Raw genomic sequence first — 57,671 nt, 5'->3', positions numbered from 1 at the left:
AAACGTACCGAAGATCATTCTTCAGGGTGCAGACTGGTTCCGTACCATTGGTACAGAGGGCAGCCCGGGAACCAAGACATTCTCTCTGACAGGCTCTATCGAAAATACAGGACTTATTGAAGTTCCGATGGGAACCACTCTTCGTCATATCATCTATGATATCGGCGGCGGACTGAAGAGCGGTGCAGCATTTAAGGGCGTTCAGATCGGCGGACCTTCCGGCGGATGTCTGATTGAAGAACAGTTGGATCAGCCTCTGGATTTCGACTCTGTAAAGAAACTGGATGCAATCATGGGATCCGGCGGTCTCGTAGTTATGGACGAAAACACCTGTATGGTTGAAGTTGCCCGCTTCTTCATGAGCTTTACTCAGCGTGAAAGCTGCGGTAAATGTGTACCATGCCGTGAAGGTACCAAGCGTATGCTTGAGATCCTGGAAAGAATTGTAGATGGAAAAGGCCAGATGTCTGACCTTGACGAATTGGAAGAGCTTGCAACCATGGTACAGAGCATGGCTCTGTGCGGCCTTGGCAAGAGCGCTCCGCTTCCTGTAATCAGTACCCTGAAACGCTTCCGCGACGAATACGAGGAACACATCAAAGATAAGAAATGCCGTGCAAAAGTCTGCACAGCACTCCGCAGATTCCATATCAATCCGGAATTCTGTATCGGATGCGGCAAATGTGCGAAGAACTGTCCGGCAGGTGCCATCCATGGCAAGATCAAAAATCCATATAAGATTGACAATGATCTTTGTATTAAGTGCGGCGCATGTAAAGATAACTGTAACTTTGATGCAGTTTATGTGGAAGCATAGAAGGGAGGATATACTATGGGAACTATGACAATTGACGGTAGAAAAGTCGAATTTACCAATGAAAGAAATGTCCTGACCGTTATCCGTAACGCAGGAATCAATATTCCGACATTGTGCTACCATTCCGAGTTATCCACTTTCGGTGCATGCCGTCTTTGTACGGTAGAAGATGACAGAGGCAAAACATTTGCTTCCTGTTCAGAAGAGCCAAGAGACGGAATGGTTATTTATACCAATACAGCAAGAATTCGTAAATACAGAAAACTGATCATTGAGCTGCTTCTCGCATCTCATTGCCGCGACTGTACCACCTGCCGTAAGAGCGGTGAGTGTAAACTGCAGGAGCTGGCACATAAGCTTGGAGTTCGTGAGATCCGTTTTGATAACTATAAAGAAGAGCATCCGATCGATTTCTCTTCCCCATCTATCGTACGTGACCCGAACAAATGTATCCAGTGCGGTAACTGCGTACGTGCCTGTGAAGAATTACAGGGTGTAGGAGTTCTCGGTTTTGCACATCGTGGTACAGAAGCAATTGCTACAACAGCATTTGATAAACCGATCGCAGAAACAGATTGTGTTAACTGCGGACAGTGCCGTGTATATTGTCCGACCGGTGCAATCACCATCCGTTCCAACAGAACAGATGTATGGGATGTACTGGCTGACAAGAATGTACGTGTCGTTGCCCAGATCGCTCCGTCTGTACGTGTTGCGGTAGGTGAACATTTCGGATTGCCGAAGGGCAAGAGCGCAATGGGAAGAATCGTAAATGCACTCCGCAAGATGGGATTCGATGAAGTTTATGATACAAACTTCAGTGCCGACCTGACTATTATGGAGGAGTCTGCTGAATTCCTGAGAAGAGTGGAAACAGGAGGAACACTTCCGCTTCTTACCTCCTGCTGTCCTGCATGGGTGAAATTCATTACAGATCAGTATAAAGATTATATTCCGAATCTGTCCACATGCCGTTCCCCGCAGGGAATGCTGTCAGCAGTAATCAAAGAGTATTACCGCCAGCCTGAGAATGCAAAGGGCAAAAAGACAGTAGTTGTATCCATTATGCCATGTACAGCCAAGAAATACGAAGCTAATCGTCCGAACAGCTATACTCATGGAGAAAAAGACACCGATATCGTTATCACCACAACAGAACTGATCCGTATGATTCAGGAATACGGTCTGGATCTTTCCAAACTTGATTCCGAAGCATGTGATATGCCGTTTGGTTATGGTTCCGGCGGTGGTGTGATCTTTGGTGTTACCGGCGGTGTTACTGAGGCGGTTCTTCGTCGACTGAGCCCGGATCACAGCGTTGAATCTCTGCAGGCAATCGCAGACTGCGGTGTGCGTGGTACGGATGGTATCAAGGAATTCACAGTTCCGTATAACGGAATGGATGTTAAGATCTGTGTTGTAAACGGACTTGCAAATGCAAGAAAAGTTATGGACCGTGTGAAGAACGGAGAAGCAGAGTATCATCTGATCGAAGTTATGGCGTGCCGCCGCGGATGTATCATGGGTGGTGGACAGCCGACCGGTGCAGGCGACAGAACCAAGGCAGCCAGAGCAGAAGGAATCTACAATGCAGACAAAGCAACCATCATCAAGAAATGTGATGAGAACCCGCTTATCGTTGGTTTGTATGAAGGCTTCCTGAAAGGTAAAGAGCACGAACTGCTTCATAATGAGTTCTATTAATAATAATTTTCAGAGGAACAATGGGAAACGGCCACAGGATATGTGGCCGTTTTTTTCACATACATATAAAAAGAACCCGGAGCATATAAATATAATAATACATGCGATTGTGTAAATCTATGCAAGGGGGCTTTTATTATGGAAAACTTTCAGATTTACCGGGATATTCAGGCGCGGACGGGCGGAGATATATACATAGGCGTTGTTGGACCTGTACGGACTGGAAAATCCACTTTTATCCGAAGATTCATGGAATTGACAGCGCTTCCCGGAATGGAAGAGGAGAAGCAGTCTGAAGTCCGGGACCAGCTCCCTTTGAGCGGTTCCGGAAAACTGATTACAACTGTGGAACCCAAATTTATCCCGAAAGAAGCAGTTCCTGTTCTTCTGGGCGGAGAGCAGAAAGTAAAAGTAAAACTGATCGACTGCGTAGGATTTCTTGTGAAGGATGCTTCCGGTCATATGGAAGAAGGCCGGGAGCGCATGGTAAAAACGCCATGGTTTGAAAAATCAATCCCATTCCATGAAGCAGCACAGATCGGTACACGCAAAGTGATTCAGGAACATTCTACCATAGGCCTTGTTATCACCACAGATGGCTCTTTCGGAGAAATTCCAAGAGAAAATTTCCTGGAAGCTGAAGAAAAAACAGTCAGTGAATTGAAGAAGCAGGGAAAACCATTTCTGATACTCATCAATTCTCAGACACCATACAGAGAAGAAACATTAAAGCTGGCCAGAGAATTGCAGGAAAAGTACAATGTCACAGCGTTAACCGTCAATTGTGAACAGCTGCGAAAAGAGGACATACCAAGAATTCTGGAAAATATCCTGTATGAATTTCCGGTAAGCGAAATCCAGTATTACATTCCCAAATGGCTGGAAATGCTTCCTATGGACCATGAATTAAAGAAGCAGATCATTTCACAAATCCGGGAGAAAATGAAAAAGCTTTCCCATATTCGTGATATAAGCAAAGAATCTGTAAAACTGGAAGGTCCTTATGTACAGGAAACGATTATGGAAAATGTCAGTCTTTCTGACGGAAGTGTACGAATCCGCATACAGATTGATGAAAAATATTATTATCAGCTGCTGAGTGAAATGTGCGGGGTTCATATAGAAGGCGAATACGATCTGATCCATACGCTGAAAAACCTTTCTGCCATGCGTGAGAAATATGTAAAGGTGCAGGATGCTCTGGAGTCTGTCCGCGGCAGCGGATATGGAGTTGTTGTCCCGGAATTGAATGAAATCAAAATGGAAGACCCCACAGTGATCAAGCAGGGAAGCAAATATGGTGTCAAGATCCGATCCAAAAGTCCTTCCATCCATATGATCAAGGCAAATATCGAGACGGAAATCGCGCCTATCGTAGGCACACAGCAGCAGGCAGAAGATTTGATCCAGTATATCGGAGAGAGCAGCCAGAGAGGAGAAAGTATCTGGGAAACCAATATTTTTGGAAAATCCATCGAACAGCTTGTGCAGGATGGCATACGCAGTAAAATTGCATCCATCACAGAAGAAAGCCAGGTGAAACTGCAGGATACCATGCAGAAAATTGTGAATGACAGTAAAGGCGGGCTGGTATGTATTATCATTTAAAACGTGATTATAACATTTTTCTGTCGTACTAATATTGAACATGAAAAAAGTTCTAGAGAATGGAAATGAGGGAGTACGAATGAGAAATGATAAATTGCTGCCGGAACTGATCAAAAATCTATGCGATGAAAAAGAAATGTCGTATTATAATCTTGCCAGTGCATCTGGAGTTCCAATTACTACGATTATGAATATCGTTCACGGGATTACGAAAAATCCAGGTATTTTTACAATTTTGAAATTATGTGACGGGCTGAATATATCTGTTCATAATCTGATCGAAAAAATGGAAGATACAGATGGAATAGAATAACGTCAGAAATAAGTTGTATATGCCAGAGTTTTATACTCTGGCATTTCATATTGAAAAAATCTTGCACGCTCAATCTGACGATTTCTGATAAATCGTTGGTATTCCATCATCTTTCTGGAAAACGTGATGATGATCTTCTGCTTTACGGTTGCTTTTGATTTTACCTTGCACTTGCGTCCGTTTTTCATAATCTTTTCTTCATAAAAGCCAAAGTCAAATGCTTTGTCTGCCGTGATGATCTTGTAAGCCTTGTGTAACTGTCGAAGACCCGTGTACAAAAAAATCATGAACTATCTATTTTCAAGCATGAACGGACATACTGCACGGAAAAGCAGACTTGCACTTCCAGGAATATAATGATACAATATTTAAGAAATGCATAAATAAGATATTAATTTTTTAAGAAATTGTAAATATTGCTTATGTTTGGAGGCTCGAAATGGCTGATCATATTACGACAACCGGTTATCGTATCCGAACAATTCGTTTAATTCTGGAATGTCCTCATCCGGAATGGATGAAAGAAAACCAAAAGCTCTATCACGAACTGCAGTTATTTTATCATAAGGTTCTGACAGATCATCCTGAATTGCATGAATATGGAAGTCAAAACCTCATGCGTGAATTGGAAAGGCTCACCGTATCATCAAAAAGTAACCCAGAACCAGAAATACCGCTTCCCTGGAACAAAGTTCCTGCGTACTTCCGGCGTGCTGCCATTAACGGTGAAATAGCTGCTCTGAAAAGTTTGTTAGCAAAAAATGGTGATATAAAAGATGAAAAATTTCCGGAACGTTCGGCGGCACAGAATTCTGTTGTACTCTATCAGAGACTGTACCGGAATTTTACAGGCAGGCGAATTACTGTAAATATTTGGAATGGGAGAGAATGGATCTGGGAAGAATGCCGTCTCCATGGTAATGAACTGCCTGACATGGAAAAAGAAGGAGTAAGATGGCTGTCACCATCTATTGTAATTAGCCGGAATCATTACTTCCTTCATGTTCCTGTCCGAGAACCTGTATATGATGCAAGAAAACTGAAGCAACGCATAACTGACAGAGCAAATATTTGCGCCATACAATTTACCAACAGAGACGCATTTGCAGTAGCATGCATTTTGAATGCAGAAGGTGATCAACTCTCTGTTCGATATTTTAAGGGTGGTGCTCAGTATCGCAGCCAAAGCAGTCGCTGGCTGGATTATATCAGAAAAAGTCAAATGAGTATGGGCAGTCATGGTCAGCCCAAAGCTGACCAGAAATACTGGATGCACCTTAAAAATCTGAATGAATACTGGGCACATAAGATCAGTCGAGACATTCTGAATTATGCGATTGAATATCAGGCAAAAGTAATTACCTGGGAAGAATATGAGCCTGAATACTCCAAAGCTGTCCTCAAGCAGGCCGGAAACTGGTCTCCGCTTCACCTGAGCAGCAGAATCAAAAAATATCTGACTTATAAATCGTGGGGATCAGGAATCTTAGTTGCTGCTATAAAGACATTTCAAATAAAAAACCGGACATTCACTGCCGGAGACAAAGACTTACAGCGTGCAAGGATTATCGGGAAGCAATTTATGAATAATTTTGATAAACAAGTGTAATACACTTTGTTTATTCTCAAGCGTTATCTGCGTTGTCAGCAGATGTAATTGAGATGATAGATATCAGGAAACTGAGAACAGGTACAGAACTAATAGTTCTGTATTTGAGGTCGAACACCGCCTTCTGCCTCCGCAAAGAGGACGTAAAGATGACAAACCGTGCCATACATGGCCGGTACGTTGAGTGTTCGAAGTTATAAGAATGAAGTAAAAATACAAAGGGGAAAGACAATGGGAAAATATTTTGGAACCGACGGCTTCCGTGGGGAGGCAAATGAGAATCTGACGGCAGATCATGCATATAAAGTAGGTCGTTTCCTTGGCTGGTATTATGGGGAAGTGAGACGCATAGCAGGTGATGATACACCTGCGCGCATTGTTATTGGCAAGGATACAAGACGCTCCAGTTACATGTTTGAATATTCTCTGGTAGGCGGCCTTGTTGCTTCAGGAGCAGATGCTTATCTGCTTCACGTTACAACCACACCATCAGTAGCTTATGTGGCAAGAGTGGATGATTTTGACTGCGGTATTATGATCAGTGCTTCTCACAATCCCTATTATGACAATAGAATCAAGCTGATCAACAGCAAAGGTGAGAAGATGGATGAAGCTACCATCGGCTTTGTAGAGGATTATCTTGACGGTAAGCTGGAATTGTTTGGCGAAACATGGAGAGAAGTTCCATTTGCCCATAAGGATAAGATCGGTCGTACCGTTGACTATGTTTCGGGAAGAAACAGATATGTGGGTTATCTGATCTCGCTTGGCATGTACAGCTTCAAGGGAGTGAAAGTAGGTCTTGACTGTGCGAACGGAAGCTCCTGGAATATTGCTAAATCAGTTTTTGACGCACTGGGAGCCACAACCTATGTGATAAATGCGGAGCCGGACGGCTATAACATTAATACCAATGCAGGTTCTACTCATATAGAAGGACTTCAGAAATTTGTTGTTGAAAATGGTCTGGATGTGGGATTTGCCTATGACGGAGATGCTGACCGTTGCCTGTGTGTTGATGAAAAAGGAAATGTAATTTCCGGTGATCATATTCTTTATATTTATGGCAAATATATGAAGGAAAGAGGAAAGCTCCTTACCAATACTGTAGTCACAACGGTTATGAGCAACTTCGGACTTTATAAAGCATTTGATGAAGCCGGAATTGATTATGCTAAGACAGCAGTCGGAGACAAATATGTTTATGAATATATGATGAACAATGGCTGCCGTATCGGCGGCGAACAGTCCGGTCACATTATCTTCTCGAAATATGCAAGCACCGGTGACGGTATTCTGACAAGCCTTAAGATGATGGAAGTCATGATGGCGAAAAAGAAAAAAATGAGTGAGCTTTCAGAAGGGCTCGTTATTTACCCACAGGTTCTGCAGAATATTCGTGTGAAAAATAAGGCTGAAGCACAGGCGGATGAAGATGTGCAGAAGGCAGTTCAGGCTGTAGCTGATCAGCTTGGTGATACAGGAAGGATTCTGGTGAGAGAATCCGGTACCGAACCGGTGATCCGTGTCATGGTAGAAGCAGAAAGCAAAGAAGTCTGTGAGAAATATGTCCAGGAAGTGATTACCGTAATTAAAGCCAAGGGACATGTCTTGTAATCATACCGCTGAATAAAGACGGATCTTTTTGCTAAAGTGAAACGAAATGTCGTGAATAAACAGAGACATTATTGTAAACCGTACTTGACAAAAATCAACAGGGTATTATAATTAGACTGTGTCTGGCCGGATTCGAAAATTTTCGGAAAAATCCATGACAAGAAATGAATACCATAGTGATTTGCACTATGAAAAGAAGAGTATGAAATAAAGAAAAAGGATTGACATTATGTTTGAGAAAGAAACTTCTGATAACGCAGAAAAAAAAGAAACAAGAAAAAAACGCAGGCGCCTGGAGCACTGGCAGGTTATCGCGTGCTATCTGATGGTGTATGACGCTATAGCCGTGAATGTTGCATACCTGTTAGCGTTATGGGTACGTTTTGACTGCCGATATTCCAGTATACCGGTGGATTATCTTCATGGATATATGAAGTTTGCGCCCTGGTATACTGTATTTTCAATTCTTGTATTCTGGTTTCTTCGTCTGTACAACAGTGTGTGGCGTTTTGCCAGTTACAGTGAGCTGGTAAGGATTGTTGTATCTTCTGTTATTACGTCTGTTTTTCATATTATTGGAATTACATTCGGAGTCATTCGTATGCCTGTATCTTATCATATTATTGGTACAGGAATACAGCTGCTGCTCATTGCAGGAATCCGGTTTTCGTATCGTTTTATACTCCTTGAAAGGAGTCGAAGGAATCAATCCAGGGAAGGCGTTGTTCATCGTGTAATGCTTATTGGCGCAGGTGCAGCAGGTCAGGTGATCCTTCGTGAACTGAATCACGCGAAAGAGACAAAAGCAAGAGTTTGCTGCATCGTGGATGATAACCCGAATAAGTGGGGACGTTATATAGAGGGGATTCCCATTGTAGGAGGAAGAGATGATATTCTTCTCAACGCAGAAAAATATAAAATAGATCAGATTTTTCTTGCAATTCCAAGCAGCTCAGCAGAAGAGAAAAGAGACATTCTTGATATCTGTAAAGAGACAGGCTGTGAACTTAAAGTACTTCCGGGAATGTATCAGCTTGTCAATGGGGAAGTTTCTGTGAGCCAGATGAAAGATGTGGCTGTAGAAGATCTTCTGGGACGTGATCCCATCAAAGTCAATATGGAAGAAATCTTTACATATCTCAGCGGCAAAACGATTTTGGTAACCGGAGGAGGAGGCTCCATCGGTAGTGAACTCTGCCGACAGATTGCTGCCCATGAACCGAAACATCTGATTATTTTTGATGTCTATGAGAATAATGCCTATGATATCGAACAGGAGTTAAAGAGTAAATATCCGAAACTGAACCTGACCGTATTGATAGGTTCCGTACGAGACAGCAGAAGAATCAACAGTGTCTTTGAAAAGTATAAGCCGGATATTGTATATCATGCAGCCGCGCATAAGCATGTACCGCTTATGGAAACAAGCCCGTGTGAAGCAATTAAGAATAATGTGATGGGGACCTATAAAACTGCATATGCGGCTTTGATGAACGGATGCCAGAGATTTGTACTTGTAAGTACTGATAAAGCTGTGAATCCAACGAATATTATGGGTGCCAGCAAACGACTGTGTGAAATGGTTATCCAGACCATGGATAAGATCGGCAAAGAGAATAAAGAAGACTTACTTCCATCACTGTGCGGGCATTTTGAAGATGGTGATGAATATCGTCAGAATATTAGTAAAAAGATTGAGAAACTTGGAAGCAGTACAGAATTTGTTGCTGTACGCTTTGGAAATGTGCTTGGAAGTAATGGTTCAGTAATTCCTTTGTTTAAAAAGCAGATTGAAAAAGGTGGTCCGGTTACGGTAACGCACCCTGATATTATTCGTTATTTTATGACGATTCCGGAGGCAGTAAGCCTTGTTTTACAGGCGGGAACTTATGCAAAAGGCGGGGAAATCTTTGTCTTGGATATGGGAGCACCGGTGAAGATTGATACATTGGCAAGAAATCTGATTAAGCTTTCAGGATATAAACCGGACGTAGATATTAAAATTGTGTATACGGGATTACGACCCGGGGAAAAGCTTTATGAAGAAAAGCTGATGGCTGAAGAGGGGATGACAAAAACACCTAATGATTTGATTCATATTGGAAAACCGATTCCATTTGATGAGGTGAATTTTCTTAAACAACTTGAACTATTAGCTGAATCATGTTATAGTAACAGCGCTGAAATTGTTGATCTGGTAGAAATAATTGTTCCTACATATCATCCTTCAACGAAAATGGTATCAGAACAAAATATGAAGGGTCTGTAATAATATGAAAAACTGGTATATCCTGTTTGTCCAGACAGAGAAGCAGAGTCAGCTGTGCTTCCTTCTTGAGCAGGAAGGAGTTCACGCATTCCTTCCCATGATGGAGTATTATCGCAGAGATCGAAGGGGATTGGCAGAAAAGCCTATGTTCCCGGGATATATCTTCGTACAGTCAGAGCTTACTCAGAAAGAATTCGATGACCTGCTGGATTCCATGAAGGAAAGACGGTGGGGATTCATCAGACAGTTGAAGGAAGAAGGAGGTTCTGCTCTGACAGAGGAAGAGAAAGCCTTCTTCCAGTGGCTTCTGGATGATGGCGGAACAGCCCGCATGTCCTACGGATATCTGAATCCTGCAGGAACGGCAGTCATCACCTATGGTCCATTAATCGGTTGTGAGAGACATATCCGAAAGACGGACAGGCATAACCGTTTGGTGTTGATGGATTTTGCTTTCAGGGAAGAACCGGTAAAGCTGGGACTGACTATCCTGACTATGAAGGAACTGAAGGAGCAGGAACTGTATACAGAAGAAACTGAGAGTAAGATTCTGAGAAACAAAGAAAAGGGTGCAGATAAAACAACCGAAGAAGAGAGAGTTATCAAAGTCTTTGATGAAGAACTTCAGGAAGAAGTAGAAATCGATATAGAAGCACTGATAGGCAAAATGACGCAGTTGTAGCTGGTTTACCGCACGATTGTGGGATTTGAACATAGCGGAGCAGGGACCTCATTCCGGGTGGATGAGGAATGGCGAAGCTATGTCTTTTCGCAGGAGTTAGTGTGAATGAAGGGAAGGAAAAGTGAAGAAAAGGATAATAACAATCGGATCGTGGATAGGCATATTTATGGCAACAGTGATTGTTGCGTATGCTGTTACGAAACTGTTTTTTATGAAAAGTCAAACTTCAGACTTCTCAAAGAAGCAAATATTTCAGTTTGACCTGGACACCGGTTTGAGTAGTGGCGAAATTGCGCCGGGAGACAGCTTTTCTGTGAGTCCTGTGATCTTCAATGATTCTACAGAAGAGATGTATGTGTTTATTCAAGTAGATATGCCGGAAACTGGTAATGGAATGCTTTACTCGTTTGATGCTGATGATGATTGGTGTTTTCTTAGTGAGGATGGAGGCACGGTCGTTTATGCTTATGGTAATTCTGAGATGACAGCATTACAACCGGGAGAAAGTACAAGTGCTTTGACTGAACAGATGAAAATGAATGAAGTTAGTAATGCAGAGTATGCTTCTATTGACGATATAAATATTACAATTACCGGTTATGCAATTGGGACAGAGAATATGTCTACGAATCCAATAGAATCATGGAATCAATGCATGGAGATAGGAAATATTCAATAGTAGATATTAGTCCCTAATCATCTATCAACCTAACAAAACTACCAATCCAAACCCTCCATAATGCACCCGTATTCGTTATTATTCACTACTTTTCACCCTTCCAACCACTCTACAGAACTAAAAACCACACCAGAAATGGCGGGGAAGTGAAAAAGAGAGTGGCGGCGAGAAGGAAAAAGGTGAAAAGGGGTGCAGATGAGCACAGGAGAAAGAGAAAATGAGGGTTAGAGAGGTGTATATCGACACCAATCCCTAATTATCTATCGACCCTCACTTTCACCTCCAATGCCTAATCATCTATCGACCCGAGAAAAGTACCTGCTTCTCGACACCTATCCCTAATTATCTATCTACCTAACAATTACGCCAATTTTACTACTCACTTTTTGGTGAGTATGACGGTGCTGGAGGGGTGGAAATGAGGGGAAAAGAGAGGTTGAAAATGGGTGGAAAAGAGGAAAAAAGAGGTGCATGTAGGGGTGAATCCCTAATCATCTATCTACCCTAAAAACCGCACCACAACCGTGTGGAGAACACCACTCCAAAACAATAGAAACCACACAAAACAGTGTGGAAAAGGTAGCGATGTGGAGCAGATGAGAAGGATGAGATGCGTGGTTGAGTAGATTGGTTGGTTGAAAAGGGATATATGACCACACCGGGTATGGTGTGGATGAAGAAAAGTAGAAAAAGCAAGGGGAGAAAAGCCCTGAAACCAAAATACCAATAAACAAAAATACCACAGGAAGGGGGAAAACGATGGATTTTACAGGTTCAATAATCAATGAATTCAAATCCCTCCCCTCGTTTTGGTGGCTGTGGTTAATTGCCGCGTTTGTTGGGGTGTGGGTCATTGATGGGAAAAAGAATATAGCACGACCTTTGCTCGTCACATATATTCTCTTCATCTTGATGGAGACAGTTATTGGGAGGAAGGCAGGGATAGGTCAGGTGGAACTTACCCCCTTCTGGTCCTACAGTCATCCAGAACTGAGGATGGAAATAGTTCTCAACTATATCCTCTTCATTCCACTGGGTTTATTGCTCTATTTGTGCTCTGGAGAGAAGTTTGGACTCCGCGTGGTAATGGCAGGATTCCTGCTCTCCGTTTCGATTGAAATAGTTCAATTGGTATTTCGGATTGGCCTATTTGAATTCGATGACATGATTGGGAATACGGTTGGCTGTCTTATTGGAGTTGTGGTTGGGAAGATGTGTGGAAGAAACCACGCAAATAAGTAAGGACAAAAGAAAAGGAAGTAAGAGGGGAAGAAATGGCGCTCAAATTAATGTACATAACTAATAGACCAGATGTTGCTCTGATTGCTGAAAAGTACGGAGTAGATAGAATCTGGATTGATTTAGAGACGCTGGGGAAAGAAGAGCGTCAAAAAGGGATGAATACGGTCAAGTCTAATCACGCTGTGGATGATGTGAGAAGGATAAAGCCGCTTCTTTCCACCTCAGAAATGTTGGTGAGAGTAAACCCGTGGAATGAGAACTCGGTAGAGGAAATAAATGATGTTGTAACTGCAGGAGCAGATATCATCATGCTCCCTATGTGGAAATCTGCTGCTGAAGTTACAAAGTTTCTTTCTGTCGTGGATGGAAGGTGTAAGACCACCCTTCTTCTTGAAACCAAAGAAGCTGTGGAGTGCCTGGATGAGGTGTTGGAAAACGGTGGCATGGATGAAATTCATATTGGCCTTAACGATCTTCACCTCTCCTACGGCATGACATTCATGTTTGAGCTTCTGGCGAACGGAACAGTTGAAATGCTGTGTAAGAAGATCAGGGAGAAGGGACTTCCATATGGCTTTGGCGGCATTGCTAGGCTTGGAACCGGAGACCTTCCGGCAGAAAAGGTAATAATGGAGCATTGCCGTCTCGGGTCTACTAGAGCAATTCTTTCTCGTAGTTTCTGTGATGTGTTCAAGATGAGTGATGTTGACGAGATAGAGAAGGTTTTTAAGGAGAATATGGCGGACTTGATCGCCTACGAGGAAAAGGTCAGTAAGATGACTGACTTTAAAGAAAACCAGGAAGAAGTAATTAGAGACGTAGCTAGAATCGTTGAAATGAAGAAGGGGAAATAATGGTTATCAATAGTACTGTAATCGAGGGCTTAAGAAAAGAATATGGAGAGGCGTTCTACCTTCTGGATTCCGACCAGTTTAGGACAAACTTCCTGGAATTGAAGGAAGCATTCTCTTCAATATATCCGAAATTCAATATCGCCTATTCCTACAAGACAAACTACACACCAAAGTTCTGCAAGATTGTAAATGAGCTTGGTGGATATGCAGAAGTCGTTTCCGAGATGGAAATGGAACTGGCGCTTAGATGTGGAGTTGAGCATTCCCGCATCATCTGGAATGGGCCAATTAAAGATAAAGAGAGAATGAGTGAATTCCTGCTTGCTGGAGGAACGGTAAACATCGATTCCGTCAGTGAGGCAGAGTATATAAAGGAGTTGGCGAGAGCTACTGATAAGGTTCTCAGCGTGGGAATACGCTGCAACTACGATGTGGCTGACGGAGTTGTTTCCCGATTTGGTTTCGATGTAGATGGTGAGGACTTCAAGAAGGTTCTTGAAATTGTAACCACAACACCAAATCTCCACTTCATTAATTTCCAGTGCCATTTTGCAAAGCGCCAGATTGAGTATTGGCCAGCAAGGGCAAAGGGCATGGTTGAACTGTTGGATAGAGTTGGCGTGATACCGGAAAGAGTGGACATCGGTGGTGGTCTATTTGGTAAGATGGCCGATTCACTTAAGGCTCAGTTCACTTCCGAGATTCCCGATTATAAGGAGTATGCAGAAGCAGCAGCCACAGTCTTTGCAGATTACTTCAAAGGGAAGGATAATGCCCCAGAGCTTATCATCGAGCCGGGTTCAGCAGTTGTGGGTGACTGCATGAAATTTGTGGGCACAGTCAAGACAATCAAGAATGTCAGAGGTAAGTATTTTGCTTCCGTTCTTGGCAGTCAGAAGAATATCAGCATGACAGGCATCAATCCTCCTATGGAAGTTGTGCATATGAGTGCTGGTGAGGAATACGAGGAAGTAGACCTTGTAGGTTTCACCTGCATTGAGGGGGATGTTCTTTACAATAACTATACCGGAGAACTTGCAGTGGGTGATGCAATTGTAATCAGCAATTGCGGTTCTTACTCACTGGTCATGAAACCTCCATTTATCCTACCGAACTTCCCTGTGCTCGACATCTGTGGTGAAGTGGTTGAGGTAATCAAGAGAGCAGAAACATTCGATGATATTTTCCACACATTCAACTATTGATGTGTAGTTGGGGTGGAAAAGGGATTGTGACTGATGGGTAGAGAAGTTTTGAAAAAGAGTGGAGAAAATGAAACAGATTAGTTTGTTTATAAAAAGAGCGTTTGATATCGTCTCTTCGGGGATTCTAATCATCCTGCTGACACCTCTTTGGATTGTCATTGCTATTGCAATTAAGAGGGATTCGGAAGGACCTGTATTCTTCAAGCAGGGAAGAAGAACAAAAGACGGACGAGTGTTCCAGATGTTGAAATTCAGATCCATGGTTGTGAACGCTGAGAAGATGGGTGCTGGTCTCTTCAATTATGAGAATGACCCACGTGTTACCAAGGTGGGAAGAAAACTCAGAGACAGCAGTCTTGATGAGCTTCCACAGCTATTCAACATCTTCATGGGAGACATGTCAGTTGTTGGCCCTAGACCTTGTGTTACATATGAGCTTGGTGATTTTGAAACGCTCAATAAAAGATATAAGAAGAGATTTGAAGTTAAGGCTGGGTTGACCGGTTTGGCTCAGATTAAGGGTCGTAATGATATCAGCTGGGATGAGAAAGTTACATACGACAATGAGTATGTAGACCTGTTCAATAAGTATGGCTTCCTGATTGATATCAAGATTGGTCTGCTATCTGTTTTCAAGGCATTTAAGCACGAGAAGATTTATGAAAACAAAGCTGATGAGTCAATGAACGATCAAGAAGCTGCAAAGGCTGAAGAAGCTGAAATTATCAGACTGGCGCATCTGCCGGATTAAAAAAGGAGAACAAACGTATGAGATACGATGTTGCAAATAGAAGAATTTGGTTCAAGGGAGAAATCCTTAACGTCAATGACGCAAAAATTAATGTACTCGCTCCCACATCACAGTTTGGTTTGAATGTTTTTGAAGGCATTCCTTGCTATTGGAATGATGAAGAAAAACAGCTCTATGCCTTTAGACTGGATGAACACTATGACCGTCTTATCCGCTCTGCAAAGCTGATTCAGATTGATAATCCTTACAGTAAGGAAGAAATGAAGAAGGCTCTTGTGGATGTAGTAAAGGCAAATGAATATGATGAGAACCTTTCCGTTCGTCAGACGCTGTTTGTAGATGGATTTGGTTCCTGGGGATCTGCTGATCCTGTTGATATGTTTGTTGCTCCAATTCCAAGAGGTAGAACAAGCGCTGAGTACAACAAGAAGGGACTTAACGTCTGCGTTACTTCCTGGAGAAGAATCAGCGATGAAACCCTGTCTCCTAGAATCAAGTGTGGGGCCAACTATATCAATAGCCGTGTTGGCCAGAGAGAAGCGCTGCGCAACGGCTACGATACATGTCTTTTCCTGAACGAAGCTGGTAAGGTATCTGAAGGACCTGGTTCTTGCTTCTTTATGATAAAAAACGGGGAGTTGATTACTCCTCAGCTCACGGACAGCGTTCTTGAGAGTATCACAAGAGACACAGTAATAAAGATTGCTGAAAGCAAAGGTTATAAGGTTGTTGAGAGAACAATCGACAGAACAGAACTTTATACCTGCGATGAGGCATTCCTCTGCGGTTCTGCAATGGAGATGACTCCAGTGTTGAGCGTGGATAAGTACGTTATCGGCAACGGTGATACTGGCGCTATCACAAAAGAACTCCACATGACATATCTTGATGTGGTTAGAGGTAAAGTAGAGCAGTTTAAAGATTGGGTAACACCGATTTATTAATAGGAGAGAGCTGGATGGAAAGGCAGTATGTTAAAGGAAGAGTATCGGTAATCACACCGGTATACAATGTCGAAAGGTATATTGATAAAACGTTGGAGTCTGTATTTTCTCAGACTTACAAGGATATTGAGATTGTACTGGTAGATGATTGCTCGAAAGATAATTCTGCCCAGATTATTGCTAAGTACAAAGAATCTCATCCTGAGATAGTTTATTTCCTACAGCCTAAGAATATGGGAGCAGGTGCAGCAAGAAACAAGGCGTTGGAACTCGCCAGCGGTCAGTATGTAGCATTTCTTGATAGCGATGATTTGTGGTTGCTGGAAAAGACGGAGAAGCAAATAAAGTTGATGCGGGAGAAGAATAGCCCCTTCTCATATGCTGCAATTGAGATGATGGATGAAGAAGGTAACACAATCAAGGGAAAAAGAAATCTCCGCGAAACTTGTGATTATAAGTATCTCCTTCATAACACAATCATTGCCACATCATCTGTAATCGTTGATAGAACTGTACTGGGTGATTTCAGAATGCCTCTTAGAAGAGGTGGCCAGGATTATGCAACCTGGTTGAGCCTGCTTCGAGGTGGAGCTGTGGCATGTGGTATTAACGAGACTCTGGTACGTTACAGAGTTGGAAGCAACTCCCTGTCATCCAATAAGTTCAAGAGTATAAAGCAGGTTTGGGAAATCCAGACACAGGATGAGAAGATCAATAAAGTGAGTGCGGCATTTCATGTGTTTTGCTTTTGCGTAAATGCTGCAAAGAAGTATTTTCTGTGAGGATGAATTAATGAAGAAAGTTGTCACAAGAATGCTGGGTGGATTAGGTAATCAGCTATTTATTATTTCTGCTGCATATACTCTGGCCTCCAAGGATAGTAGTGAAATTGTATTAGATACTAGAGAATACAAAACATACAAAACAAGGCGGTTTGAACTATTAGAAATAATAAATGATGATAATGTTCGATTATATGACGAAAAGAAAGATAAGTCGTATGTTTTTGATGTAAGCAGATTCGCCTATCATATTGCGCAAAAGTTTATTAATCCTCAGAAAAAAATGAGCGTTATATTATCAAAAACAGGCCTTGTATATACAAAGAGAAATGCAGAAGGCATGAATGTAGACATCCATCGTGATACTGCTTATCTGTATGGGTACTTTCAAGATGCAAGAATGGCGAAAAGAGTAAAAGCTTTATTAAATGAAAAAATTAGAAATTTTGACTTTCCATATGTTCTAGACCCAAATATGAACTATATTGGCATAAGTATTCGCTGGGGATTAGACTATATCAAGCAAGGGTGGCCAATATGCTCAAAAGAGTATTTTGAAAACGGGGTGAACGAGATTGTTCACGAGAAATATGGGAACGAAAAAGTTTGTGTGTTGGTTTTCTCAGACGAAATTGAGAAAGCAAAACAGTTAGAGTTTGATGCGGAGAAAGAATTTGTAGAAGGGCTATCAGCTGCACAACAGCTAAACTTGATGAAGAAATGCCAAGATTTTGTAATTTCTAATAGTTCATTCTCATGGTGGGGGGCATTTCTTGGGGCAACTGATAACAGTATAGTAATCGCACCAAATATTTGGTATGACACGAAAGAACCTACTGAAAACACACTTTTAACATATGAGAATATGAGAATACGAGATATGGGATGGAATAATATATGAAAAATGTGGATTTTGTTTTTGTTCTTCTGACATATAGAAATTTTGTTGATTTACAGGAGTTTATTGAATCAGCTAAATCCCAAAAGATTAATGCGGCATATATTGTTGTTGATGCTTTTTATGATAATGAGAGCTCAGAGAAGATTAAAGCTGTCGCGGAGATGGCTCAGGCAGATTATTTATCTGTCCCTAATAAAGGGTATAGCTATGGTAATAATTATGGAATTAAGTTTGCCAAGAAAAACTATGATTTTAAGTTTTTGATTGTTTCTAATCCGGACATTGTACTGAAACAGTTTTCTATAGACCATTTAGAAGGTATGGAAGATAAGGTGATTGGCCCTAAAATCATCAATCGCAGAAACCAGTTACAGAACCCAATGTTTGTATCAGAGAATTTGCTCGCGCAGAGATTTGTATACAAGGGATTGAAAAATCATAATAAGTTATATTTTTATTCCGGGATTGCACTGAACAAAATAAGACGAGCAATTTTTCTGAAATCTCATGGAGAAAGTATATCATCGGTATACCAGTTGCATGGTAGTTTTGTGATTTTTGGGAGACTAGCATTAAATAGAATTGAAAAAGTTTACGATGAGAATATGTTCCTTTTTGCAGAGGAGAGTTATCTGGCAATCAAATTAAAAATAGAGGGTATATGTTCCATATATAACCCTCATATTATTGTAAACCATAAGGAAGATGGATCCATGGGTTTTAGAAATGATATAAGCAATCAATTGAAGGAAGCAAATATTTATGTCTTTGAAAAGTACTATGGATTTAAGGATTAAGCCATGAAATTTATTGCAGGAATAGTTTTATATAATCCAGAAGAAAAGAATCTCTTATGGATAAAGGAGCTCAATTATAAAACTATATTTGACAAAATACTAATTTACGACAACAGTAAGGATAATCATGTTGGTTTCTTTTCGAGCGAAAAAATCACATATATTACTAATCAAACTAATGATGGATTATCGAAGCCATATAATCGGATGATCGAGATCTCGATAAATGAAAATGCGGATTATTTGTGTTTGCTGGATCAAGATTCAGACTATTCGCCAGAAGAAATTAATAATATGATTCTGTTTCTAAGGGAGAATACGAACTCAGTAAGTGATTCTGTAATTATTGCGCCTAGAAGTTACGCAGTAAATACACCAAGGGTAGAAAGAGGAAATTACTTAACTTCAGTAGACTATGCGATTAACTCTGGTAGTTTTTTGCAACTTAGATTAATAAAAAAAACTGAACTGAGATATGATGAACATATTTTTCTAGATGGTGTTGACTTCGAGTTTGGCTGGCAGATTAGGGACTTAGGTTACAAAATAAGTATCTATGAGGATTCGGTCTATGAGCAAAATTTAGGATATAAATTGGGAGAGGATGATAGATTTACTCATCATAATGCATTTCGATATTATTTGATTACAAAAAACCGAAGATACATCTATCGTAAACACTGCGGCATAGTGAAGGGATCGATGTTTGCTGCGATAAAGAATATTTTCTTATGTGGCAGAATTCTGTGGCATGAAGATAACAAAATAGAGAAGATGATTTCCTGTATTAAAGGAATGACTTGCTGGAGGGTATAGGATTGGTTTTTGTAAACAGGTTAGATAAATGGGTAATTATTTCTTTGAAGTTGCATAATGGTAATAATATCTGTTTTTCATAGGAAATCTATATGTTAGATACAATATCCGGTATAGGTTCAAAAATGTAAGGATAGGTAAGAAAAATGATACAATATAACAAAAAATGCACAGTTCTTATGTGCACATACAACGCTGAAAAATATATCGTTGAACAACTGGATTCACTTAGAAAACAGACATACAAGAATATTTGTGTTGTGATATATGATGACAATTCAAGAGATAATACTGTTACGATAATTCGGAATTATATTCGAAAATACGATAGTGAAATTGAAATTGTACTAAATGTAAATAAGTGTAATAGCGGAGGACCATCTGAAAATTTCAAACATATTACCTCGGATCATAGTGATGAACAATATATATGTTACTGTGATCAGGACGATATATGGGACGCTAACAAAATCCAGATAATGATGGATAAAATGATACATCTTGAGGCAACGAAACAAGCTCCATACATTGTATGCCACAATTGTGCTGTGACAGATGAAAATGCGAATGTTGTTCATCATGGAAGTATAAAAAACCTATCATTTAAACATTTAATATATCATCCAGAGGTTCAAGGATGTTGTATGATGCTGAACCATGATGCAATAAATAGGTTGAATATTGAAAATGCTATTATTTGTATGCACGATTGGTACGCATGTTTGGTAGTGGCTGCGTGTGGTGAGATAGCCCTCATTGATTCGGAACTAATAAAGTATAGACAACATTCAAATAACCAAGTTGGCTACAGCAAGAGATCATTATTTAAAAGCATAAAGGAAGCATTAAAATTAAATAACAAGTGCGAAAAATACTATGTTATGATGGAACAGTTGTATTCTGTGTCCAAAGTAATATCTGAAAATGAGTTTCTTAGAAATTTTAGAATTCTTTTCGAAGAGGAACGTTATCTTAGCATTGTGCTTCTTTTTTTTAAGGAAAAAGTCCTTGAGCTTAATACTCATGGTGTTTATCAAGGTGCTATTACATATCTGGCTTGTAAGAGGAGGGATAAGAAAAGATGATTTTTGTATTGTTATTCTGTTTGATAGCTCTACTCTTCGTACAGCATAGATTATTTTTTCGACAACTACTTCATCCTTCAAATATTGTAGTTGCTGTATTTGTAATTTCTACTTTTTTTGCAGCTGCAAATTATACAATATGGGGGGATATATCCAGTTTAACTGCGGGTGTAATCTTATTATCGGTAGTCACTTTTTCGATAGGATCTTCATTAGGAAGGAAACTAGTAATAGGAAGCTCTTCTGGATATGAGGAATATGAAATACTACCGGATATCGATATACAGCCATTTGCTACATTACTAGTTGTTTTCTTTATGTTAATCATAACCATATTAGATGCAATAGATATTATATCGATGATATCGGGTGGAATTTCAGGGATACTATCTATTATTTCTGGTGCTAGAGGAGCTGTTTATTCCGGTTTATCAATTTCTCATAATTTTTTTGTACAACAAGGTATATATTTATGCAGAGCATTAGCTTATATTTATATTTTTTTATTTGTATATAAAAGAATCAATCATAGAAGATCTCGCTTTTTTGAGCTAATCCCAATTCTGCTGTATTTTGTACAAGCCGCGTTATCTACAGGCAGAACGGAGTTTATTTACATTATATATGGGTGGCTGATTATTGACTACTTAACAAGATCTCGCTTCAATCGGTGGTCAAAAAATATTGATTTGAAATTTTCTAAAAAAATAATTATTGCGTTATTAGCTTTTGTTATTATCTTTTTAGGGATAGCTAATATCAGAAGCGAAAATGGGCATAGGGTACAGGCTTTTGAAACGATTAGTAGCTATACGGGATCTTCAATAATAGCTTTAGATAATTATATTCAGAATGAGGGGATATATAGTATTGCGCAATACTTCGGAGAGGAGACAATGAGCTTTGTCTATTCTATTATGGGGGCTTTGGGAGTTTCAAATTATTCTTCAGTAGCTACATTGTATCCAGTCACTATAGGTTTTGACAGTAGTACGATTACAAATATCTTTACTGCAATTAGAAGATACTTGCATGATTATGGAATATATGGTGCTCTGCTAATTTTCGTTTCTGAAGGCTTTATTTACGGAAAACTCTTTACAAGACTTAAGAAAAAAAATGACCCATTTCTGTCTATCATACTTTATGCATTTATTAGTTATCCGATTGTGGAAATATCTATTGAAGAAAGATTTTTCTCAAATTTTATCACGGCAAGATCTGTTTTTTGCATAATATACATATGCGTATTATATCGGATACTACTAAAACCAAAAGCCAAAAATGAAAATTATTAAATCTAACTCATTGGAGGGTAAAAATGAAAGGAATTATTCTTGCCGGAGGAGCAGGGACAAGGCTCTATCCTTTAACAATGGTAACAAGTAAACAATTGCTTCCTGTGTATGACAAACCGATGATCTATTATCCCTTATCCACATTAATGCTGGCAGGGATTAAGGACATCCTTATCATTTCCACACCGGTTGACACTCCAAGGTTTGAATCCCTTCTTGGAGATGGTTCGCAGTTTGGCGTAAACCTGTCATATAAGGTTCAACCTTCTCCGGATGGATTAGCACAGGCGTTTATCATCGGTGAGGAATTTTTAGCTGGTGAAGCCGGAGCTATGGTCCTCGGCGATAACATCTTCTACGGGAATGGATTCAGCAAGATACTGAAGGATGCTGTCGAAGATGCTGAGGTAAATGGTAGAGCTACTGTGTTCGGCTATTATGTTCCTGATCCTGAGCGTTTTGGTGTAGTTGCTTTTGATGAGAATGGACGGGCTACTTCTATTGAAGAGAAACCTGCAAATCCGAAGTCCAACTATGCGGTTACTGGACTTTATTTCTACCCAGCAGGTGTGGACAAGAAGGCGAAAGAAGTTAAACCTTCTGCTCGTGGAGAGTTGGAGATTACCACTCTGAACGAGATGTACTTAAATGAAGAAAAACTGGATGTTCAATTATTAGGTCGTGGATTTGCATGGCTCGATACAGGAACTATGGATTCTTTAGTAGAAGCTGCAGATTTCGTTCAAATGATCGAGAAGAGACAAGGAATAAAGATTTCTGCTCCGGAAGAGATTGCTTTCCGCTATGGATGGATTGATAAAGAAGGACTTTTAAAGTCCGCAGAAAAATACGGAAAGAGCCCGTACGGTCAGCATCTTAAAGCTGTAGCAGAGGGGAAGGTGCGTGGATAATGAAAGCGATAGAGACAAAAATTCCAGGTGTCCTCATCATTGAAACAGATGTATTCGGCGATCACAGAGGATATTTTACAGAAACATATAACAGGCCCAAATATGAAGCTTTAGGGATAAACACAGAATTTGTCCAGGATAACATGAGCTTCTCGGCACAGAAGGGAACACTTCGTGGTCTTCATTGGCAGAATCCTCCCTATGCTCAGGCGAAGCTTGTGTCATGTACAAAGGGAACCGTTATTGATGTGGCTGTAGATATTAGAAAAAGTTCTCCTTCATATGGCCAGTGGGTATCTGTAGAATTATCCGCAGAGAATCATAGACAGTTCTTCATCCCGAGGGGATTTGCTCATGGATTCCTGACTCTCACTGACGATGTGGAGTTCAGATACAAGTGCGATAATGTTTACAACAAACCATCAGAAGGTGGCATGAGATATGATGCACCGGAGGTTGCTGTAGACTGGGGTACGTTGTTGAACGGAATCGAACCTGTTTTGTCTGAGAAGGACAAGATTGGACCGACATTAACTGATTCTGACAATCAATTTGTGTATGGCGAGAATTGCTAATAGGAGGAAAATAGAAATGAAGACTATTTTAGTGACAGGTGGTACTGGATTTATTGGAAATTGCTTCTGTAAGCTTCTGCTTGAAGAAAGACCTGAATATAGAGTAATCAATGTGGACGTTTGCACTTATGCTGCAAATCCTTCCACTATTGAGGGCGAGCTGAAGAATCCAAACTACAAGTTCTATAAGACTGACATTAGAGATCGGGAAGCAATTGATAAGATTTTCGAAGAAGAAAAGCCGGATATCGTGGTCAACTTTGCTGCGGAAAGCCATGTAGACCGTTCTATTACTAACCCTGGTATCTTCCTTGAAACAAATATCATGGGTACAGCTGTGCTGATGGACGCATGCAGAAAGTATGGTATTGAAAGATACCACCAGGTTTCTACTGATGAAGTATATGGTGATCTTCCTCTGGACAGACCTGACCTGTTTTTCACAGAAGAGACTCCGATACATACATCTTCTCCGTATTCTACTTCGAAGGCATCTGCGGACTTGCTGGTTCTCGCATACCACAGAACCTACGGTTTGCCTGTAACGATTTCTCGTTGTTCCAACAACTATGGTCCTTATCAGTTTCCTGAGAAGTTGATTCCTCTCATGATTCATAATGCTACTCATGACAAATCGCTCCCAGTTTACGGAGAGGGCTTGAATGTTCGTGACTGGCTGTATGTAAAGGATCACTGCTATGGAATCCTTGCTGTTTTAGAAAAGGGCAAAGTTGGAGAAGTATACAATCTCGGTGGTCACAATGAGAAGGCAAACATCGAGATTGTGAAGATTATTCTTGAAAAGCTTGGAAAGCCTGAGAGCCTTATCACACATGTTGCCGACAGACATGGGCATGACCAGCGTTATGCGATTGATCCTGCGAAGGCAATGAGAGAACTGGACTGGGCTCCGACTACCATGTTCAAGGACGGAATCGTGCTCACCATCGACTGGTATATGTCCGAAGAGGGCAGAAAGTGGACAGAGGAATGCACCTCTGGTGAGTACCTCAACTGGATCGAGAAAAACTACAAGGAGAGAACGTAATGAAATTCTTTGTAACCGGCGTGAATGGTCAGTTAGGTCATGACGTCATGAATGAATTATATAAAAGAGGACATGAAGGTGTTGGTTCAGATATTGCTGAAGCTTATGCCGGTGTGCCTGATGGTTCGCCGGTTACCACAATGTCTTATATGTCCCTGGACATTACAGATAAAGATGCTGTGATGAAGACAATCACCGAAGTGAAACCTGATGCTGTTATCCACTGCGCAGCATGGACTGCTGTGGATATGGCAGAAGATGACGATAAGGTTGATGCGGTTAGAAAAGTGAATGCGGGTGGTACGCAGAACATTGCGGATGCCTGCAAAGCAGTAGACTGCAAAATGCTGTATCTTTCCACCGATTACGTATTCGATGGTCAGGGAACAGAACCTTGGAAACCGGATTGTAAGGACTATAAACCGCTTAATGTTTATGGCCAGACCAAACTTGAGGGTGAATTAGCGGTTGCTAATACTTTAAAGAAGTACTTCATCGTCCGTATCGCCTGGGTGTTTGGCCTGAATGGAAAGAACTTCATCAAGACTATGATTAATGTTGGAAAAGCACATGATGAAGTGAGAGTTGTCAATGACCAGATTGGCACACCTACCTATACATTCGACCTGGCTAGACTGCTGGTAGATATGTGTGAGTCAGAGAAATATGGCTATTATCACGCCACAAACGAGGGTGGTTACATTTCTTGGTATGACTTCTGCGTGGAGTTCTATAAGCAGTACGGTCTTACCACCAAGGTAATTCCTGTAACCACAGAAGAATATGGTCTTTCAAAGGCTAAAAGACCGGTCAACAGCAGACTGGATAAATTAAAACTTGTGGAGAATGGCTTCACACCACTTCCCACATGGCAGGATGCAGTTAGTCGGTACTTGAAAGAAGCAAAATTGTAGTCCAATTTAAGCAAAGGTATTTGCAATTATGATAAAGCGAAAGAGCGTAAAAGTAAATTTTATATATAATTTAGTCTTTCAGATGTTCATATATGCCGTCCCATTAATCACAACACCATATGTTTCAAGAATACTTGGGGCAGAAAACATAGGTCATTACAGTTATGCGATGTCTATGGTTACCTATTTTACACTTATCGCAACATTAGGAACTGGAACACATGGCCAACGAGTAACAGCATATGCGCGTAACGACACTAATCAGTTAAATGCAGCTTTTTGGAACACCCAAACTTTTCGATGCATAACCACGATAGTGGGAATCGTTTTGTATTTTGTGTATTTGAAAGTATCAAATATGTCAATTGGTATCCTAGAAATGATAGTTGTTTTGAATATCATTAATGTTGCCTTTGATATTAGTTGGTTTTTTCAAGGCCTAGAAGATTTCAAACAGACTGCGATAAGAGGATTGGCTGTAAAAATAGGCGGCTTGTTAGGTATATTTCTTTTTGTACGAGATAATGGTGATACGTGGAAATATGCATTAATTCTATTAGGTTCGACATTTTTAGGGAATCTCTCTTTGTGGAGATTCTTACATAAGACGATTGGATTACCTAAAAGAATTGAACCTTTTCATGATCTAAAAGACATAGTACTAGTTTTTTTGCCAACGGTTGCTACTCAGGTCTACATGGTGTTAGACAAGAGCATGATTGGATGGATAACACAATCGAATTATGAAAATGGATGCTATGAACAATCTGAAAAAATAGTAAGAGTATTGTTGATGGTTATTTCCTCTGTTTCAGCAGTTATGCTACCGCGTATTGCTAGTCTATTCAGTGAAAATAACATGGAAGGAATACGGAATTATATATATAAATCGTATCGTGTTGTTTGGTTTCTGTCTATTCCTTTTATGTTCGGACTTATTTCTGTAGCTGATATTTTTATGCCACTATTTTTAGGGCCAGGATATGATATGTCTGTTCCTTTAGTTATTATCTTCTCTTGGCTTTTTATTGTTGTTGGTATGGCATCAGTCACTGGCTTAGCATATTTAGTTCCAACTAAGCAACAAAATGTATATACAGCATCAGTATCATTAGCTGCAATTGTGAACTTTATAATGAATTCATTTTTAATTCCTAAGATAGGTGCATATGGCGCTGCGATTGCTTCAATAACGGCAGAAACGGTTGGGGCAACCTTCCAAATTATATTTTGTATAATTAAAAAACAGTTGCAGTTTAAAAAAATATTTGTGCCGTCGTGGAAATATGTACTGTCTGGAGCAATTATGTTTGTAGTTTTGCAAGTGGTAAAAAAGCAGGTTGGTACTGGTATATTAAGTTTTTCAATTCTGGTAATGACTGGAATTATTGTATACGTTGGAATGATACTGATTTTAAAAGATGATATAGTCTATGGTTTTGCCTCAAATATTTTTAAGAGAAGTAGTTAATAATCTCCTTTCTGATTTGTAGGTATACACCCTACATATAGTAGGGGTCGATACTATTCTCTTGATTTACAGTTCTGTGTTCGTTACATACTTCTGTAGAGAAACTTGTATATAATCAAAAGAAAAGGAGAGTTAAAATTGTGGAAGTTAAAATATACACAATAACGCATAAGATATTTAAAAAACCTGATGAAGATATCTACGTTCCGATTGTAGCAGGTGCGTTTGAATACGATAAAAATGCTTTTCCCAAAGACTATATTCGCGATGATACGGGAGATAATATTTCGGATAAACATGATTTGTATTCAGAATACACAGCATTGTACTGGATTTATAAGAACTCAAACGCAGATTTAGTCGGAATTAATCATTATAGACGTTATTTTATTAATGCAAATTGGATTCGATATCTGAAATGTTTATGTAATTTTAATCGATATTTTGACAAATATCTGTTGAAAGAGAAAGATATATTAGACTTTTTTGATCAAGGTTACAATTGCATACTTCCTAAAAAGTATTCCAGAACAAATAATAATCTCTATGAACAGTATAAGGAGCTATATAACGTAGAATTGCTTCATAGAGTAGGTGAATTACTTCAAAATCACTATCCGGAAATGCATACGGTATATCTTGATTTGCTAGGTTCCTATGATTTTTATGGAAAGTGCATCATTATCCTTAAAAAGGAGGATTTCGATGAGTACTGTGCTTGGTGGACAAATATAATCAATAGTATAGAAAACAGCGGGTACGAGGCAAAAGAAAGAGAATATGCATACTTAATGGAACGTATCATGAATGTTTGGGTTGAGTATAAGAAACGTCGTGGGGAATTGAGAGCGAAAGAATGTTTCTGGGTAAATACAGAATATCCAATCTGGAAAATTACATCTCGTATATCAGAGTTCATACTGCCTAAGTGGTTAGCGGTCTTTATTCGTAAGGTTAGAAATATAAATAAGAAACGAGAGGAAGTGAGGTCATAATGATGAAAGTAGTCATATTAGCAGGTGGTTTTGGCACTAGAATATCTGAAGAATCTGCATATAAACCTAAGCCAATGATAGAAATCGGTGGTATGCCTATCCTCTGGCATATCATGAAAACATATTCTCATTATGGATTTAATGAGTTTATTATCTGCGCTGGTTACAAGCAGCATGTAATAAAAGAATGGTTCGCCGACTATTTTCTCCATACCTCCGATATCACGTTTGATTACACCAACGGTAATAATGAGATGATTGTTCACAACAAGCATGCTGAGCCTTGGAAAGTTACAGTCGTTGATACCGGTTTGAATACACAGACTGGTGGACGAGTGAAACGTATTAGAGACTATGTTGGTAGCGAAGAATTCATGCTTACATATGGGGATGCTGTTGGCGATGTCAATATAAAGGAATTGTTTGATTTTCATCATTCACATGGCAGGATAGGAACCATGTCAATGTACAACTTTGGCCAGAACAAGGGAGTGGTAGAAGTTGGAAAAGATGGCGTCATAGATGCATTCAGGGAAAAGTCAGATACAGATGGGGATTTAATAAACATTGGATTTATGGTATTTAAGCCAGAAATCTTTGACTATATCGAAGGTGATTCAACTCCGTTTGAAAAAGAGCCTTTAACTAACCTGGTTAAAGATAAACAGCTAGTTGGATATATTCATAGGGGCTATTGGCAATGTATGGACACTTTGCGCGAAAAACAGCAGATTGAAAGGCTGTGGGAATCCGGTAATGCACCCTGGAAAATATGGGAGGGCTAATATGGTTGAATTCTATAAAGGAAAAAGAGTATTAGTTACTGGTCACACAGGTTTCAAGGGATCTTGGCTATGCAGAATTCTGATAAACGCTGGGGCAGAAGTTGCTGGTTATTCTCTTAATCCACCAACAAATCCATCTCTTTTCGAGATTGCTGGGTTAGAAGATAAGATGAATAGTGTTATTGGGGATATAAGAGATTATGAGCAATTATATAAAGTGTTCGAGGAAACCGAACCCGAGATTGTTCTCCATCTAGCTGCACAGCCAATTGTGCGCGATAGCTACAAGGATCCAAAGTATACATATGAAACCAATGTAATGGGTACGGTTAATCTCTTGGAATGTGTTCGCCACTTCCCGTGTGTAAAGTCTGTCCTCAATGTCACAACCGATAAGGTTTATCACAATAATGAATGGTGCTGGGGCTACAGGGAGGACGAGCCACTTGATGGCTATGATCCATACTCCAATTCCAAATCATGTTCTGAATTAGTTACACATAGCTACAAGAGTAGCTTTTTTGATGGAAAAGACATCGCTGTTTCTACCGCAAGAGCAGGTAATGTAATAGGCGGTGGCGACTTTGCCAATGACCGTATCATCCCGGACTGTGTCAGGGCAATGAAAGCTGGAAAAGTAATTGGAGTCAGAAATCCATACTCCACTCGTCCATACCAACATGTATTAGAACCTCTTGCAGTTTACCTTACCATTGCAGCCAAGCAATATGAAGATCATACATACCAAGGCTACTACAACGTAGGACCGGATGACTGTGATTGCGTTACAACCGGAGATTTGGTTGATTTATTCTGCAAGCATTGGGGCAAAGGTGCCGCGTGGGAAAATCAAGCAGAAGAAAATGCACCGCACGAAGCAAACTTCCTGAAGCTTGATTGTAGCAAAATCAAGTCCACGTTCGGTTGGAAGCCTAGATGGCATATGGAAGAGTGCATGGAAAAGGTATGTGAATTCTCTAAGGTATGGTTAGCCGGAGGAGATATTCCTGCTGAAATGGATAGAGAGATTAAAGAATTTTTTGAGGGAGAGAAGTAACTATGGCAAAATGGACAAATGAAGCTGAAGCCAGAGAAGAAATTAAGTCTCTGGTAGGCGAATATTATAAAGAATTTAAAGAACCAGTAGAAAGCAAGGAAAACTTTAAGCCGGGTGATAGAGTTAGCTATGCATCCCGTGTATATGATGAAAAAGAAATGCAGTCGTTAACGGATGCAATGCTTGACTTCTGGCTTACAACCGGTAGATTCTCCAACCAGTTTGAGAAAGATTTTGCCGCATGGATTGGTGTAAAACATGCACATCTTGTCAATTCCGGTTCTTCTGCAAACCTTATTGCTTTCTCTGTCTTAACCGCACCTGAACTTGGCGACAGACAGATTAAACGAGGGGATGAGGTAATTACCGTAGCTTGTGGTTTCCCGACTACAATCACCCCGATTCTTCAATATGGTGCAGTTCCTGTATTTGTTGATGTAACTGTTCCTCAGTACAACATTGATGTTACTCAGCTGGAAGCAGCTTTATCCGAAAAGACTAAAGCGGTTATGATTGCTCATACACTTGGCAATCCTTTTGACTTGAAGGCTGTTAAGGAATTCTGTGATAAGCATAATCTATGGCTTGTTGAAGATAACTGCGATGCTCTAGGCACAAAGTATACAATAGATGGAGAAACAAGGTTTACAGGCACTTGGGGAGATATCGGTACATCTTCATTCTATCCTCCTCATCATATGACGATGGGTGAGGGTGGTGCAGTATATACAAACAACCCACTCTTTAATCGCCTAATTCTTTCTTATCGTGACTGGGGTAGAGATTGCATCTGTGTATCTGGTCAGGATAATCTTTGTGGCCACAGATGGGATGGACAGTTTGGTGAGCTGCCTAAGGGGTATGACCACAAGTATACTTACTCACACTTTGGTTATAACCTTAAAGTTACAGACCTTCAGGCAGCAGTTGGTGTTGAGCAGCTGAAAAAGTTCCCTTCCTTTATTGAAAGAAGAAAGCACAATTGGGCAAGACTTCACGCAGCACTTGAAGATATTCAGGACAAGATTATTCTTCCTGAGCCCGCAGAAAATTCCGATCCTTCTTGGTTTGGCTTCCTCATTTCTGTTCGCCCTGAAACTGGTCTGAATAGAAATGATGTAACCAAGTATATCGAAAGCAAGAACGTACAGACTAGACTTCTGTTCTCTGGAAACATCATTAAGCAGCCTTGCTTCAACGAAATCAGAGGAACTGATGCATATAGAGTTGTAGGTAACTTGGAGAATAGCGACTTCGTGGTAAACAATACATTCTGGGTTGGTGTATATCCTGGCATGACAGATGCAATGATTGATTACATGGCTCTAGTAATTAAGGAAGCTGTGGGAAACAAATGAGAAAAGCAATTGTTACAGGTGCAAATGGTTTTATAGGTACTGCTCTCTGCAAAGAACTCTCTAGACAGGGAATTTCTGTTATTGCTGTAGTTCGCAATAAGGAAGAGAATGTTTCAAGTATTGAGAGTTTGAGGGGATTGAGGATAGTCTATTCTGACTTATCTGAGTTCAAAAACTTGCATGAAGTAATCTCTGACAGAGATGTTGATGTCCTGTATCATTTAGCATGGGTAGGGAGTGCTGGTCCATTAAGAGGCAATGCAGAGGTACAATTTAATAATATCAAGTACACATGCGACACTGTTGAAGCTTGTTCAAAGATGGATTGCAAAAGGTTTGTTTTTGCTTCAAGCATCATGGAATATGAAATCGAAGCCGTGATGTCAACAGATGCTACACCGGGAATTAATACATTGTATTCTAGTGCAAAAGTTTCAGCTGACTATATGGCGAGAACAATTGCCGGTTCTTTAGGCATAGATTATATCAGAGCGGTAATTAGCAATATTTTTGGCCCTGGGGAGCTTAGTCCAAGACTTGTAAATACAAGCATAAGAAAACTGCTTAATGGTGAACATTGTGCTTTTTCTGCTGGTGAACAAACATATGATTTTATCTATATAGATGATGCGGCAAAAACGTTTGTAGCAATTGGCGAAAAAGGTGTGGCAAATCGAACCTATTATATAGGGAGCCAGAACCCAAAACCATTAAAAGAATTCTTGTGTGAACTCCGTGATCAGGTTGATCCCAATATTGAAATAGGGCTTGGAGAGATTCCATTTAATGGTGTTTCCCTAACTTACAACGAGTTCAACATTCATGCAGTAAAAGAAGATACTGGTTTCGTGCCAACAGTATCCTTCTCGGAAGGAATTCAAAACACTATAAAATGGATTAAGGAGAACTGAGCTATGTCTAGTTTCTCATTTACAAAGCTAGGATTAGAAGGTGCTTATCTAATAGAGTACTTTTCAGTAGGAGATAACCGAGGTGGTTTCTCAAAGTCTTTTGAAAAGGATATTTATAATGAAGCTGGGATTGAATTCACTCTAAATGAGACATTCATCTCTGTTTCTGCTAAAAATGTTATACGTGGATTACATTTCCAGACTAACAATCCTCAAGCAAAACTCGTGAGTGTGCCTAAAGGAAAAGTGTACGATGTGATTGTGGATTTACGTCCAGATAGTCCGACATTCAAAAAGTGGGAAGGATACGAGTTAAGTGATCAAAACCACAGAGCTTTATTTGTTCCTAGAGGTTTTGCCCATGGGTTTGCTTCACTCGAAGATGGGACCTTGATGATGTATCAATGTGACGGCGCATATGACAAGGAGACGGATACTGGTATAAGATTCGATGACCCAGATATTGGTATTGAATGGCCGGTAGAGAAGGGTAAGGATATTCATTCACAAAGAGATTTGGGATTGATGAGCTTCCAGGATTATGTGGCAAGATGTCAATAATCTCCCATTGTTCGAACGTTTCAGTTCTCCAATTTCCTGCCCACTTCATTTTTATTCAACTGGAAAAGCAAATTTCCAGTGAAAAGATAGGTGGGAGGCAAGGCATGAAAGGTGTGGAGAAGTAAAAAAATCGTCACCTTGCCATCTACCAAACCAGCCTAAAATGTGGTATACTATTTACTAATCCAGGGATGAATTTGCTTTATTGGTTTATAAGCAAAGAGGTTGTTTGCTTGATAAGCAAAATCAAGTGTCAGTAATCTCCCAATTTTCGAGCATTTTCGTCATCCAATTTTCGCCCAATAATCTCCCATAAAAAAAGCAGCCGAAGCTGCGATTTCACTTTATTATCTTTCCAGCCGCGTGGCTTGAATGGGTAGCGAAAAGAGATGAAGAATAATGGCGGCTAGAAAAGAAGATGTGGTGTAACCGCGCAAAAAAGCTGCGAAAAAAGTGCGCCAAAATTGTGGTCCACACCAAGGAAAGCAATCATCTAGCCTAATGGTTAACATTATAATCTGCGAGCTTAAGAAATAATCGAGCAAATCTGAACTCACACGTCATAATGTGAGCTTCCAAATAATTACAAAAGACAAGCGTTTTCAATATAATAACCACATACTCTTACGGTGGTGGATACGAAAATGCTTACAGTGGATGAACAGAAGGCTCAGAGGACTGATGCACAGAAAACTGCTGCACAGAACACTAATATAGATGACATTTTGCTTGGCAAGCGTGTAAAAATCGCAAGGAAAGCGAAGCGCCTGACCCAGGAAGAACTCGCAAGCCTTTGTGACTGCACACCAACTCACATTTGCAACATTGAAAACGGGAAAATTGGTATTGTCAGTAATTGTTATCGTGCATAGAACATAAGAATTTAATGCATTAATTGTTTGGGGGACGCAGGAGTGTCAATGTGCTTCAGTTGGGTAAATCCAGTTGGAGCATTTTTATGCTCAACGGCTGAAATTTAAGTGCTTACTTTATTTCTATTATGAGTCTTAAAGGTTAAGTTTCATCTTTTAATACCACTAGCTCAATCGTATGTGAATTGTCAAGGTGCTTCAGTTGCTTTCAAACAACTGGGGGCATTTCTGATTGTAGTAAAAAGTTGGTTATTACATTAAAAATGTCCATTGGGGCAATCATAAGAAATGCCCGAAAATTAATATGCTTACTTCAGGAGTGGGATGATCAAATTAGAGAATGACAAAGCAGGCCAGTTGACATGAGTGTTGCCAGCTGGCCTGCTGATCACGGCATCACAAAAACGAATTATGTCTGCTATGTCAACCGGAAATGTAGAAAGAATACTGAACAAGTATGCAGAAAAAATCAGACCTGAGCATCCTGGTCTTCCGCAAAAGTTGTACCCACATATGCTCCGAGGAACTAGGGCTTGTGGAGCGTATCAAAATGGAGTTTAACTTGAACTTGTACCCAGAATGCTGGAACATACTTCAACTCAAACGATTCGAATATACGCATCTCCATCGATTGAAATGCGGAAAAAGGTCATGGAAAACAGTGGAAGCTGTCCTGAATGCGACCAACGGGACTCTCCGTATGATCAATAAGATCTGCAGACGCAGCCTGATGATCGGTGTCAGTCAGAACCAGGACATCATTGATGCGGATACTGTAAGAAAAGCAGTTTTAGATAATCAACTGGGATAACACCCCTACAGAGCCATACACAGGTCCATGTGTGTGGCTTAATTATTTTGACGAATGACAATTTGTCGAACCGACCGATATTTAAGCGGTTACTTTTAAGCTGATTGTTGCTTTCTTTTACTATATTCTTTCAAGAGATTAATCACTGAAGTAATGTTTTCTTTCTTCTTCATTACTTCATATGTATTATGAATGTGTTTCATTTGCTCCTCTTGGGCTTTTATTACTATTTCCAATGTAGCACTGTTGCCAATTGGTACGGCTTCAGGTGTCGACTCATTAACGACATTTGAATAGTAAGAAGCCATAACAGTCTTTGTGTAGGTGTCATAATCTATATAAGTACCAGTAGTAAACTTGTTCAATTCAGAGAGATATCTGACAGCGGCGATTGTGTCATTTAGTTGTTTGAACTGCCAGTTCTGTATAGCCATCTCATATTTGATTGCTAATGATTTGGTGTTGTTCTCTTGGGTATGGACTTTCTTGTAGGCGACACCAATATAACGGGTTTCCTTGGTTTCAATGTTATTATATAAAAGGATAATAGAGTCACTCATAGGTGGATCAAAGTCATATACTCGTACCCATTTCTTATTACGTTTTGATATGAATTGCTTTAATTCTGGACAGTCATATAATGTATTATTATAACGTATTCCCTGTGTAGTGACCTTGCATTTTTGTTTTTCACTTAGAAAATAGCTCATAGTAGTCCAAGAAGGTGTAATTCCATTATATCGTGGAGAGTTCATATAACGTTCCACTGGTGACAAACCATCTTTTCCAGGGGTTGTGTTATAGCTAGGTACAATATAGTCAAACCAGTATTGTACAAACTTCTCATAATCCCAGATTGATCCACTTTTGATATAGCGTTCCATGACATCCTTTCTCTTTAAATATGCAGCACGCTTCCCCTTTTTGTTCCCGATATAGCCTGGAATGCAAGATAGGTATTTCTTTTTTAGTATGCCAAATGTTCTTTCTATGGGCTTTGAATTTGGGGATCTTCGTTTGGCGTGACGTACCTTAGTTTGGATAAGAGACAACAGTGGGTTATCAACAAGGACTTCATTCAGATGAACCTCTTTTCTTTTTCCTGTTACGAAATCGGATAAATAATCAGCACCATTATCGGCATAAAGGACAGCAAAAGAGCCATGGAAAGGGGAGTTAGGCTTTATAGCCATAGCACGGCAGATACACTCCATAATCGTATATTTGTTTGGTGAGAGTGATATAACGGATCCTACTATTGCACCGGAGCATGAATCTACAAGCATCGTTACCCAAGGACGTACGAGTTCATAGCAGCCTTTCCCTCTGTTATATACTTTTACAAGGGTTGAAAGCATGCTGTGATCTGCACAAACTACTTCGTTTACTTGCATACAATGATCTCTTAGTATTTTGGATCCATATCGGACCATGAACCTGTTTTTATCAGTTTTAGCTAGATACATTGCTTGTTCTCCCTCATTATTGATCAATCTTGTAATTGTAGATTCGCTTTGTGGAATGACAAGACCATCGTTTTTGCATCTTGAACATTCAGTAAGCACAAAACTGCTCATTATGGCGTTTATGTCATTTTTGGCAAAATAGTGCATGAAGGAGTCTTTGTTGTGAGGACAGTCTGCGCAGATGTTAGGATTATCCTCTTTTATCTTCTGTAAATCCTGAAGAATGCTATTTCTAGTTGGGGTTTCCTTTCTAAAAGCTCGTTCGAATATAAGATCTCTGGCATAGGCACAAATATTTTTTTTGTAGTTGACTTCATTTATCTTTAGAAGTTTTGTGAAGCCAGGTATGCCACTTAATGTTTTCTTATAATCATAGAGTCTGGATTTGGTAAGACCATATTCGTTTAAAAGTTGCTTAGTAATCTCTAGAGGTTCTTCATTGTATTTGGGATCTGTTTTGAGAATTAAGTCTTTGATTGCATTTAGTTCTCGAATTAGCTTCTTCTCTGCTTTTCTAGAATACTTGGCTCTATAGGCTAAAAAATCAATATCGACGATGTCGTCATTAGCAAGATAATGATTTAGATATTTGGCATTTGCTTCTTCAGGAAGATATGAAAGAGGAATGATTTTTTTGTTTCTAAAGTTTTCATATTTTTCATCATCTTTCTCTGGTATCTCTCGAAGATATTCCTCTAGTATTGGAAAGTAGCCTTCTTTGAGCATTTGAAAGTAGTCTTTTTCAGAGATTTTTGAGTAAGTAGATGCATCTTTAATTGATACTTTTAGTCCTAACATGTCATTTATGAATTCCATTGGTTTTCTCCTTGTATTTTTGATCTGTCTTTTGATTGAATTGAGGCTATCTTTCATGTTTAGTCCTCTCTAAATACTGTTTGTTTTTTTCAATAAGATTTCCTATTTGCAAGGAAGTATAGTAAAAAACTATCAATAGGCTTGTATTATTAGGTGGCATTGTAAATACCTCTGCATTTAACAGTAAAAGATGCAAACATGTATGAAATAGCGACAGGGAGAAAAGTTATCATAAAGCAGTTTCCGTGTCAATAAGAAAATAAATATTTGGTAAAAATTATGAAAAACAAAGGTGAAATATTTAAAAAGATTAGAGAATATTTAGGCTTATCCCAGAAAGCGATGGGGGACAAGCTGGGATGTTCCGCTGCGAAAATCAGACGGTGTGATACGGGGGAACGGGAGATTACAGATGAGATCATCCAGAGAATGTGTGAGTCCTGTAGTGTGGATAAGCGAGTGTTCGATGATCCGGATCATATAGAAGCTTATTGCAATTTTGTTCCAGAAGAAATAGATTACCGCTCAATAGGTGAAAGGGTGCGTGAACTGCGAAAAGAGAAAGAGCTGATCCAAAAGGACTTTGGAGAGAAGGTTGGATATTCGCCATCAGCAATCTTAAAAATAGAAACGAACGTTAATCATGCGACCGACAAAACACTTCATGATATAGCGGATACATTTGACGTTGGATTTGAATGGCTGAAATTCGGAGATGAGAGATATCGGAAGTCTCCGGTGAATCAAAAGCTGATCGAGTGGTTAATGGAGCATCAGGAGATTAGGGATCAGCTTTGGAAGAAGATGTTGGATGAGGAACAGAATTGACAGGTTGGAGTCGGGATTACAGTGTGAAATTCAGGGCAGTAGGAAACTGCTGCCTGTTTTCTTCAACTTCTGAATTAGATTGACATGAAAATAATAATCAACACAGAATTCCCTACACAGAAAGAAGGCAAATTAGATTAACATGAAAATTGGCAGACCATGCAAAAAATCACTTACCATGCCCACTGTTTTGAAAGCGTATGAGAATAGCGTTGGTGCGGGAATTGTAGATCGTCCGAAAGCCCTGGGGGATTTACGCGGTGTCTCATATATTTACCCGATATTCTATCGATTTGGTCTGATTGAGGTATCGGAGAAAGTGAAAGAGATACTTCGGGGGAAGAAAAAATAGGACTGGGTGTGTGAGGGATAGAAAACGGAGTATAAGAATTGACCCGCTGGAGAATGAGAGTTTCTCTGACGGGTCTTTTAATTCTGCTAAAAAAAGAATTTTGCTAATCCGCCTATATTCTATTGACTTTGTAAATCTTCTGTCGTACAATGAACGAGTTGAAATGATGCTAAGAAATACATGAATAGAAAAAATAATTCTGCTTAAAACGGAATTATAGAGTGGTTAGGAGTAATTAGAAATGAAAAAACTGTCTATTGATAAAATCGTGGAGACAATCCACGCTCTCCGAAAGGAGAAAGGACTTACCCAGGCACAGCTTGCAGATGCTACAGGGATTAACCGGGCCATGATCGGTCGCATTGAAAATAAGGACTATGTACCGACAGTGGAGCAGATGCAGATGCTGGGTGAAACTCTTGGTTTTGAAGTTGTTGATATGTTTGTAGATGATACTGATACAGAAGCCGGTGCTGCCGATGTGGCGGAGGAAACAACTACTGCCCACACAACTGTTGATAAATCCTACAATATCGCTGTGGCCGGTACCGGTTACGTTGGCCTCTCATTAGCCACACTTTTAGCACAGCACAACCATGTGGTTGCTGTGGATATTGTTCCTGAGAAGGTCGATATGATCAATAAGCATATCTCTCCGATCCAGGATGATTATATTGAAAAGTATCTGGCCGAGAAGGAACTGGATTTGACCGCAACTCTGGATGCTGCGTCCGCTTATGCGGATGCTGACTTTGTTATCATTGCAGCTCCGACCAACTATGACAGCAAGAAGAACTTCTTTGATACTTCTGCTGTGGAGGCTGTCATTGAACTGGTATTAAAGACAAATCCGGAAGCCATGATGATCATCAAGTCCACCATTCCGGTGGGCTATACCGCATCGGTAAGAGAAAAGTATAACACAAAAAATATTATCTTCAGCCCGGAATTCCTGCGTGAATCCAAGGCTCTGTATGATAATCTGTACCCTTCTCGTATCATCGTGTCCTGTGATGAGGAGTCTGCTGAAGCTGCACATACATTTGCCACTCTTCTCCAGCAGGGGGCCATTAAGGAGAATATTGATACGCTGTTTATGGGCTTTACCGAGGCAGAGGCAGTGAAGCTCTTTGCCAATACTTATCTTGCCCTTCGTGTTTCCTATTTTAATGAGCTTGATACTTATGCAGAGTCCAAGGGACTGAATACGGCTGAGATCATTAATGGTGTTTGCCTGGATCCACGTATCGGCACACACTACAACAACCCTTCCTTCGGTTATGGCGGATACTGTCTGCCTAAGGATACCAAACAGCTTCTTGCCAATTTTGAATCCGTTCCTCAGAATATGATGTCTGCTATCGTGGAAAGTAACAGAACCAGAAAGGATTTCATCGCAGATCGTGTGCTTGAGATGGCTGGAGCCTATGAAGCAAATAGTACTTGGGATGCGGCAAAGGAAAAGGAAGTTGTCATCGGTGTGTACCGTCTGACCATGAAGAGTAACTCCGATAACTTCCGTCAGAGTTCCATCCAGGGCGTCATGAAGAGAATCAAGGCTAAGGGCGCAACGGTTGTGATTTATGAGCCGACCCTGCCAGCAGGATCCACCTTCTATGGCAGCCGCATCATTGGTGATCTGAATGAGTTTAAGGCTGTTTCTCAGGCCATTATTGCAAATCGCTATGATGCTTGCTTGGACGATGTGAACGATAAGGTGTACACACGCGATGTGTTCAGAAGAGACTGAGAGAGGGGGATCATCAGATGCAGAAAATTGACTTAACAGGAAAAACAGTACTGGTCACCGGTGCTGCTGGGTTTATCGGAAATAATCTGGTTTTGGAATTGCTCCGTACCGTGGAGGCAATCCATGTTGTGGGTATCGATATCATGTCCGATTATAATCCGGTTGAAATGAAGGAATGGAGACTGGAGCAGATTAAAAAGGAATCGGAAAAGCATCCTGATTCTTCCTGGACTTTTATCAAAGGAGACATCGCTGATTCGTATTTGATTCAGGATGTTTTCCAGACATATAAGCCGGCTGTTGTGGTTAACCTGGCAGCACAGGCAGGTGTGCGGTATTCTATTACCAATCCAGATACTTATATTCAGTCGAATCTGATTGGTTTCTATAATATTCTGGAAGCATGCCGCCATTCTTATGATGGAGGCGCTGTCGGAGTAGAGCATCTGGTCTATGCCTCCAGTTCATCTGTCTATGGAAGTAACAAAAAAGTTCCTTACAGCACAGACGATAAGGTAGATAATCCGGTATCACTCTATGCTGCAACCAAGAAATCCAATGAGCTGATGGCTCACGCATATAGTAAGCTTTACAATATTCCGTCCACCGGCCTTCGTTTCTTCACTGTTTATGGACCTGCAGGACGTACTGACATGGCCTATTTTGGTTTCACCAATAAGCTGATGAGAGGTGAGAAGATTCAGATTTTTAATTATGGTAACTGTAAACGTGACTTCACCTACGTGGATGATATCGTAGAGGGTGTGAAACGTGTGATGCAGGGTGCGCCTGAAAAAGTAACCGGAGAGGACGGCCTGCCGATTCCACCATACGCCGTGTATAACATCGGTAACAATAATCCGGAAAACCTGCTGGACTTCGTTCAGATTTTGCAGGAGGAACTTGTGAGAGCAAAGGTTCTGCCAGAAGATTATGACTTCGAGGCTCACAAGGAGCTTGTTCCGATGCAGCCTGGTGATGTGCCGGTAACCTATGCAGACACAAGTGCACTTGAGAGAGACTATGGCTTCAAACCAGGCACAAGCCTGAGGGACGGATTGAGACGGTTTGCCGAGTGGTATAAGGAATTTTATAACGTGTAAATAGTATGAAGGTTACCGGGAATGTCATCAAAGTTCTGTATAATGACTTGATTTTTCATACTGGAAAGTATAAAATAAAAAAGATACTTTGTGATTATTTCAAACGGAAATTTCCATAAAATACATAGGAGGATGAATATTGTAATGAGTAGAAAAATGGATCGGCTTCCGGGAAAGATTATTTCAGCTGTCTTTTTTGTGATTGTTTTTGCTTTTGCTGCATTGCTGATTTACACGAAATTAGTTCCAGCCAAGTATCTGACAATTATTTGTGGGATACTGGTTCTGATGGTTTTGGTTGTTTATCTTCTGGTGCGCAAATTAAGATATATAATTCCATTCATCATTGGAATTCTTTTAATGCTTGTGACAGTTGCTGTTATGGCTCTTGGAAGTCTTTACATCTATAGAACGGTGAATACGATTGATAATATTACCGGCGTAAATACAGAAGTGGCACAGATTGGGGTATATGTATTGAATGAGGATGCCGCGGATTCTATTAATGCTGCAGTAGACTATAGCTTTGGTATTCTTTCTGATCTGGACAGAGAGAGTACGGATAATACCGTGAACCAGTTGGATTCTGAATTGGGAACAACGATCCGGACAGTAGAATATGCTTCACTTACTGATCTGGCAGATGCAATTATGCGGAAAAAAGTTGAAGCAATCATCCTGAATCAGGCTTACCTGGATGTGATAGATGAGATGGATGGTTACAGTAAATTCTCTTCTATGCTCCGTGAAATTACCACAAAACATGTAGAAACTGTGATTGAGCGTACGGAACCGCAGTTAGTTGTGAATCCCGATGGTAATACAAATACGGATGAGATGGTACTTACACTTTTTATTAGCGGAATCGATACAAGAGGTGCTATGACAGCCAAGAGCCGAAGTGATGTAAATATCATTGCCACTATTAACACAAAAACCAGACAGGTCCTTCTGGTGTCAACACCGAGAGATTATTTTGTACCGCTTTCTATTTCTAATGGTGCTCCTGATAAACTGACGCATGCAGGCATCTACGGTATTAATGTTTGTATGGATACCCTGGGTATGCTTTATGAGGAGGATATAAATTATTATTTCCGACTGAATTTTGCAGGATTCATTAATATTATTGATGCTCTGGGCGGAGTTACAGTAAATTCCGATTATGATTTCACTACAGGAGCATATCATTTTAACCAGGGTGAGAACTATATGAATGGGGAACAGGCTCTTGCATTTGCCAGGGAACGTTATGCATTCAGTGAAGGCGACCGTCAGAGAGGAAGAAATCAAATGGCCGTGATAGAAGCTGTTATCAACAAAGCTCTTTCTCCGGAGCTTTTAAAGAATTATACTTCTGTTCTGAGTGGAATGGAGGGAAGCTTCGAAACGAATGTTCCGTATGATCTCATCGCATCCCTTGTAAGAAAACAGCTGAATGAAGGCGGCAGCTGGAACATCGTTAGCTACAGCGTAAATGGTACCGGTGACACACAAAAACCATATTCCATGAGTCAGAATGCATATGTCATGATTCCAGATTATTCCACTGTTGACAAAGCAAAAGATCTTATGAGCAAAGTGAGAAACGGTGAGGAGATCAGTCTCCAGTAAGAATTAGCAGCTGTTCATTTTATGGATAGCTGCTAATAGTTTTGTATTTGTTGAAAATAGGCGAAAAAATATCTTGTGTATGATGAGAGAATAAGATATAATAATTGTGTTTGTATCGGGTTACATAATGGAAGTTAGCCTGATGATATGGAATTAATGCAATAAGAGAGAAGAAAGGATTTTATGAAAGGTTTATATGACATGCACTGTCACATTGTCCCCCATGTGGATGACGGTGCGGATAATATGGAAGAAGCTTTGAAGATGCTTAAGATCGAATATGCAGAGGGAGTGCGTCATATTATTATCACTCCGCATTTTCGTAAAGGGATGTTTGAGACACCTCTGGAAAAGGTTCAGCAGCAGTTCGAAGCGTTGAGAGCGAAAGCATCAGATATCGGAGGTGATGGAATAGACCTGTATCTGGGATGTGAATTCCATGTAAATGGAAACATGGTGGAGATGCTCCGGTCAAAGCAGGTTCTTACCATGGCAGGTTCCAGATATGTACTTGTGGAATTTTCTGGTTCATCTGATCAGACGCAGGTCCGCAAAACCCTGTATTCTCTGATTTCTAATGGCTATAAACCCATTATTGCACACATCGAACGCTATCCTAAGGTTCGGGGAGATCTGAATTTCATTGAAGAGATGGTGGAAATGGGTGCCAGAGTACAGGTAAATGCCGAGAGCATTGTGGGCAAAGAAGGATTTGGAACAAAGCGTTTCTGCTCGAAACTGATGAAAGAAGATCTGCTTCACTTCGTGGGAACTGACGGTCACGGAAGTTCTTATCGGGTACCGAAGCTGAAGGATGCATATAATCGGGTTGCCAAAAAAATGGGAGAAGATTATGCAGAACAGATTTTTATACATAACCCGGAGAGAATCATTAAAAAATAAGGGATGGAAGGATAAAAATGGAAAATCAGCACACCACGAAAAACGATGAAATGGAAATTGATTTAATGGAAATAGCTGGGGTGATTCTCAGTAAACTGTGGATAATCATCTTGTCAGGTATTACGGCAGCACTGGTATTTATCGTTGTTACGATGCTGTTTATTACTCCGCAGTATGAATCAACAACTAAAATGTATGTGTTAAGCAAACAGGATAATAACACTCTGACAAGTTCGGATATGCAAACCAGTTTGTCACTGACCAAGGACTATGCGGAACTGATCACAAGCCGTACTGTTACAGAAGGTGTGATTGCTCAGCTTAATCTCGATATGACAGACAAAGAACTTTTGAATAAGATTTCCGTGGGAACAAGTTCTGATACCCGTATTCTGTCAATTACCGTAACGGATGAAGATCCTTATCAGGCATGTCAGATTGCAAATGCTGTCCGTGATGTGGCTGCCAACCATATTCAGAATGTTATGAATATTGATGCGGTTAATGTTGTTGAAACTGCAAATATCCCTAATGAAAAAGCGAGTCCGAGTCTTTCTAAGAACGGTATAATCGGAGGACTGCTGGGTGTGATTCTTGCAACGGCAATTATTCTGATCGTATACCTGACGAATGATACCATTAAGTCTCAGGAAGATGTAGAAAAATACTTGCAGTTAAGTGTTCTTGGAACCATTCCTCTTATGGAAATGGAGAAAAAATCCAAGAAACAGAAAAAGAATAAAGGGAGAAAGAAAAGATGAAACAGATTACAGTTGCTCGTCCAAAATTAAATTACAGTGTTGATGAATCCTACAAATCGCTTCGTCAGAATCTTCTGTTCTGTGGGGAAGATAAAAAGGTTATTGCAATTACAAGCTGTACCCCTAATGAAGGTAAGAGTAATGTTTCCTTTAACCTTTCTGTTTCTCTTGCTGAATCAGGCAAACGTGTGCTTCTCGTAGATGCAGATCTTCGTAAATCTGTTCTTGTTGGAAGAACAGAAGTTGATGGAGAAATTAAGGGGCTTTCCCATTATCTTTCTCAGCAGGCATCTCTGGAAAATGTGATTTATGCAACCAATATTCCGAGGTTTCATATTATTTACGCAGGAATTGTTCCTCCAAACCCTGCAGAACTTCTTGGAGGGAAATATTTCAAAAACCTTCTGAAAGTAGTAAGAGATGTATACGACTATATTATCATTGACACACCGCCTCTTGGAAGCGTCATTGACAGTGCTGTTATTGCAGATCAGTGTGATGGTTCTATTATGGTTATGGAATCCGGTGTCATCAGCTATCGCTTTGCACAGGAAGTCAAAGAACAGCTTGCAAGATGTGCCTGCCCGATTCTTGGTGTAATTCTGAACAAAGTTGACCTTGCTAAACAGGGATATGGAAAATACTATGGAAAATACGGCAAGTATGGTCGATATGGACAGTATGGACAGGAAGGTAAGGAGTAAATACTATGTCAAAAAAATTTGCTGTGTTTATGGCTGTTGTTTGTGTGGGATTAATCGCACTTGTTGGATGGTTCCGCCTGAATGGAGACAGAACCGGTCCGGAAGTAACCTGTAACAATACAAGTCTCGTGTACCATGAGGGTATGAAAGATTCCGAACTACTGGAAAATGTAATCGCTTTTGATGAAAAAGACGGGGATGTAACAGATTCTCTTACCGTAGAATCTGTTTATGCAGTGGATAAAGATGAAGTTTGTATCGTTTATGTAGCAAAGGATAACTCTAATAATATTACCAAGGTAAAGCAGACTTATCCGGCAGAACAAACTGCAGGGAATGAACAGGAAGAAGCTGCGGCAAATGAATCAGAAGAGACAGATTCTAATACAGAAGGAGCAGATACAGAAGAACAGGATGTAAGTAATTCTTCGGATGAAGAACAGAACGGAGATTCCGCTTCTGATACCGTAGAAGAGCCGACCTCTGCTGACATGGGTACAGATACCTCTTCCGAAGCAGAACAGGCACGCACAGAGCAGGAAGCTGCAGCCGCTGCGATGCCGGCGCAGAATCCTCGTATATATCTGACAGATTATGTGGTAACAGTTCCGGCCGGAACTTCTGTAGACCGTCTCAGCTATGTAAAAGAGATTACAGATGATACAGACAATGTTTACGATCTCTGGACAAAGATTCAGATTACCGGTTCACTGGATACACTGACACCGGGTACCTATGAATGTACCTATTATGTAATCGACTCTGCCGGAAATACTTCCAATCAGGCTGTATTGAAATTTATCGTTGAGTAAGAAAATATTGGTATAATCAGATAAGGTTTCGAAAAAGTCATATAAAATATCTCCTATTATGATATTTTATATGACTTTTTCGTATCTGATCGATATCGTATTGGGGCAGGTATGTTCTATTGCATTTTCTTATGTCCCTGATGATTTTTACACCATTCTTTCAGAAATTCTATTTGTTCCTGGTCGGAAATTTCCCGGGACATCTGGTCGTTTCCAGCTGCGGCACAACAAAATAAAATAAATGTTTGGATAACAAGTGCCAGAATGAGTATGATCAGCAGCATTTTCTAACCTTCCTCCTTTAAAAATCATAAATCAGGATGATCCTGTTGTTTTCTATCTGTTCAGTATTTCCTTTTTATTAAAATTTATGCAAAATCAACAGATCCGATGCGCAAACACGCATATCGAAGAATAAGCTAAAATAAATCCTGTATTTGGAGACAATATGGAAACTGACAAATATACGGGAAAAGGTGTCACAACAGCGATTCTGGATACGGGAATATATCCGCACATGGATTTTGGGAACCGGATCATTGTTTTTCGTGATTTTGTATCATACCGCTCGCGTCCTTATGATGACAATGGACATGGAACTCATGTTGCAGGAATTCTATGCGGAGATGGAAAAGCTTCAAAGGGCCTTTATAAAGGCATAGCACCTTCCTGCAGGATTGCGGCATTAAAAGTGCTGGACCGTTTCGGAAACGGAAATAAAGAAAATGTCATGCGTGCGTTCCGATGGATTTTGCGTTATCATGAGCAGTACCATATACGTATCGTCAATATTTCTGTGGGTACAACGTACAAAACAGGAAATGATCAGGATGCCCTGATTCGCGGAGTGGAAGAACTCTGGGACAAAGGGCTGATCGTGGTTGCGGCAGCAGGAAATCTCGGACCGAAACCATCCAGTATCACAGCCCCCGGAAGCAGCAAAAAAATCATTACCGTTGGTTCCAGCGATCTGCTGGAAGGCTCCAGCGGTGTTTCCGGATGCGGCCCGACCTACGATTGTATCTGCAAACCGGATATTGTTGCGCCGGGAAATCATATCATGTCCTGTGTTCCCGGACCGGACCGCTTTTATTCTGCCAAAAGCGGCACCTCCATGTCTACCCCTCTTGTCTCCGGTGCAATCGCATTAAAACTGGAAAAAAATCAAGATCTGACAAACATGGAGATCAAAATGATGTTAAAGGATAGTGCTGATGACATGGGATTGTCAAGAAATCAACAGGGTTGGGGAAAATTTAACTGTAAAAGGTTCTTATCTCTGTGATTTTTCGGACATTTTGATGAAAGTGATGCGTTAACATATAAAAGTATTGACGATTTGATGTATTTTGGATAAAATAAGTGTTGATTATGGATGGTTGGATGAAATGCAGCAGAGGAGGACATTATGGAAAAAATCAAAATGCAGACCCCATTAGTTGAAATGGATGGCGACGAGATGACCAGAATTCTCTGGCAAATGATCAAAGATGAGCTTTTGCTCCCCTATATTGACCTGAATACCGAATACTATGATCTTGGGCTGAAACATCGTAATGAGACTGATGATCAGGTGACCATAGATGCAGCAGAAGCAACCAAAAAATACGGTGTAGCAGTAAAATGCGCTACAATCACTCCAAACAAAGCCAGAATGGAAGAGTATGATCTGAAAAAAATGTATAAAAGTCCCAATGGAACAATTCGGGCGATTCTGGATGGAACTGTCTTCCGTGCACCGATTATTGTAAAGGGCATTGAACCGTGTGTCCGAAACTGGAAAAAGCCGATTACCCTGGCCCGCCACGCATATGGTGATATTTACAAAAATACGGAATTTTATATTGATAAGCCTGGAAAAGTCGAACTGGTATATACAAGTAACGATGGAGAAGAAAAGCGCTCTCTGGTGCAGGAATTTAAAACACCTGGTGTTGCAATGGGCATGCACAACATGGAATCATCCATTGAAAGCTTTGCAAGAAGCTGCTTTAATTACGCGCTTGATACCAAACAGGATGTATGGTTTGGCGCCAAAGATACCATTTCCAAAACCTATGACGGTAAGTTTAAAGAAATTTTCCAACAGATTTTTGAATCTGAATTTAAAGATAAATTTGAGGCGGCAGGGCTGACCTATTTTTACAGTCTGATCGATGATATTGTAGCCCGTGTCATGAAAGCGGAAGGCGGTTTTATCTGGGCCTGCAAGAATTATGACGGAGATGTCATGAGCGATATGGTATCTTCGGCATTCGGTTCTCTGGCTATGATGACTTCTGTACTGGTTTCTCCTCATGGATATTATGAGTATGAGGCTGCTCACGGAACCGTACAGAGACATTATTACCGTCATCTGGAAGGAAAAGAAACCTCCACCAACTCCGTAGCCACTATTTTTGCTTGGACAGGTGCTCTTCGCAAACGCGGAGAACTTGACGGTAACCAGAAACTGGCTGCTTTTGCGGATTCTCTGGAAAAAGCAACCTTAAAAACGATCGAATCCGGAAAAATGACAAAAGATCTGGCTTTAATTACGGCTCTGGAGAACCCGACAGTACTGAACAGCAGAGATTTCATTCTTGCTGTCAGAGAAACTCTGGATTCTATTATGTAAAAAATCAGCTGCCGAGATTCGAGTGCCGGACATCTTGTACCGTCGTGAGATACGCAGAACCCTATCTGATGAAATTGTTTTTTTCTGCCCGTTTCGTTGGGCTTTCACATTGCGTGTATCCAAATTTATTGATACACTCCATAAAAAACCGCAGGTTCCCTTTTGGGGAATTCTGCGGTTTTAAAATATATGCCGTTATAAATCTATACCATTATGCAAGCGTTTCCCACTTCTCATAAAGTTCTTCCAGTTCTTCTGCGATTGCTTCTTTTTCGCGGCTGAGAGCGGTACATTTCGCTACATTTGTGCAAACATCCGGAAGCACAAGTGTTTCGTCGATTTCTTTATCTCGATTTTCAAGCTCTTCGATACGTTTCTCCGTTTTTTTCAGTTCATTTTCCCGTTTACGTTTCTGCGCCTGTTCTTCTTTTTGCTGCTGCCAGGAAATCTTATTGTCGGATGTCGGAGATGCCTCGTTAATCTCTTCTTCAGCAGCAGGAGCATACTTTTCTGTCAGTTCTTCCCGTTTCTCGAGATAATAATCATAATCACCGATATAATTCACAATCTTCTGATTCGTCAGATCCAGAATTCTGGTTGCCGTCTGATTGATAAAATAACGGTCATGAGAAACATAGAATACCGTTCCTGTATAGCTGTTCAGGGCTTCTTCCAGAATTTCCTTGGAAGCAATGTCCAGATGGTTGGTCGGCTCATCGAGAATCAGAAAATTGGCTTCCGAAAGCATCAGTTTTGCAAGGGAAACACGTCCTCTTTCTCCACCGGAGAGAGCAGATATTTCCTTAAAAACATCGTCCCCTGTAAAAAGAAAAGCAGCAAGCATGTTGCGGATTTCCGTCTCTGTAAGAGTCGGATACGTATCAGAAATTTCCTGAAAGATTGTCTTGTCCATATGAAGAACGTGATGCTCCTGATCATAATATCCGATCTGTACCTTGGAACCAAGGGTAAATTTTCCGGTATCAGCGGAAAGAATTCCGTTGATAATCTTCAGCATCGTTGTTTTTCCTGTGCCGTTGCTGCCAATGAGTGCTACCCGTTCCCCACGTTTGATTTCAAAGGAAATATTCTGAAACAGAAGTTGTCCCGGAAAACTCTTGGAAAGCTCCTCCACGGTCAGTACATCATTTCCGCTGACAAACCGGGGTTCCAGAGAAAGACGCATCTGATCCTGAATTTCCACCGGTTTATCCAGACGCTGGATTTTACCCAGCATTTTTTCCCGGCTTTCTGCCCGTTTGATGGACTTTTCCCGGTTAAAAGATTTCAGTTTTGCAATCACAGCTTCCTGATGTTTGATCTCACGCTGCTGATTGAGGTAAGCCTTGTACTGCGCATCGCGAAGCTGTGCTTTTTTCAGCGCGTAGGCGGAATAATTACCTGTATAGGAACGGACTTCCCCGGCTTCAATCTCCACGATTTTTGTCACCACTTTATCAAGGAAATAACGGTCATGAGAAACAATGAAGACCGCACCCGGATAATTCAGCAGATACGTCTCCAGCCAGGTAATACTCTCCATATCCAGATGGTTGGTCGGCTCATCCAGAAGAAGGATATCCGGTTTGGAAATCAGCAGCTTGCCAAGTGCAACACGTGTTTTCTGACCGCCGGAAAGTGTTTCGATCTGCTTGTCAAAATCCTCTTCTCCAAACCCAAGTCCTTTCAGGACTCCGGTCAGTTCACTCTTGTACGCATAGCCGTTCTGGAGTTCAAATTCATGAGTGAGGCGGGTATAAGTGTTCATAAGCGTTTCCAGCTGTTCCCCGGAGGTATGCTTCATTTCCTGCTCAATCGACCGCATCCGGGTTTCCATATCAATGATATGCTGTTTGGTCGTAAGAAGCTCTTCATAAATGGTATGATGACCATGGATATCCTGATACTGGGCAAGATAACCGATATTCTTGTCACGGGAAATGACAACAGTACCGGAATCCGTAGAAATCTCCTGCATGATAATACGCAGCAAAGTCGTCTTGCCTGCGCCGTTATTGCCGATCAGTGCGGCTTTTTCCCGTTCTTCTATATGAAAAGATGCGTCATGGAGAATCACTTTTTCACCAAAGGATTTGCAAATGTTCTGACATGATAAAATCATATGAATTCCTCCAAAAGATGTCTGAGTTTGTCGCAATATAAGAAATAAAATACATTCAAAATTCATTATATCGTAATTCCGGATTTTGTAAAGGAAAAAATCCGGAAAGGAGCCCCGGAAATTGCCTGTAAACAATATTTTTTTGGTAATATGTTACAACTTTAATTGACAATAAAATGTCAATTCGTTATAATTGACATAGTATGATAAGGAGGGGTTCTTTGTGGACGCAAAAGAAATTTCAAAAGCTGTTATTAAACGCCTGCCGCGTTATTATCGATATCTGGGGGAATTACTGGAGGAAAATGTGGAGAGAATTTCTTCCAATGACCTGAGCAAAAAAATGAAAGTCACTGCTTCGCAGATCCGTCAGGATCTGAATAATTTCGGGGGCTTTGGACAGCAGGGCTACGGATATAATGTCAAATTTCTTTATACGGAGATCGGGAAGATTCTTGGACTGGATGTCCAGCATCCAATGATCATTCTCGGAGCCGGTAATCTTGGCCAGGCACTTGCCAATTATGTGGATTTTGAGAAACGGGGATTTAAACTGGTAGGCATTTTTGATGTTAATCCTGTGCTGGAAGGAATGGCTGTCCGCGGAATTGAAATTCAGATGTTGAGTGACCTTCCTCTTTTTCTTCGTGAAAACCTTGTGGAGATTGCAATCCTGACTTTACCGAAAAACAGGGCAAAAGAGATGGCAAATATTCTGATCGAGAACGGAGTGAAGGCCATCTGGAATTTCGCCCATGTAGATCTGGATACGCCGGATGATGTAATCGTTGAGAATGTCCATCTTTCCGAAAGTCTGATGACACTGTCTTATAATCTGAGTCAGTATCGCCAGGAGCATGTGGAAAAATAAAGCATTATGAAAAGAGCCGCTATAGACCGGGGATTTTTCAGCGGACCCGGAGGCGGCTTTTTGTTATTTCCCGGGAGAGTGCCACGCATTTTCCTGTTACGTTCCAGAGTGTATTGAAGAATAATCGGAGAATCGTTATGAAGGAAATCGTTACCTGTAAAAGAATGAAGGAACTGGATAATGCAGCGATTTATCAAATGGGAATTCCGTCCTGTGTTCTGATGGAACGGGCTGCATTAAAAACAGCTGAAGAAATAAAAAAACATTTTCAAAAGATTTATGGTACAAGTGAGGAATATAAAAAGGAGAAGGTGCTGGTCGTATGCGGAAGCGGTAATAATGGCGGTGACGGAATTGCCATAGCGCGGCTTCTGTATCTGGAGGGAGTCGACACCTCGTTTTTTGTGGCAGGATCTGAGAATCGTATGACAGAGGAAACCAGGAATCAGTACCGCATTGCATCCAACTATGGGGTGCCTGTCGTGCATAATGTGGAATGGGCTGAATATACTACTATAGTAGATGCCCTTTTCGGAGTAGGACTTGCAAGACCTGTAGAGGGTGCTTACAGAGAACTGATTATGCGGATGAATGAAACAGATGCATGGAAAGTAGCAGTGGATATTCCTTCAGGCGTGGATGGAGATACAGGAAAGGAACTCGGCATTGCATTTCATGCAGATCTCACAGTGACTTTTGCGTTCCGCAAACGAGGACTCTGTTTTTATCCGGGACGAATGTATGCAGGCCGTATCGTTGTGGCAGATATCGGCATCTACGGGGCAGATCAGCCGCAGGACCGTACCTGGCATCTGGAACAGTCGGATCTTGGGCTTTTGCCGGAACGGGTCGTATATGGCAATAAAGGAACCTTTGGAAAGGTTCTGGTGGTGGCCGGGACGGAAGGCATGTGCGGCGCAGCTTATCTGTGCGCATCGGCAGCACTGGCGGGAGGAGCCGGCATGGTGAAGATCCAGACAGAGGAGGCCAATCGGGTTCCTCTTCAGATCCTGCTGCCGGAAGCTATGGTCACCTGTGCATTTACCGAAGAAGCCAACCGGAAATCTCTTGACTGGTGTGATGTTCTTGTAATCGGACCGGGACTTGGTATTTCCGGAAAAAGCCGGGAACGTGCGGAGTGGTTTCTGAAAAACGCTTCTCTTGCGCAAAAACCGGTGATTCTGGATGCGGACGGTCTGAATCTTCTGGCAATGCATCCGGCATGGAATGCCTGGCTTTCGGAACGTGTGACAGTGACCCCTCACCTTGGGGAAATGAGCCGGCTGACCGGAAAAAGCATTGACCAGATTCAGTGCCGCATGGCGGAAACAGCAGAAGAATATGCAACCGGGACAGATGCCGTATGCGTTCTGAAAGATGCCTGTACAGTTGTTGCAGACAAAAATGGTCACCTGTATCTGAATCTTGCAGGAAATCCCGGAATGGCAACTGCAGGAAGCGGGGATGTACTTTCCGGTATCCTTGCAGCGGTCGCATGCATGTATCTGCAGAAAAAGGAAAACGCACCGGATCCGGGACTGTGCGCTGCGCTTGGAGTTTATCTCCATGCAAAAAGCGGCGATCAGGCAGCTGAAGAAACCGGAACACGCGGGATGAAAGCACGGGATTTGATCCGTATGCTGCCATCCGTTCTTGCAAAAATCAGATAAAAGAGTAAAATAAGGTGTATTCATACAGAAGGAATGGTATCTGCGTGATATATGAAAACAGAAACGATTTCAGTGATACGTTGGAGGATGATTATGAAAAAATACAGCAGACTGAAAGCAGTGGTTTCTCTGGATGCCATTGCACATAATTTTCAGGAAATGAAAAACAACCTTGCCAAAGGAACACAGATGATTGCCGTGATCAAGGCAGACGGTTATGGACACGGAGCAGTGGCAATCGCTCATCTGGTAGAAAACTATGATTATATCTGGGGATTTGCCACAGCTACCTGTGAGGAGGCTTTGCAGCTTCGTCATGCCGGAATCCGCAAGCCGATCCTGATTCTCGGAATTGTTTTTGAAGAATGCTTTGAAGATCTGGTAAAAGAAGAGATCCGCCCGGCCGTCTGCACTCTGGAAATGGCAGAAGGCTTATCCGCTGAAGCTGTCCGTCAGGGAAAAATCATACATATACATCTGGCGCTGGATACCGGAATGACCAGAATCGGTTTTGCAGACAGACCGGAAAGCATCGATGTGATCAAACAAATTTCCAGTCTTCCAAATCTGCAGATTGAGGGAATGTTCACCCATTTTGCAAGAGCAGATGAATATGACAGAACTCCTGCAATGGTTCAGCTGGAACGTTATCTGAAATTCGCAGATATGCTTGAAAAGAACGGGGTAAAAATTCCGATCCGCCATTGCTCCAACAGTGCCGGAATTATCCGTGTACCGGAAGCCAATCTGAACGTTGTACGTGCGGGCATCACGATTTACGGAATTTATCCTTCCGGTGAGGTGGAACGGGATATTATCTGTCTGGAACCTGCAATGGAACTGAAAAGCCATATTACCTATATCAAAGAGGTAGCTGCAGGAAGTGCTGTCAGTTACGGCGGAACTTATGTAACAGAAAAAACGACAAGAATTGCCACAATTCCTGCCGGATATGCGGATGGTTATCCGAGACAGCTTTCCAATAAAGGATGGGTTCTGATCCATGGAAAACGTGCCGGAATTCTCGGAAGAGTCTGTATGGACCAGTTTATGGTGGATGTGACTGATATTCCGGAGGCAAAAGCCGGAGATGAGGTAACACTGATCGGACGGGATGGAGAGGAAATCATTGCGATGGAAGAATTCGGAGATCTTTCCGGACGTTTTTCCTATGAATTTGCCTGTGAGATCAGCAAGCGCGTACCGAGAGTCTATGTAAAAGACGGGAAGGAATGCGGAGAACTGACTTTTTTTGATTAAATCCTGATACACTGCACATGACACATGTATACCGAAGAAAAACCTGGAAATACTAATTCTAGAATACGGCAGCAGCCGGAATGAGAATCGGAGTGTGAATTGTGTGGTAATTAGAAGAGGCGATATTTTTTATGCAGATTTAAGACCGGTAGTAGGAAGTGAACAGGGCGGTATCCGTCCGGTTCTGATCATACAGAATGATGTGGGCAATAAGCACAGTCCGACAGTGATCTGTGCAGCAATTACATCAAAAATGAACAAGGCAAAACTGCCGACACATATCGAAATCGATGCTTCCGCCTATGGAATCGAAAAAGACTCCGTAATCCTGCTGGAACAGCTTCGTACCATTGACAAACGGCGACTGAAAGACAAGGTCTGCCACCTGGATCAGAGCATTCTGGACAAAGTGAATCATGCACTGGAGATCAGTCTGGAATTATCTTTTTAGCCTGTGTTGTTCTGGATTATAGTGTTTTTCCTTTCCGTGAAGTTTCTGCTTTTGTTTTGGGTTTTGTTTTCAGGTAGTATTTTGGGGGGTGTTTTTCAGGCAGTTTGTTTTGTTTTTTCAGGCAGTTCTTGACGAACGCCTGCGAAAGTGCTATATTTTATCAGTAACTATGCAGATTTTCTGCAGAAAAAGTGCGGAATCCCGCAATCAGGAAATACAGCCGGAGTAATTTCCGGAACTGAATGACAATTGGAGGATGAATTTAAGAACATATGGAAGATGGCAGTAGTTTGCCCTTATGGGGCGTATTGATACTGTTAACGCTGCTGGGGCTGAACGGAATATTTTACGGTTTTTCCGCAGCAGTGAAGAATCTCAGTGAGAGTGAAATACAGAAGCAGGCACTGGACGGAAATAAAAAAGCAATTTTACTGAAAAAACTGATGGAGCATCCTGTTCAGTATGTAAATGCGATTCCATTGATCGTGACAGCATCCGGAATATCCATCGGAGCTTTTCTGGTTCCGTGGATCACAAGATTTTCCCGCCATTACATAGATCATGCATCGGTTTTTGCCCTGGTATTGTTTGTGTGCGTGCTTTTGCTTGCATCTTTTGGAATTCTCACATTCCGAAGAGTAGGGACATACTGTCCGGAAAAATTTGCATTTCGTTATGTAGGAATGGTAAACGCCATTGTTTCTATTCTCTATCCGCTGACACTGTTTATTACGTGGATCGCAAAGCTTACTGCTGTTCCCTTTGGTGTGGAACTGAATCAGAAAGAAGACGCCGTTACGGAAGAAGAAATCATTTCCATTGTGGACGAAGCTCACGAACAGGGCGTCATAGAAGAAAGTGAAGCGGAAATGATCCAGAACATCATTTACTTTAATGAGACGGAAGCCAGGGAGGTTATGACACACCGGACAAATGTGGTCGCCTTCAGTCAGGATATTCTTCTGAAAGAAATGGTGGAACAGATGATGGAAGAGGGCATTTCCCGATATCCGGTATATGGAGAAGACCTGAATGATATCCTGGGCATTGTCCATTATAAAGATGCCATGAAATTTATGACCAAGAATTCCTGGGCAAAATTCAAACCACTGAAAGAACTTCCCGGTCTGATCCGCCAGGCAGCATTTATTCCGGAGACAAGAGGAATCGGAGATTTGCTCCAGTCCATGCAGAGCAAAAAAATTCATATGGCAATCGTAGTTGATGAATATGGCCAGACAGAAGGAATTGTTTCCATGGAAGATATTGTGGAAGAAATTGTCGGCGAGATTATGGACGAATACGATGATGAAGAGATTACGATCCGTACCCAGATCGACAACAGCGTGATCATAGACGGGCTGGCGTATCTGGAGGATGTGGAAGAGGAGCTTGAGGTGGATTTCGGCGATGTGGAATTTGAAACACTGAACGGATATCTGACTTCTGTTCTGGGACATATTCCCACAGAAAAAGATCTGGACAGAGAAATTGTTGCAAACGGTTACCGCTTTAAGATCCTGTCACTTGGCAATAAAACCATAGACAGGGTGCGGGCCGAAAAAATAAATGATAAAGAACCAAAAGGAGAAGAAAAATGTCAGGACATTCAAAATTCGCAAACATAAAGCATAAGAAAGAGAAAAACGATGCCAAAAAAGGTAAGATTTTTACTGTCATTGGACGTGAAATCGTAATGGCTGTCAAAGCCGGCGGCCCGGATCCGAACAATAACAGCAAACTTCGTGATGTTATTGCCAAAGCGAAAGCAAACAATATGCCGAACGATACCATCGAACGAGGCATCAAAAAGGCTGCTGGTGCTGATTCTGCAGATTCTTATGAGAGAGCTACTTACGAAGGATACGGCCCGAACGGTGTTGCGATCATCGTAGAGACTCTGACAGACAACAAAAACCGTACTGCAAGTAATGTAAGAAATGCCTTTACAAAAGGTTATGGAAGCATTGGTACACAGGGATGCGTTTCTTTCATGTTTGATCAGAAAGGTCAGATCATCATTGACAAAGAAGAATGTGAGATGGATGCAGACGAGCTGATGATGGTTGCTCTTGATGCCGGTGCGGAAGATTTCAGCGAAGAAGAGGACAGTTTTGAGGTTATTACTGATCCGGAAGACTTCAGTGCCGTAAGAGAAGCACTGGAAGCAGCCGGTGTTCCGATGCTGGAAGCACAGGTCGCAATGGTTCCGCAGACTTACGTGGAACTGACCGACGAAAAAGATATTAAAAACATCCAGAAAACACTGGATCTTCTTGATGAAGATGATGATGTCACAGATGTGTGGCACAACTGGGATGAATAAACAGAGTCTGATTTTGTAAATACTACCTCCAGGATATGATATCTTGGAGGTGTTTTTTTATGTATAATGACAATGAAAAAGAAGAAAAAAAACAGCAGCTGGACCGGGAAAACGTGCAGAATGATCAGATCCGGGAAATGGGACAGGTGGTTCTTGACGGAAATCCCAGAAAACACCGGGTTGAGCTTCTTACGATCATAGGGGAAGTAGAAGGTCATGAATCCGCCCCATCCCAGAGTAAAACAACAAAATATGAACATGTTCTTCCGAAACTTGCGATGATAGAAGATGATGAATCTGTTGACGGCCTTCTGATCCTGCTGAATACCGTGGGCGGCGATGTGGAGGCAGGCCTTGCTATTGCGGAAATGATTGCCTCCTTAAGTATTCCAACCGTCTCCCTTGTTCTTGGCGGCGGACATTCCATCGGCGTTCCCATGGCTGTTTCTGCAGATTATTCCTTCGTCGTTCCCAGCGCCACGATGGTGATTCATCCGGTACGCTCCAGCGGTATGTTTATCGGCGTGGCACAGACATACCGGAATATGGAAAAAATACAGGACCGTATTACCGCCTTTATCTCTTCTCATTCCAAAACAAGCCAGAAACGTCTGGAAGAGCTGATGCTGGACACGACACAGCTTGTCAAAGATGTCGGAACCATGCTGGAAGGAAGCGAAGCAGTGAGGGAAGGACTCATTGATGAAGTAGGAGGAATTCGCGAGGCTCTGACGAAATTGTACGAAATGATTGAGGATTATCACCAGATGAAAGACCTGAAAAAAACGTTTTCAGATAAAACTGCTGAAATTCCTGCCAGAAATTTGTAAAAATATATACTTTTTTATTTGATTGTCTCCACTTTTGTGCTATAATAAGCAAGAATGAATATTTATGTTTATTATTATCTATACAGGAGGGACAATCATATGAGCAATACTTGCGAATGTCAGAACGGCGGAAACGCGGATTTCGCTGAATTGGCTCCGGTGCTTGAGAAATA

The 57,671-nt window shown here is 41.0% G+C and carries 53 protein-coding genes and 1 pseudogene (2 of these 54 cut by a window edge); 51 read left to right on the top strand and 3 right to left on the bottom strand.

Annotated features, from left to right (window positions below; translation table 11 throughout):
• The 4 genes from ACTNEW_RS09555 to ACTNEW_RS09540 all read left to right on the top strand — a co-directional run.
• Positions 1-817 carry the end of an NADH-ubiquinone oxidoreductase-F iron-sulfur binding region domain-containing protein gene (locus ACTNEW_RS09555; RefSeq protein WP_441060305.1) on the top strand. 1,055 nt of this gene lie to the left of the window's left edge, so 817 of the gene's 1,872 nt are visible here — the last part of the coding sequence; its start codon lies off the left edge, out of view; it ends in the stop codon at positions 815-817.
• Positions 818-832: 15 nt separating this feature from the next.
• Complete coding sequence (locus ACTNEW_RS09550) at positions 833-2,521, top strand: [FeFe] hydrogenase, group A (RefSeq protein ID WP_441060303.1); 1,689 nt, start codon at positions 833-835, stop codon at positions 2,519-2,521.
• A gap of 138 nt (positions 2,522-2,659) precedes the next feature.
• A complete protein-coding gene (spoIVA, locus tag ACTNEW_RS09545) occupies positions 2,660-4,129 on the top strand; it encodes a stage IV sporulation protein A (RefSeq protein ID WP_441060301.1) in 1,470 nt (489 codons plus the stop codon).
• Between the two features lie 79 nt (positions 4,130-4,208).
• On the top strand, positions 4,209-4,442 hold the full coding sequence (locus ACTNEW_RS09540) for a helix-turn-helix domain-containing protein (protein ID WP_441060299.1): 234 nt from the start codon (positions 4,209-4,211) through the stop codon (positions 4,440-4,442).
• 59 nt (positions 4,443-4,501) lie between these two features.
• Here ACTNEW_RS09540 and ACTNEW_RS09535 read toward each other — a convergent pair.
• Positions 4,502-4,690, bottom strand: a pseudogene (locus ACTNEW_RS09535) (IS1634 family transposase); the annotation flags it as partial.
• 191 nt (positions 4,691-4,881) lie between these two features.
• On the opposite strand from ACTNEW_RS09535, the gene ACTNEW_RS09530 reads away from it, so the two are divergent.
• The 28 genes from ACTNEW_RS09530 to ACTNEW_RS09395 all read left to right on the top strand — a co-directional run bounded on the left by ACTNEW_RS09530 (position 4,882) and on the right by ACTNEW_RS09395 (position 33,431).
• Positions 4,882-6,051, top strand: a complete 1,170-nt coding sequence (locus ACTNEW_RS09530) for a hypothetical protein (RefSeq protein WP_441060297.1) — start codon at positions 4,882-4,884, stop codon at positions 6,049-6,051.
• Positions 6,052-6,282: 231 nt separating this feature from the next.
• Positions 6,283-7,668 carry a phosphoglucosamine mutase gene (gene glmM, locus ACTNEW_RS09525; RefSeq protein ID WP_441060295.1) on the top strand — a complete coding sequence of 462 codons (1,386 nt, stop codon included), beginning with the start codon at positions 6,283-6,285 and terminating at the stop codon, positions 7,666-7,668.
• Between the two features lie 229 nt (positions 7,669-7,897).
• Positions 7,898-9,937, top strand: coding sequence for a polysaccharide biosynthesis protein (locus ACTNEW_RS09520; protein WP_441060293.1), 2,040 nt, complete (start codon positions 7,898-7,900; stop codon positions 9,935-9,937).
• A 4-nt stretch (positions 9,938-9,941) separates the two neighbouring features.
• A complete protein-coding gene (locus ACTNEW_RS09515; RefSeq protein ID WP_441060291.1) occupies positions 9,942-10,619 on the top strand; it encodes a transcription termination/antitermination NusG family protein in 678 nt (225 codons plus the stop codon).
• A gap of 166 nt (positions 10,620-10,785) precedes the next feature.
• Positions 10,786-11,298, top strand: a complete 513-nt coding sequence (locus ACTNEW_RS09510; protein WP_441060289.1) for a hypothetical protein — start codon at positions 10,786-10,788, stop codon at positions 11,296-11,298.
• Positions 11,299-12,057: 759 nt separating this feature from the next.
• Complete coding sequence (locus ACTNEW_RS09505; RefSeq protein ID WP_441060287.1) at positions 12,058-12,540, top strand: VanZ family protein; 483 nt, start codon at positions 12,058-12,060, stop codon at positions 12,538-12,540.
• A 32-nt stretch (positions 12,541-12,572) separates the two neighbouring features.
• Positions 12,573-13,394: an aldolase/citrate lyase family protein gene (locus ACTNEW_RS09500; RefSeq protein WP_441060285.1), complete on the top strand. Its 822-nt coding sequence runs from the start codon at positions 12,573-12,575 to the stop codon at positions 13,392-13,394.
• Positions 13,394-14,599: an alanine racemase gene (locus tag ACTNEW_RS09495; RefSeq protein ID WP_441060283.1), complete on the top strand. Its 1,206-nt coding sequence runs from the start codon at positions 13,394-13,396 to the stop codon at positions 14,597-14,599. Before ACTNEW_RS09500 ends, ACTNEW_RS09495 begins: the two co-directional genes overlap by 1 nt.
• 67 nt (positions 14,600-14,666) lie before the next feature.
• The gene (locus ACTNEW_RS09490) at positions 14,667-15,350 is read left to right on the top strand and encodes a sugar transferase (protein ID WP_441060281.1); all 684 of its coding nucleotides are present in this window, start codon (positions 14,667-14,669) and stop codon (positions 15,348-15,350) included.
• A gap of 17 nt (positions 15,351-15,367) precedes the next feature.
• Complete coding sequence (locus tag ACTNEW_RS09485) at positions 15,368-16,294, top strand: branched-chain amino acid transaminase (protein ID WP_441060279.1); 927 nt, start codon at positions 15,368-15,370, stop codon at positions 16,292-16,294.
• Positions 16,295-16,308: 14 nt separating this feature from the next.
• Positions 16,309-17,076, top strand: coding sequence for a glycosyltransferase family 2 protein (locus tag ACTNEW_RS09480; protein WP_441060277.1), 768 nt, complete (start codon positions 16,309-16,311; stop codon positions 17,074-17,076).
• Positions 17,077-17,086: 10 nt separating this feature from the next.
• Positions 17,087-17,977 carry an alpha-1,2-fucosyltransferase gene (locus ACTNEW_RS09475; protein ID WP_441060275.1) on the top strand — a complete coding sequence of 297 codons (891 nt, stop codon included), beginning with the start codon at positions 17,087-17,089 and terminating at the stop codon, positions 17,975-17,977.
• Complete coding sequence (locus tag ACTNEW_RS09470; RefSeq protein ID WP_441060273.1) at positions 17,974-18,774, top strand: glycosyltransferase family 2 protein; 801 nt, start codon at positions 17,974-17,976, stop codon at positions 18,772-18,774. Before ACTNEW_RS09475 ends, ACTNEW_RS09470 begins: the two co-directional genes overlap by 4 nt.
• Positions 18,775-18,777: 3 nt before the next feature.
• A complete protein-coding gene (locus tag ACTNEW_RS09465) occupies positions 18,778-19,590 on the top strand; it encodes a glycosyltransferase (RefSeq protein WP_441060271.1) in 813 nt (270 codons plus the stop codon).
• A gap of 146 nt (positions 19,591-19,736) precedes the next feature.
• Positions 19,737-20,675 (top strand): glycosyltransferase, encoded by a 939-nt coding sequence (locus tag ACTNEW_RS09460; protein WP_441060269.1) that lies wholly within the window; start codon positions 19,737-19,739, stop codon positions 20,673-20,675.
• On the top strand, positions 20,672-21,973 hold the full coding sequence (locus ACTNEW_RS09455; RefSeq protein WP_441060267.1) for an O-antigen polymerase: 1,302 nt from the start codon (positions 20,672-20,674) through the stop codon (positions 21,971-21,973). The genes ACTNEW_RS09460 and ACTNEW_RS09455 overlap by 4 nt, the downstream gene beginning before the upstream one ends.
• Positions 21,974-21,996: 23 nt before the next feature.
• Positions 21,997-22,884 (top strand): glucose-1-phosphate thymidylyltransferase RfbA, encoded by an 888-nt coding sequence (rfbA, locus tag ACTNEW_RS09450; RefSeq protein ID WP_441060265.1) that lies wholly within the window; start codon positions 21,997-21,999, stop codon positions 22,882-22,884.
• Positions 22,884-23,459 (top strand): dTDP-4-dehydrorhamnose 3,5-epimerase, encoded by a 576-nt coding sequence (gene rfbC / locus ACTNEW_RS09445; protein WP_441060263.1) that lies wholly within the window; start codon positions 22,884-22,886, stop codon positions 23,457-23,459. The genes rfbA and rfbC (ACTNEW_RS09445) overlap by 1 nt, the downstream gene beginning before the upstream one ends.
• Before the next feature lie 16 nt (positions 23,460-23,475).
• Positions 23,476-24,507 (top strand): dTDP-glucose 4,6-dehydratase, encoded by a 1,032-nt coding sequence (gene rfbB / locus ACTNEW_RS09440; protein WP_441060261.1) that lies wholly within the window; start codon positions 23,476-23,478, stop codon positions 24,505-24,507.
• A complete protein-coding gene (gene rfbD, locus ACTNEW_RS09435) occupies positions 24,507-25,421 on the top strand; it encodes a dTDP-4-dehydrorhamnose reductase (protein ID WP_441060259.1) in 915 nt (304 codons plus the stop codon). The genes rfbB and rfbD overlap by 1 nt, the downstream gene beginning before the upstream one ends.
• 28 nt (positions 25,422-25,449) lie before the next feature.
• A complete protein-coding gene (locus tag ACTNEW_RS09430; protein ID WP_441060257.1) occupies positions 25,450-26,892 on the top strand; it encodes a flippase in 1,443 nt (480 codons plus the stop codon).
• A gap of 140 nt (positions 26,893-27,032) precedes the next feature.
• Positions 27,033-27,887 (top strand): DUF4422 domain-containing protein, encoded by an 855-nt coding sequence (locus ACTNEW_RS09425; RefSeq protein ID WP_441060255.1) that lies wholly within the window; start codon positions 27,033-27,035, stop codon positions 27,885-27,887.
• 2 nt (positions 27,888-27,889) lie between these two features.
• A complete protein-coding gene (gene rfbF / locus ACTNEW_RS09420) occupies positions 27,890-28,672 on the top strand; it encodes a glucose-1-phosphate cytidylyltransferase (protein ID WP_441060323.1) in 783 nt (260 codons plus the stop codon).
• A gap of 1 nt (position 28,673) precedes the next feature.
• Positions 28,674-29,729, top strand: a complete 1,056-nt coding sequence (gene rfbG, locus ACTNEW_RS09415; protein ID WP_441060253.1) for a CDP-glucose 4,6-dehydratase — start codon at positions 28,674-28,676, stop codon at positions 29,727-29,729.
• Between the two features lie 2 nt (positions 29,730-29,731).
• Positions 29,732-31,087, top strand: a complete 1,356-nt coding sequence (rfbH, locus tag ACTNEW_RS09410; RefSeq protein WP_441060251.1) for a lipopolysaccharide biosynthesis protein RfbH — start codon at positions 29,732-29,734, stop codon at positions 31,085-31,087.
• Complete coding sequence (locus ACTNEW_RS09405; RefSeq protein WP_441060249.1) at positions 31,084-31,998, top strand: NAD-dependent epimerase/dehydratase family protein; 915 nt, start codon at positions 31,084-31,086, stop codon at positions 31,996-31,998. The genes rfbH and ACTNEW_RS09405 overlap by 4 nt, the downstream gene beginning before the upstream one ends.
• Before the next feature lie 3 nt (positions 31,999-32,001).
• The gene (rfbC, locus tag ACTNEW_RS09400) at positions 32,002-32,559 is read left to right on the top strand and encodes a dTDP-4-dehydrorhamnose 3,5-epimerase (RefSeq protein WP_441060247.1); all 558 of its coding nucleotides are present in this window, start codon (positions 32,002-32,004) and stop codon (positions 32,557-32,559) included.
• Positions 32,560-33,203: 644 nt separating this feature from the next.
• Positions 33,204-33,431, top strand: coding sequence for a helix-turn-helix domain-containing protein (locus ACTNEW_RS09395; RefSeq protein ID WP_441060245.1), 228 nt, complete (start codon positions 33,204-33,206; stop codon positions 33,429-33,431).
• Between the two features lie 906 nt (positions 33,432-34,337).
• On the opposite strand, the gene ACTNEW_RS09390 is transcribed toward ACTNEW_RS09395, so the two are convergent.
• A complete protein-coding gene (locus tag ACTNEW_RS09390) occupies positions 34,338-36,524 on the bottom strand; it encodes a hypothetical protein (RefSeq protein ID WP_441060243.1) in 2,187 nt (728 codons plus the stop codon).
• Positions 36,525-36,803: 279 nt separating this feature from the next.
• Here ACTNEW_RS09390 and ACTNEW_RS09385 point away from each other — a divergent pair, with 279 nt between their 5' ends.
• From ACTNEW_RS09385 to ACTNEW_RS09335, 11 genes are all read left to right on the top strand, one after another.
• Positions 36,804-37,352, top strand: a complete 549-nt coding sequence (locus tag ACTNEW_RS09385; RefSeq protein ID WP_441060241.1) for a helix-turn-helix transcriptional regulator — start codon at positions 36,804-36,806, stop codon at positions 37,350-37,352.
• Between the two features lie 142 nt (positions 37,353-37,494).
• Entirely contained in the window at positions 37,495-37,704 is a 210-nt protein-coding gene (locus ACTNEW_RS09380; protein WP_441060239.1) for a hypothetical protein, read from the top strand.
• A 241-nt stretch (positions 37,705-37,945) separates the two neighbouring features.
• Positions 37,946-39,454, top strand: coding sequence for a nucleotide sugar dehydrogenase (locus tag ACTNEW_RS09375; RefSeq protein WP_441060237.1), 1,509 nt, complete (start codon positions 37,946-37,948; stop codon positions 39,452-39,454).
• Between the two features lie 17 nt (positions 39,455-39,471).
• Positions 39,472-40,557 carry a GDP-mannose 4,6-dehydratase gene (locus tag ACTNEW_RS09370; RefSeq protein ID WP_441060235.1) on the top strand — a complete coding sequence of 362 codons (1,086 nt, stop codon included), beginning with the start codon at positions 39,472-39,474 and terminating at the stop codon, positions 40,555-40,557.
• Positions 40,558-40,701: 144 nt separating this feature from the next.
• On the top strand, positions 40,702-42,171 hold the full coding sequence (locus tag ACTNEW_RS09365; protein ID WP_441060233.1) for an LCP family protein: 1,470 nt from the start codon (positions 40,702-40,704) through the stop codon (positions 42,169-42,171).
• Between the two features lie 183 nt (positions 42,172-42,354).
• Positions 42,355-43,074 (top strand): CpsB/CapC family capsule biosynthesis tyrosine phosphatase, encoded by a 720-nt coding sequence (locus tag ACTNEW_RS09360; RefSeq protein ID WP_441060231.1) that lies wholly within the window; start codon positions 42,355-42,357, stop codon positions 43,072-43,074.
• Between the two features lie 17 nt (positions 43,075-43,091).
• Entirely contained in the window at positions 43,092-43,835 is a 744-nt protein-coding gene (locus ACTNEW_RS09355) for a YveK family protein (protein WP_441060229.1), read from the top strand.
• Positions 43,832-44,539 carry a polysaccharide biosynthesis tyrosine autokinase gene (locus ACTNEW_RS09350; RefSeq protein WP_441060227.1) on the top strand — a complete coding sequence of 236 codons (708 nt, stop codon included), beginning with the start codon at positions 43,832-43,834 and terminating at the stop codon, positions 44,537-44,539. Before ACTNEW_RS09355 ends, ACTNEW_RS09350 begins: the two co-directional genes overlap by 4 nt.
• A 5-nt stretch (positions 44,540-44,544) precedes the next feature.
• The gene (locus ACTNEW_RS09345) at positions 44,545-45,351 is read left to right on the top strand and encodes an immunoglobulin-like domain-containing protein (protein WP_441060225.1); all 807 of its coding nucleotides are present in this window, start codon (positions 44,545-44,547) and stop codon (positions 45,349-45,351) included.
• Between the two features lie 448 nt (positions 45,352-45,799).
• Positions 45,800-46,636: a S8 family peptidase gene (locus tag ACTNEW_RS09340; RefSeq protein WP_441060223.1), complete on the top strand. Its 837-nt coding sequence runs from the start codon at positions 45,800-45,802 to the stop codon at positions 46,634-46,636.
• Between the two features lie 123 nt (positions 46,637-46,759).
• A complete protein-coding gene (locus ACTNEW_RS09335; protein ID WP_441060221.1) occupies positions 46,760-47,968 on the top strand; it encodes an NADP-dependent isocitrate dehydrogenase in 1,209 nt (402 codons plus the stop codon).
• A 211-nt stretch (positions 47,969-48,179) separates the two neighbouring features.
• Here the strand turns inward: ACTNEW_RS09335 and ACTNEW_RS09330 are convergent, their stop codons facing one another.
• A complete protein-coding gene (locus ACTNEW_RS09330; protein WP_441060219.1) occupies positions 48,180-50,090 on the bottom strand; it encodes an ABC-F family ATP-binding cassette domain-containing protein in 1,911 nt (636 codons plus the stop codon).
• Positions 50,091-50,313: 223 nt separating this feature from the next.
• On the opposite strand from ACTNEW_RS09330, the gene ACTNEW_RS09325 reads away from it, so the two are divergent.
• The 8 genes from ACTNEW_RS09325 to nuoE form a co-directional block, all read left to right on the top strand.
• Entirely contained in the window at positions 50,314-50,961 is a 648-nt protein-coding gene (locus tag ACTNEW_RS09325) for a redox-sensing transcriptional repressor Rex (protein ID WP_441060217.1), read from the top strand.
• A gap of 137 nt (positions 50,962-51,098) precedes the next feature.
• Positions 51,099-52,631: an NAD(P)H-hydrate dehydratase gene (locus ACTNEW_RS09320; protein ID WP_441060215.1), complete on the top strand. Its 1,533-nt coding sequence runs from the start codon at positions 51,099-51,101 to the stop codon at positions 52,629-52,631.
• Between the two features lie 93 nt (positions 52,632-52,724).
• Positions 52,725-53,891: an alanine racemase gene (alr, locus tag ACTNEW_RS09315; RefSeq protein WP_441060213.1), complete on the top strand. Its 1,167-nt coding sequence runs from the start codon at positions 52,725-52,727 to the stop codon at positions 53,889-53,891.
• A gap of 103 nt (positions 53,892-53,994) precedes the next feature.
• Positions 53,995-54,342 carry a type II toxin-antitoxin system PemK/MazF family toxin gene (locus tag ACTNEW_RS09310; protein ID WP_441060211.1) on the top strand — a complete coding sequence of 116 codons (348 nt, stop codon included), beginning with the start codon at positions 53,995-53,997 and terminating at the stop codon, positions 54,340-54,342.
• Positions 54,343-54,614: 272 nt separating this feature from the next.
• Positions 54,615-55,970 (top strand): hemolysin family protein, encoded by a 1,356-nt coding sequence (locus tag ACTNEW_RS09305; RefSeq protein ID WP_441060209.1) that lies wholly within the window; start codon positions 54,615-54,617, stop codon positions 55,968-55,970.
• Positions 55,940-56,668, top strand: coding sequence for a YebC/PmpR family DNA-binding transcriptional regulator (locus ACTNEW_RS09300; protein ID WP_441060207.1), 729 nt, complete (start codon positions 55,940-55,942; stop codon positions 56,666-56,668). The genes ACTNEW_RS09305 and ACTNEW_RS09300 overlap by 31 nt, the downstream gene beginning before the upstream one ends.
• Positions 56,669-56,727: 59 nt before the next feature.
• Entirely contained in the window at positions 56,728-57,498 is a 771-nt protein-coding gene (locus tag ACTNEW_RS09295; RefSeq protein ID WP_441060205.1) for a ClpP family protease, read from the top strand.
• Positions 57,499-57,597: 99 nt separating this feature from the next.
• Positions 57,598-57,671 carry the beginning of an NADH-quinone oxidoreductase subunit NuoE gene (gene nuoE / locus ACTNEW_RS09290; protein ID WP_441060203.1) on the top strand. The gene runs 439 nt beyond the window's last position, so only the first 74 of its 513 coding nucleotides appear in the window; its start codon is at positions 57,598-57,600; its stop codon lies beyond the right edge, outside the window.

The sequence above is a fragment of the Blautia sp. HCP3S3_G3 genome, assembly GCF_052063365.1.
In the GTDB taxonomy this organism is placed as follows: Bacteria; Bacillota; Clostridia; order Lachnospirales; family Lachnospiraceae; genus Blautia_A.
Note: the sequence above shows the minus strand (reverse complement) of the source record. Positions and strands in the feature narration are given on the sequence as shown.

Bases quoted from the DNA above. Each gene is read 5' to 3' on its own strand.
- ACTNEW_RS09480 (WP_441060277.1), top strand. From the start codon at position 16,309: ATGGAAAGGCAGTATGTTAAAGGAAGAGTATCGGTAATCACACCGGTA.
- ACTNEW_RS09370 (WP_441060235.1), top strand. From the start codon at position 39,472: ATGCAGAAAATTGACTTAACAGGAAAAACAGTACTGGTCACCGGTGCT.
- rfbA (WP_441060265.1), top strand. From the start codon at position 21,997: ATGAAAGGAATTATTCTTGCCGGAGGAGCAGGGACAAGGCTCTATCCT.
- ACTNEW_RS09350 (WP_441060227.1), top strand. From the start codon at position 43,832: ATGAAACAGATTACAGTTGCTCGTCCAAAATTAAATTACAGTGTTGAT.
- ACTNEW_RS09530 (WP_441060297.1), top strand. From the start codon at position 4,882: ATGGCTGATCATATTACGACAACCGGTTATCGTATCCGAACAATTCGT.
- ACTNEW_RS09520 (WP_441060293.1), top strand. From the start codon at position 7,898: ATGTTTGAGAAAGAAACTTCTGATAACGCAGAAAAAAAAGAAACAAGA.
- ACTNEW_RS09405 (WP_441060249.1), top strand. From the start codon at position 31,084: ATGAGAAAAGCAATTGTTACAGGTGCAAATGGTTTTATAGGTACTGCT.
- ACTNEW_RS09470 (WP_441060273.1), top strand. From the start codon at position 17,974: ATGAAAAATGTGGATTTTGTTTTTGTTCTTCTGACATATAGAAATTTT.
- ACTNEW_RS09320 (WP_441060215.1), top strand. From the start codon at position 51,099: ATGAAGGAAATCGTTACCTGTAAAAGAATGAAGGAACTGGATAATGCA.
- ACTNEW_RS09385 (WP_441060241.1), top strand. From the start codon at position 36,804: ATGAAAAACAAAGGTGAAATATTTAAAAAGATTAGAGAATATTTAGGC.
- ACTNEW_RS09305 (WP_441060209.1), top strand. From the start codon at position 54,615: ATGGAAGATGGCAGTAGTTTGCCCTTATGGGGCGTATTGATACTGTTA.
- ACTNEW_RS09360 (WP_441060231.1), top strand. From the start codon at position 42,355: ATGAAAGGTTTATATGACATGCACTGTCACATTGTCCCCCATGTGGAT.
- rfbH (WP_441060251.1), top strand. From the start codon at position 29,732: ATGGCAAAATGGACAAATGAAGCTGAAGCCAGAGAAGAAATTAAGTCT.
- rfbB (WP_441060261.1), top strand. From the start codon at position 23,476: ATGAAGACTATTTTAGTGACAGGTGGTACTGGATTTATTGGAAATTGC.
- ACTNEW_RS09340 (WP_441060223.1), top strand. From the start codon at position 45,800: ATGGAAACTGACAAATATACGGGAAAAGGTGTCACAACAGCGATTCTG.
- ACTNEW_RS09485 (WP_441060279.1), top strand. From the start codon at position 15,368: ATGAGATACGATGTTGCAAATAGAAGAATTTGGTTCAAGGGAGAAATC.
- ACTNEW_RS09380 (WP_441060239.1), top strand. From the start codon at position 37,495: ATGAAAATTGGCAGACCATGCAAAAAATCACTTACCATGCCCACTGTT.
- ACTNEW_RS09430 (WP_441060257.1), top strand. From the start codon at position 25,450: ATGATAAAGCGAAAGAGCGTAAAAGTAAATTTTATATATAATTTAGTC.
- ACTNEW_RS09335 (WP_441060221.1), top strand. From the start codon at position 46,760: ATGGAAAAAATCAAAATGCAGACCCCATTAGTTGAAATGGATGGCGAC.
- ACTNEW_RS09295 (WP_441060205.1), top strand. From the start codon at position 56,728: ATGTATAATGACAATGAAAAAGAAGAAAAAAAACAGCAGCTGGACCGG.
- rfbC (WP_441060247.1), top strand. From the start codon at position 32,002: ATGTCTAGTTTCTCATTTACAAAGCTAGGATTAGAAGGTGCTTATCTA.
- ACTNEW_RS09490 (WP_441060281.1), top strand. From the start codon at position 14,667: ATGAAACAGATTAGTTTGTTTATAAAAAGAGCGTTTGATATCGTCTCT.
- ACTNEW_RS09300 (WP_441060207.1), top strand. From the start codon at position 55,940: ATGTCAGGACATTCAAAATTCGCAAACATAAAGCATAAGAAAGAGAAA.
- ACTNEW_RS09395 (WP_441060245.1), top strand. From the start codon at position 33,204: ATGCTTACAGTGGATGAACAGAAGGCTCAGAGGACTGATGCACAGAAA.
- ACTNEW_RS09365 (WP_441060233.1), top strand. From the start codon at position 40,702: ATGAGTAGAAAAATGGATCGGCTTCCGGGAAAGATTATTTCAGCTGTC.
- ACTNEW_RS09550 (WP_441060303.1), top strand. From the start codon at position 833: ATGGGAACTATGACAATTGACGGTAGAAAAGTCGAATTTACCAATGAA.
- ACTNEW_RS09455 (WP_441060267.1), top strand. From the start codon at position 20,672: ATGATTTTTGTATTGTTATTCTGTTTGATAGCTCTACTCTTCGTACAG.
- ACTNEW_RS09495 (WP_441060283.1), top strand. From the start codon at position 13,394: ATGGTTATCAATAGTACTGTAATCGAGGGCTTAAGAAAAGAATATGGA.
- rfbD (WP_441060259.1), top strand. From the start codon at position 24,507: ATGAAATTCTTTGTAACCGGCGTGAATGGTCAGTTAGGTCATGACGTC.
- alr (WP_441060213.1), top strand. From the start codon at position 52,725: ATGAAAAAATACAGCAGACTGAAAGCAGTGGTTTCTCTGGATGCCATT.
- ACTNEW_RS09345 (WP_441060225.1), top strand. From the start codon at position 44,545: ATGTCAAAAAAATTTGCTGTGTTTATGGCTGTTGTTTGTGTGGGATTA.
- ACTNEW_RS09540 (WP_441060299.1), top strand. From the start codon at position 4,209: ATGAGAAATGATAAATTGCTGCCGGAACTGATCAAAAATCTATGCGAT.
- ACTNEW_RS09475 (WP_441060275.1), top strand. From the start codon at position 17,087: ATGAAGAAAGTTGTCACAAGAATGCTGGGTGGATTAGGTAATCAGCTA.
- ACTNEW_RS09465 (WP_441060271.1), top strand. From the start codon at position 18,778: ATGAAATTTATTGCAGGAATAGTTTTATATAATCCAGAAGAAAAGAAT.
- ACTNEW_RS09330 (WP_441060219.1), bottom strand. From the start codon at position 50,090: ATGATTTTATCATGTCAGAACATTTGCAAATCCTTTGGTGAAAAAGTG.
- glmM (WP_441060295.1), top strand. From the start codon at position 6,283: ATGGGAAAATATTTTGGAACCGACGGCTTCCGTGGGGAGGCAAATGAG.
- ACTNEW_RS09500 (WP_441060285.1), top strand. From the start codon at position 12,573: ATGGCGCTCAAATTAATGTACATAACTAATAGACCAGATGTTGCTCTG.
- rfbF (WP_441060323.1), top strand. From the start codon at position 27,890: ATGAAAGTAGTCATATTAGCAGGTGGTTTTGGCACTAGAATATCTGAA.
- ACTNEW_RS09460 (WP_441060269.1), top strand. From the start codon at position 19,737: ATGATACAATATAACAAAAAATGCACAGTTCTTATGTGCACATACAAC.
- ACTNEW_RS09510 (WP_441060289.1), top strand. From the start codon at position 10,786: ATGGCAACAGTGATTGTTGCGTATGCTGTTACGAAACTGTTTTTTATG.
- ACTNEW_RS09375 (WP_441060237.1), top strand. From the start codon at position 37,946: ATGAAAAAACTGTCTATTGATAAAATCGTGGAGACAATCCACGCTCTC.
- ACTNEW_RS09355 (WP_441060229.1), top strand. From the start codon at position 43,092: ATGGAAAATCAGCACACCACGAAAAACGATGAAATGGAAATTGATTTA.
- ACTNEW_RS09515 (WP_441060291.1), top strand. From the start codon at position 9,942: ATGAAAAACTGGTATATCCTGTTTGTCCAGACAGAGAAGCAGAGTCAG.
- rfbG (WP_441060253.1), top strand. From the start codon at position 28,674: ATGGTTGAATTCTATAAAGGAAAAAGAGTATTAGTTACTGGTCACACA.
- ACTNEW_RS09390 (WP_441060243.1), bottom strand. From the start codon at position 36,524: ATGGAATTCATAAATGACATGTTAGGACTAAAAGTATCAATTAAAGAT.
- ACTNEW_RS09505 (WP_441060287.1), top strand. From the start codon at position 12,058: ATGGATTTTACAGGTTCAATAATCAATGAATTCAAATCCCTCCCCTCG.
- rfbC (WP_441060263.1), top strand. From the start codon at position 22,884: ATGAAAGCGATAGAGACAAAAATTCCAGGTGTCCTCATCATTGAAACA.
- spoIVA (WP_441060301.1), top strand. From the start codon at position 2,660: ATGGAAAACTTTCAGATTTACCGGGATATTCAGGCGCGGACGGGCGGA.